Raw genomic sequence first — 56,749 nt, 5'->3', positions numbered from 1 at the left:
ATGAGACGCGCGTTTTTAGTTAATAGCGATAAGTGCATCGGCTGCCGTGGCTGTGCGATGGCGTGTAAAAGTTTTAACCAGCTGGAGCCAGAACGTTTCTGGCGCTATGTCTACCCGCTGGATAAAGAAATTTATCCGCATGAGGAGCGCGCGTTCTACTCGCTGGCCTGTAACCACTGCGAAAATCCGGCCTGCCTGGCAGCTTGTCCGGTAGAGGCGTACACCAAACGTGAGGATGGCGTTGTCGTGCATAACCCGGAACGTTGTATCGGATGCAAAAACTGTATCCGCAACTGTCCATACGGTGCGCCGCGCTTTAATGAAGAAACGAAAAAAGCGGAAAAATGCAGCATGTGCTACGAGCGTCTTGATGTTGGCATGCAGCCGGCGTGCGTGAATGCCTGTCCGGTAGGTGCGCTGACGCTAATTGACCTCGATGCCGATCCGATACCTGACAATGCGGTGCAGTATCCGCCGGGATTCCCGCGTATGCCGCAGCTTAATCCTGGCACGCGTTTTATCCTCGCGCGTCAACCGAAGCAACCGGAGGGCAAGTAATGGAAAAGTATGAACTTCCTCTGGTTATTTTTACCGTCTTGAGCCAGATGTCGGTCGGTATCACGCTCATTCTGACGCTGCGCGCGTTGCAAGGAAAACTGGAAAGCAAACGCCTGTACTGGTTGGTTAGCGGGCTGATTCTGGCGGCTGCTTCCGTGGCGGCGGTATTGCACCTTGCGCATCCGGATCGCGCTTACAACGCCCTGATCAACCTGCAGCACGCCTGGCTTAGCCGTGAAATTCTCGGCGCAACGTTATACGGCGCGGCGGTGGGCGTGACGTTTTTGGCAAAAGGGCATAAAGTGTCGGCGGTTCTGGCTTCTGTTCTCGGGATCGCACTGGTGGCGGTTCAGGGGATGACCTATGCCGCCCCGGCAATGGTGGCGATCGCCAACGGTCTGACAATGCTGCTGTTTTTCATTACGGTGTGGGTGATGGGCTGCGCGGCGATTCCGCTGCTTAACCTCGCGCCTGCCGTTGCCGCATTACGCCAGGGAATTATTGTTTGTATGGCGGTCATGATTGCCGCGCCTGTTATCTGGCTAAGCGGCGGCACTATCATGCAGATGACGGCGCATGCCTGGCTGACGTCGCCGCTTTATCTCGCAAGCCTGGTGTGTCTGGCGGTGGCCTTTGCGCTCAGCCGCCAGGGCGAGCGTCGTGCAAAAGCGCTCTTTGTCCTGCTGTTTGTTGGCGTATTCCTGAGTCGTCTGACGTTCTTTGGCGATACGGTCAGCACTATCGTCAATATCGGTCATTTGTACTGATCGTGAGGTAATAAAAACCCCTGTCAGGCGTTAACCTGGCAGGGGTTTTCTTTAGTAACGGTGAGGCTGTTAACGCACGACCAGCACCGGCAGCGTCGCGTGGCGAACTACGCTGGAAGCATTTGAGCCGAGCAGATGGGTGCTGATTGATGGGTTACGCGATCCAATGACGACCACATCCGCATTCAACTCTTCACCCAACTCGTTGACCACGTCACGGACGCTGCCAAAGCGGACGTGTTGTTTAATACGGGAAGGATCGATGCTGAAGTGACCAACCATCGTTTGCAGACGGGTTTCCGCTTCGTGTTGCAGATGCTCTTCAAAACGACGGACATCGGCCGCAAAGCGGTGCAGGCTTAAGCTCGCTGAGCCTGGCAGCACATGCAGCAGATGGATAACCCCTTTATCCTGGGCCAGAAATTCTGCATGGCGAATAGCCTTGTCGCTCAGTTCCATTTCGAATACATCAACAGGCATTATGATTGTGTTGTACATAAACATTCTCCTTGTCATTACATGAACACATAACAGCATAGTATTAAAAATGATTCTGTCAGTCACGACACAGATTTATGTTTTGCGAACAGGAAAGAAAGCGAGGAGCAGGGAAATCTAACCGGAAAGAGGATGCGGATGCATCCCCTGTAAGATAAAGCGCGTGGCTTTGATAAGACAGAGTTAGCGCAGGTAGTCGCCTGCAGCTTCAGGCTGGTACTCAAGCTCGATGACTTCGAGGTGCGTTGAGGTCCCGCCAGGCAGTTCCCAGTGAATAGTGTCGCCAACGTGCAGGCCCAGAAGTGCAGCGCCGACAGGTGCCATTACCGAAAGCTGTGTGCTGCTGTCAGTCATATTGGCCGGATACACCAGGGTACGCACACGGACTTCGCCATCACTCAGATTGCGGAATTTCACGCGGCTGTTCATGGTTACGACATCGTGCGGCATGGTTTCTGGAGAACACATTTGGGCACGATCCAGCTCGGCGTTCAGGGCGTCGGCAATCGGTAAACCAGCAAACGCAGGTTGCTCCAACAGGCGGTCAATGCGTTCCGCATCGAGGTCGTTAATGATGATAGTTGGTCTGGACATTTATTACTCCATGTCGTCGAAACTGCGGGTGCGCAGGTAAATAATCCCAAAAGAAAACCCTCACCGTCAGGCGGCAAGGGTTTAGCTTTTATGATGATACTGAGACTTACCCCATGTTTGAAGTGATTTAGTTCACATTCAGGTAAATCATCAATTTTGTCGCATATAGTGTGATTTTAGCCGAAAAACGTGATCGTTCTCCAATTTGCATTATGCTTTTTAAGCGCTCGCTACGGGCGCGTCAAACAACTCAGTGTTCCGCGACAGGAGATCTCATGAGCGAGTACGACAAACTTACCTTGAAAGACGGCAGCTATTTGCATTTTAAAGACTGGGGAAGTGGACAGCCTATCGTCTTCAGCCATGGTTGGCCGTTGACGGCAGATGCGTTTGAAGATCAGATGCTGTTCCTCGGGTCGAAAGGATTTCGTGTAATCGCCCATGACAGGCGCGGCCATGGGCGTTCGGCTCAACCCTGGGATGGCCACAATATGGATCAGTATGCTGACGATCTGGCTGAACTGACCGCGCATCTCAATCTTAAAGATGCTGTTCATGTCGGACACTCTACCGGCGGTGGGGAAGTGGCGCGCTACATAGGTCGCCATGGAACGCAGCGGGTGGCAAAAGCGGTGTTAATCGGCGCGGTGACGCCCATTATGATCAAGACCGACTTTAATCCAAATGGCGTGCCGAAAGAGGTGTTTGATGGCATCCGTGAAGGGGTGATAAACGATCGCGCTGCCTTTTTCTATGAACTGACCGCAGCATTCTATGGCTACAACCGCCCGGGTGCGAACGAGTCAAAAGCCGTTCGCGAAAGCTTTGTTGAACAGGGCTTACAAGGTTCCATCAAAGCGTTGTACGACTGTATTCACGCGTTTTCAGAAACCGACCTGCGTGAGGACCTCAAAAAAATGACCATTCCGACGCTGGTTATCCACGGTGATGACGATCAGATTGTCCCGTTTGAAACCTGCGGAAAGGTCGCGGCGGAAATACTGCCGGACTCGCAGCTGAAGGTGTATGTCGGCGGCTCGCATGGTATTTGCACCACCCATAAACAACAGATCAACGGCGATCTGCTCAACTTTATTCAATCGTAATCTTTTGAGAACGTATAACGCTGATCCGCCCGATGGGGGTCAGCGTTATGCCCGGTAGCGAGTTTCAGTATCCCACTTTATCGATAATAAACTGTTTACCGCAGTTACCCGGATGCGGCTGCGGTAAGAATGACTGTGGGGATAACGTCTGGTTGATGGTGTCTGCCTTCAGGGACAACTGGATCTCGGTGAGATACGCCGGATTGCCGTGGCAGCTTAGCTTCACGGCTTTGATGCTCTCTTGGCCCCAGCTTTTGGCAATGGCGGCGTCAAATGCGCTACGGCTGACGGTTTTGCCGTAGTTTTCCGCCAGGAATTTGCCCGCGTGACTGTTCTTAACCTCGTTATTTAGCCGTACCATCGTGCCGAAATACTCGTCGGGATCAAAGCCGAAACAGGCGCCATGTTTGGCATACTCGTAACGTTCCAGACAAGTTCTCCCGCCTGCGCCGGGCATTACGGCGCTGAGTTTTGCCGCGCTTTCCAGCGACAGCCCGGTTTCGGGGGCCGCGCATTTACGGCTGGCGCGTGCTTCAGGCAGGTTGGGAATAGGGCGAGTCGCGCAGCCAAAGCGCATCCAGCGGCGGTTGTCTACTCCACGGGCGGCGATGGATTTTGGCAGGCTGGGCCATAAACCGTGAACGGTCAGGAAATCCGCTTTGTTCGCGCTCTCTTTTTGCAAACGACATTCGTCAGGCTCCTGACGATTACGCTCGTGTTGACTCTGACAAAATCCGGTTTGCCAGGAGAGGGCCAGCACGTAGCTGTCAAAATCAGCGTACTGTTTTGCCAGAAGTTCATCGGCCTGAGCCGCAGAAACGGGCAGCAGGAGTGCTGCCAGCAACGAAGAATAACGCCATGTTGATGTCATGATGATTTCGGATACTTATATAAATTCTGAATATCATCTATTTAATCATAAAAAATGCCAGTCAGGTTTAGCTGACTGGCATCATTTTCATCAGGCGTGAACCAGGATGATTAGCTCCACATTGCCAGAATCGGCCAGCCGACCAGCAGAAGCATAGAGATGTAGATAACGCCGAAGATAGCACCCAGACGCCAGTAGTCTTTGGACTTCACATAACCACAGCCGTAGATGATAACGCCAGGGCCCGTTGCATACGGAGTCAGACAGCCCATGATACCGATAGACAGTACCAGCAGGATACACAGGTGTTCCATTGGAACGCCCGGGATGCCTTTACCGACGGCCAGAATAACCGGCAGCATGGTGGCAGTGTGTGCGGAAAGGCTGGCAAACAGGTAGTGAGCAAAATAGAACACCAGCACCAGAACGATCACGGTCGCGTTAGGCGAGAAGCCTTCCAGGTGCGTGCTCATGGTGTTGGCGAACCAGTCGATGAAGCCTGAACGGGTTAAACCATTCGCCATAACGACCAGCGTGGCGAGGTTGACCAGGGTGTTCCATGCGCTGTTATAGCGGGTAATGTCTTTCCACGGTACCACGTGCAGCGCCAGCATCAGGGAAACGGCGAGCAGGCCTACTGCGGTTGCATCAATCAGTTTACCGCCGAAGACCCACAGACCCAGGCTGAGCAGAACCAGACCGATCAGGGTCAGCTCTTTGCGCGTCAGTTTACCCATGGTTTTCAGTTCATCACCGGCCCATGCGGCAACTTCAGCACTGTGAGTGACTTCTGGCTTGTACAGAACATAGGACAGCCACGGAGCAACGATCAGCAAAATAATACCCACCGGCAGGAAGCTGAGGAACCATTGCAGCCAGCTGATTTGAATACCGGCAATTTTGTTGACGAATTCCAGACCCAGCACGTTAGGCGCAGCGCCGGTAACGAACATAGAGGAGCTCAGGCTGGTACTGATGACCATCATCCACATCAAATATCCACCGATACGGCGTGCGGAAGGATCGTTCGGGAATGACTTAAACAGCGGCGGCAGGTTTTTAATTACCGGGAAAACGGTGCCACCGGTACGCGCGGTGTTGGACGGTGTAAACGGCGCCAGCAGAATGTCGATGATAACAATCGCATAGCCCAGCGTCAGGGTACGTTTACCCATGAATTTCACCAGGAACAGTGCGATACGACGACCCAGACCGGTGACTTCATAACCCAGTGCGAAGATAAACGCACCGAACACCAACCACACGGTGGTGCTGGAGAAGCCTGCCAGACCCCATTTCAGCGCTTGCTTACCCGCTTTAAACGCCGGGTCGGCCAGTTCGGAAGCATCAAACAGCAGATAGTTGCTGCCGATAACGCAGATCGTGACGGCGATAAAGCTGATCGCTGTTGCCGGAATTGGCTCAAGGATCATACCGACGATCATCGCCACAAATACAGCAAAGTAGTGCCAGGCCTGTGGGGGCATTCCATCGGGTACAGGGATAAGAAACATGACGCCCATTACAACCAGCGGGGCCAATAACTTCCATATTTTATCTTTTGCTAAAGACATGTGTGTGATTCTCCGGAAAGGATCTTTAATTGTGATAATGATGAACTTGTGAAATCTGAGCTAAGAACCAGGTGACGATCAGCAGATCGGCGCAGCCTCCAGGACTGAGGTTGCGTTCAATGCACTGTTGGTCGAACTGGCGCAGGTATTCGAGATCGGCAGGGGTGCGAACTCCCCCTTGCTGCAACAGGGAGGTGGCCTGCTGCTGTAGCCAACGCAGACCTTCTGCGCCGCCACGTGAAGCCACGTTGGTGTCGCCGTTGATAGACATCAGCAGCAATAATGTGTCGAGTAACGCCAGTTCAGGGTCGCGGCCCTGAGTCAGCAGTGCGCGGTAGTGCGGCAGGGCATGCTGGATGACTAGCGGGTACCCCGCTTCGGCTTCGCCCCGTGCGCCGGTTAATCCCAATTGCTGATAAAGACGTTGGCCAGCCGTGAGTTGTTGATTGTTCTGGCGCAGTTCGCGCTCGGTCAGGCCACGGCAAAATGTTGCTGCCGTAGAGCAAATGGTTTCAGCGGTGACAGTCAGTTGGAGCTGGTGTAGGCGGCCAATGGCGGCGCACAGCAGCCCCAGTGAAAAGATGCTCCCTTTATGGGTGTTTACCCCGGCGGTGGCGCGAAACATATCGGCTTCGCAGGCCATGCCCAGCGGACGCAGTCCTTTCAGCACATCTTCAGGTGACAGCTGCGCGCTAAACGCCCCATATTCAATAAAACGTGGCAGCCACGCCTGAATCGCTTCAGCGCTGCGATGAAAATCTTCCAGCGCCATATCTTTATGCGCGCCGTTGTTAATACGATCCACCAGACCGGGTTTGGGCGACAGGTTGACTTCAGTCAACATAGCCCGCCACGCAAGCGTTGCGTAAGCATCAGGCAGATCCAGAGGAAGGACTGCGTTATTGGTTGATGTTGCGGGAATCGGCATCATGCAGCAGTGCCTCCATCTGAGAAAGTAAGTCGGAAAGCGCGTGGGTTTTACCCCGCGCACAGTCGGCAGCACTTTGCTCGCACAACAGACAGCGGCGGGCAGGGAGTGCGAAATGACGCCGGGACAGAATTTCCCCCTCAGGGGTCAGGACATCGATGTCCCATAACCGTCCCAGCGGGTGTGAATGCTCAAGTTCAATCGTGGCGAGCTTGAGGTCGTGGGCCGGAGCCTCAACAGACAAAAGACCTTCCGGACCGCTGGCAGAAACCAGCGCCGTTTGCTCCCTGACAATCCAGGCGGATTTTTCCGCCAGCGCGAGCAGGGCGGTGACGCCGTGATTAAAGATGCGACGAGTTAATTCGCTGTCTTTAATCGGACCCGGTGCGACCACGGTAAACGAGACCAGCGCCGCGTGGTGGCGGGTCAGCCAGGCATGTTGCCTTGCTTGCCTCTCATCACGGCTGGCGAGCAGCTCGGGAATAGAAACCGCGTGTTGGGTGGCGTGTTCAGGGAGCAGGTGCATGGCTTATTCCTTCACCTGATGCACAACGTCAATCACCGAGCCATCGCGGTAACGCACAACGGCAATCACGCGGTCGGTAAAGTCGATAGCGCGTGGCTGACCGGTGAGCTGCTGTGCGCGTTCGCGCAGCCATTCAATGGACACCACTTTCATACCGGCTTCTTTCAGACGTTCTGCCAGTTCTGGACGCGCAGGGTTAACGGCGATACCGTGGTCAGTGACCAGAATGTCAACACTGGAGCCTGGCGTTACGCAGGTCAGCACGTTATCAACCAGCGTCGGGATGCGCCCACGAACCAGCGGAGCGACGATGATGGAAAGCGCAGCCGCAACCGCGGTATCGCAGTGACCACCGGATGCGCCGCGCAGTACGCCGTCAGAACCGGTCAGTACGTTCACGTTGAAGCTGGTATCAACTTCCAGCGCGCTCAGCACCACGACGTCCAGACGATCGACAGATGCGCCTTTCGAGCCCCAGTTGGCATACTGGTTAGCGCTGATCTCAATGTGGTTTGGGTTGCGGGCCAGAGACTCCGCCGCGTTACGGTCAAAGCTCTGTACGTCCAGCAGTTTGCGGATCAGGCCTTTTTCGTGCAGATCAACGATGGTCGCGGTGATGCCGCCCAGCGCAAAGTCAGCGCGGATATCGCGGCTGCGCATTTTGTCTTCCAGGAAACGTGTAACGGCCAGAGAAGCGCCGCCGGTTCCTGTCTGCAGTGAAAAGCCTTCATTGAAGTAACCGGAGTTAGCAATGACGTCTGCCGCACTTCGGGCGATTAACAGTTCACGCGGGTTGGTGGTCATGCGGGTCGCATCGGCACCGATTTTGTCCGCATCGCCGACCTGGTCGATCTGCACGATCAGATCCACCTGATCTTGTGTAATGCTGGCCGGGTTATGCGGATAGGTCAGCAGCTGTTCAGTCAGCAGGACAACCTGTTTCGCGTTTTCGGCATCGACGCGGGCATAGCCCAGTGAGCCGCAGCACGCTTTACCGGTATAACCGTTGGCGTTGCCAAACGGGTCGCAGGACGGTACGCCGAGGAACGCCACATCAATGCTGAGTTCGCCGCTTTGTACCAGGTGTACACGGCCGCCGTGGGAGTGAATCTGTACCGGCTCGGCCAGCAGGCCACGTGAGATCTCTTCCGCCAGCGGACCACGCAGGCCGGAGGTATAAATACGGCTAACCACGCCCTGGCGGATGTGCTCAACCAGCGGAGCATGGCAGTCGCTCAGGGAGCTGGAGGCCAGCGTCAGATTTTTAAAGCCCATACTGGCGATGGCGTCCATCACCAGGTTAATCGTCAGATCGCCGCCGCGGAAAGCGTGGTGAAAAGAGATGGTCATGCCGTCCTGTAAACCGGAACGGCGAATGGCGTCTTCCAGGTTAGCGCACAGCTTTTTGTCGCGCGGTTTTTGCGCCTGCAGTTCTACTTTTGCGGTGCTCTGATAAGCGGAAAGCTCACTTTCTGCATGACGGCTCCAGGTCGCCACGCGATCCTGGCGTTGAGACTGTTCGATTTTCTGCGTCATTTTTTTGCCTTATTCTTCGCGAATGCCGGAAAGTTCTGCACGGGAGATAACCAGAAGGGCGCGCTCGATAACCGGGCTGTCGACCATTTTGCCGTTCAGGGAAACTACGCCACGGCCTTCGCGAGCGGCGGCTTCAGCGGCTTCTACCACCAGGCGCGCGTGAGCCAGCTCTTTACGCGTCGGGGCGTACAGGTTGTGCAGGAGTTCGATCTGGCGCGGGTTGATGAGCGACTTGCCGTCAAAACCCAACTGCTTGATGTGTGAGGCTTCGTGCAGGAAACCTGCTTCGTTGTTGGCATCGGAATATACGGTGTCGAACGCCTGAATGCCGGCAGAGCGTGCCGCCTGCAAAATAGAGCAGCGGGCAAACAGCAGTTCAGTCCCTTCCGGGGAGCGTTCAGTGCGCAAGTTACGCACATAATCTTCCGCGCCCAGGGCAATACCGATCAGGCGCTCGGAAGCGTGGGCAATTTCTACCGCACGGGTAATGCCTAACGGCGATTCAATAGCGGCTAACAGACCAGTGCTGCCGGGTTCACGGCCACAGGCTTTCTCGATACGCAGGATTTCGCTTTCGATGTCGATAACATCCTGCGCGGTATCGGTCTTCGGTAAACGCACGATGTCTGCGCCGCCACGTACCACGGCTTCGAGATCGTTAATGCCCCATTCGGAGTCGAGGGCGTTTACGCGCACGATAGTTTCAACGTCGTGATACAGCGGATGCTGCAGCGCGTGGTACACCATACGACGAGCAGTATCTTTCTCGCGCAACGCGACGGAGTCTTCGAGGTCGAACATCAGCGCATCTGCCGGGTAGATGAACGAGTTGCTGACCATGGCGGCATTGGCACCCGGTACGAACAGCATGCTGCGGCGGGTACGGGTTTTACGTTGCTGCAAAGATTCGCTAATCACTGGCAATCCTCCCATGGCAGTGCCGGAATACCGCCAGCGCGGGCCAGTAGTGCTTCCAGTCGCGCACGTAAAATGCAGTCCAGTGCGCCTTTATCATCAACATTTAATTGCACGCCGCGTACGTTGTAGCGGGACAGAACGTCCAGGATGGTGGCCCGAATGGCATCACCGAACTGCTTTTCGACGCTACTGTTAACCTGCAGGTCAATATCCTGCGAATCGAGCGGGGCGATGCGAATCATCACATCACCGGACTCGAGTGTGCCTGCTACGGCTGCCTGGTTTATTTTCATTTTTCACCTGTTGCTAATGCGGGGGTATTTTGGCGGACTGCCGCACCCGATGAGGCTCGCTCAACCATGCTTTGCAGATAATGCAGCGTGGCGTCAGGGACCAGGGATGCGATAGCCGTGAGATCTTTTTTAACCAGCAGCTTGCGCACCCAGGAGGCGGAAATCGGCATCTCCTGGAAGCACAGCCGCTCAATTTCCACCAGTTCAATCGGTGGGGCGGGAAGCGTTGGGGTCTCCAGCCAGTAGCGCATATCATTGTTGTACTGGGAGGTGACGGTGCAATACGGCTCCGTACCGACGAAGCGGTGCGTAACGCCGAGAGCCGGGGCCAGATACTGGCGGAAGATTTTCAGGTCTATTTCGGTGTAGCAGTGGTTAATAACGCTCTGCTCTTTGATGAAGTAGCACGGGAACGTGGCGCGGGAAATGATGTATTCCGAACCGCGATGTACGGTTAAACGTGGAATGTCTTTGGTCCCTTTAAGCACCAGATCCAGTCGGTCTTCATACGGAAAACGCGAGGTATCTTCTTTCACCAAAAACAGATGCAGCCAGTCGCATTGCGCGGCCGCCTGTTGGATCAGAAAACGGTGTCCGTTGGTGAAGGGGTTGGCGTTCATGACGATACAACCAATTTTTTTCCCTTCACGACGCTGTTTCGCCAGTGATTCTGCATAGCGTTTCAGACGTGTGGTGCTGTTTTCCATGAGCACCATAATGCCGGGGACGCTGGTCAGAGTAGAAAAACCACACTGCTTAAACAGCGACTCGTACTCGGTTTTTGTATAGATGAAGAGGTGCGTGCAGTGGCGCTCATAGGCGAGGTTGATTAACTCGGTCGCCAGCGTCAGCGCTAAGCCTTCACCCCTTACGGATTCGCAGATGGCGACGCATTTTATGATATTGCCGGCAATGCCGCCGCAGGCGATCAGGCGGTCATCACGGGTAACGGTGATAAATACTTCGACGGTGGTATCAACGCTCAAATCATTCTCTTTCAGAAATTGCGCGATAGCCGCCATCTTTTTATTTTCTGAGCGTTTAACTTGCGTGAATATATTATTACCGAACATAGTAAATAGAGCCCCGATGCTATATTTGTTACTGGGTTTCTGTTTTTGTTGCCCTGTTTAGCAACCTGATAACGTTTTGTTTGCAATTGAAGGGGGTGTTTTTTTATTACGACGTATTTCTTTTTTCCCCTGCTGCATACATCGTAAGGAGTATTTTGGAGGTAATTTTTGATTTATTTCACAATAAGTTAGAAGGTTTTAATGTGTTTTATGGTTTTAAGTTTTTTAATTAATTTAACTCCGAAATAGCGTGTGGTTTTAATTTGTTTAATTGATTTAAGGTGGGGAATCTGCAACGATCCTGTTTTATACCGTGACTTGTAAATAAAACATTTTCATTACAACTACAATAAAAAATAAGTTTCGGATAACGTCGCTGAGGAAGAAATATGGCAAAGCAGAAAAATAAAACACGGTTTCCTTTTTTTCGCAGTCTGGCGTTTCCACTGCGTATCTTTCTGCTTATTTTGGTCGTTTCTGTTTTTATTATCGCCGCGTTAGCACAATACTTCACCGCCAGCTTTGAAGATTATCTGGCAACGCATGTCCGCGATATGGCGATGAATCAGGCCAAAATCATCGCCTCTAACGACAGTATCATCACGGCGGTGAAGCATCGTGATTACAAGCGTCTGGCGACCATTGCCGATAAACTGCAGAGCGGGACAGACTTCGACTATGTGGTTATCGGAGATACCCACTCTATCCGTCTTTATCATCCGAATCCGGAAAAAATTGGCTACCCGATGCAGTTCACGAAACCCGGCGCGCTGGAAAAAGGGGAGAGTTACTTTATTACCGGCAAAGGGTCAATCGGGATGGCGATGCGTGCCAAAACGCCCATCTTTGATGACGATGGCAAAATCATTGGCGTGGTCTCAATTGGCTATCTGATCAGTAAAATTGATAGCTGGCGCTCTGACTTCTTACTCCCAATGGCAGGCGTGTTTATCCTGCTGTTGCTGGTACTTATGCTGCTCTCCTGGTTTTTTGCCGCCCATATTCGACGGCAGATGCTGGGGATGGAGCCCAAACAAATCGCGCGGGTGGTGCGTCAGCAGGAAGCGCTATTTAGCTCGGTGTATGAAGGATTGATCGCCGTGGATCCTGATGGGTATATCACCGCCATAAACCGCAGCGCGAGGAAAATGCTGGGGCTGTCTTCGCCTGGGCGAAAGTGGCTGGGAAAACCGGTGAGTGAGGTGGTTCAGCCGGCTGACTTTTTCATCCAGCAGATTGCGGAACAACGACAGGACGCGATGGTGAACTTTAATGGCCTGAGCGTTATCGCTAACCGTGAGGCGATTCGCTCCGGCGATGAACTGCTTGGGGCAATCATCAGTTTTCGTAGTAAAGATGAAATTGCTACCCTTAATGCGCAATTAACGCAGATCAAACAGTATGTAGAGAGCCTGAGAACGCTGCGTCATGAGCACCTGAACTGGATGTCGACCATTAACGGCCTGCTGCAAATGAAAGAGTATGACCGGGTGCTGGCTATGGTTCAGGGAGAGTCACAGGCACAGCAGCAACTGATTGACAGCCTGCGCGGTGCCTTTGCCGATCGTCAGGTGGCGGGTCTGTTATTTGGCAAGGTGCAGCGCGCGCGGGAGTTGGGCCTTACCATGACCATCGTTCCAGGCAGCCAACTGCATCAACTTCCCGAGGGGCTGGACAGCACAGAGTTTGCAGCAATTGTTGGCAATCTGCTTGATAATGCATTTGAAGCGAGCTTGCGCACCCAGCAAGGCAACAAGGTCGTCGAGCTCTATTTAAGCGATGAAGGAGATGACGTGATCATCGAAGTTGCCGATCAGGGATGCGGTGTACCGGAAGCATTGCGTGAAAAAATATTTGAGCAGGGTGTGAGCACCCGTACCGATGAACCCGGTGAACATGGCATCGGTTTGTATCTGATTGCAAGTTATGTGAGGCGCTGTAACGGGGTGATTACGCTCGAAGATAACTCCCCTTGCGGCACCTTATTTTCTTTATTTCTTCCGAAAGTGAAAAAAAATAATGACGGAACCATTAACGCTGTTGATCGTTGAGGATGAAACGCTACTGGCGGAAATGCATGCTGAATATATCCGCCATATACCGGGCTTTAGCCAGATATGGCTGGCGGGTAATCTTGCGCAGGCGAGGATGATGATTGAGCGTTTTAAGCCCGGTCTGATACTGCTCGACAACTACTTGCCGGACGGCAAGGGAATTACGTTGTTGCATGAGCTAACCCAGGCGCGATATCCGGGTGGCGTGGTGTTTACCACGGCGGCCAGCGACATGGAAACGGTCTCCGAGGCCGTGCGCAGCGGCGCGTTTGATTATCTGGTCAAACCTATCGCTTACGAGCGGTTGGGGCAGACGCTTACGCGGTATCAACAGCGCAGACGCATGCTGGCAGGCAATGACAGCGCCAGTCAAAAGCAGATTGATGAAATGTTCAATGCCTACGCGCGCGGCGAGCCGAAGGGCGATTTGCCGACCGGGATTGACGCCTTAACGCTGAATGCGGTATTGAAATTATTTGCCGATCCGACGGTACATCATACTGCGGAAACGATCGCTCAGGCGCTTACTATCAGCCGTACCACCTCCAGACGCTATCTGGAGTATTGTGCCAGCCGCCATTTGATTATTGCGGAGATTATTCACGGGAAGGTAGGCAGGCCGCAGCGTATTTATCACGGCGGCTAAATGCTGATTTCTGACGTAGGCCGGATAAGATGCTTTAGCATCGCCATCCGGCAACGGGTTGAAATGCCGGATGCGGCGTAAACGCCTTATCCGGCCTACATTTAGCTGAGTGTCAGCCGCCAACGACGGACGAAGAAGAGCCAGGTACCATCACTTCAGTGGCGATAATCACCACCAGCAGTCCAACCAGGACCGGAACCGAGGTACGTTTCACCACTTCGAACGGAGAAATCTTTGCCATCCCTGCGACAGCCACAACCACGCCGGAGACCGGGGAAATTGTGCGCCCAAGGTTTGATGCCTGCAGCATCGGGATAACAAGATAAGCCGGGTTAATGCCGGAAGAATGTGCCAGCTTAGGGATCATCTCAACGAAGGCATAGAACGGGGCGTTACCGGAGCCTGTAGTCATTGCTGCCAGCATCGTCAGGATCACCAGCACCATCATCAGAATAATGCTTGCTGAGCCAAACGAGGTAGCGATAGAGATCAGACTCTGGATAAAGCCGATTGTGCTCAGACCCTGGGCAAAAACCCCCGCCGCGACTAACAGCATTACCACGTTAGCAAAGGCATCCGCCATGCCACGGTAGGCGACTTCCAGGCCAGAGAAAACCTTCTGGGTGTTGAATCCGCGAACGAACTCCAGGACCGCAGCGATGAGCATGCACAGCACCAGAATTGTAATAATATGCAGCTGTGGACCCCATTTACCATCGAAAATCAGGACGCCAACGATCGGGGTAAACGGCAGGATTGCGTAAAACGAAGGGGCGGTAGTGGTGATTTCAGCCACATCTAACATTTCATGAGAAATGTTCTCTTTTTTATCCAGATAACGCTGCCAGAAAAAGTGGGCAATCGCCATAGCAATGATGGCGGCAATGGAAATGGGCAGCGTGGTTTTAAACGCGAAATCGATCAGCGGCATTTCCGCAGCTTTGGCAGCCAGCACCACATCACCGGATGTAGGAGAAAGGATGATTGCAGCGGGGGAGGCACAAATGGCCGCTGCGGCGCCACGGCTGATCCCAACGTTAACCATCACCGGGAACAATGTTGCCATCAGCAATACGCCCAGACCGGTTGCTGAAGAAACCGCCAGGGACATCAGGCAGGCGACAAAATAGGCGGCAATCATGAGCAGATAAGGTGAATTGATGTACTGCAGCGGCTTAGAGGCCAGCTTAACCACCATATCGTTCGCGCCAATATGCGTCATATAGGCGGCAAAACCACACAGCATCATAATCATCATGCCGAGATCGCCACCGCGGCTCATCAGCAAAATTTTAATATATTCAACAATGTCTGTTGCTGTATAGCCCGTCGTTGCTGCGCTGGAAGGCAGAACTTTATGACCCATCAGCGCACTGATAATCAGTAAAACCAGACCGCCAACAAACAGTACGCCTGTCGCGGAATAACCTTTAATGATGTAGCGCGCTACACCCACAATAACCACAACTCCAATAAGGAGTTCAATAAATGTCAACATTGTTTCCCCTGTCGCATTGCTGCCCAGAAAGTAAAAAAACTAAAAAAAGTAAAAAGTGGTGACAGAATGTGCCTAATAAACCGATAACTCTTGCTGATTGAAATCAATAAAAATACGGATTCAAGCGATGGCTAAGCCATTTTTTCAGCATCGTGGTTAAAAAAGAATCTCACAATAAAAAACTGTGAAGCGCGGCGTTGGTGTGTCTGTTTTGTGGTGATGTTGATAATTAATTGTTATTTTGTTGTTGTCTTATTTGACGTTTTCTGGAGGGAAGAGCTATTTATTGGCAATAAAGAGAAAATTGTTCCTATGAAATGACTCAATAAATAAAGGGATAATTATCTTAAAATTTATAAGCTGAGGAATATTCTGATTTTTTATCTGCGTTTTTTTGTTAAGCTAACATTAAGGTTGGGTTTGCTATAATTAATAATAAATCCCAGGATGGTAATTAAGTTGTGATTGTCGCTAAACGATATTTTCTCATTTTTTCATTTCTTTTTATTCAGTTAGCTTTCATTCCCCAGGGTGCTGCTGAAGACAAAGGCTGGTTCGCTACTTTTAAAGATAATGTTAGTGAGACCTGGCAGCAGCCGGAACATTATGATCTGTATGTACCTGCTATTACGTGGCATGCACGTTTTGCCTACGATAAAGACAAAACGGATCGCTACAATGAACGCCCATGGGGGGCTGGATTTGGCCAATCCCGTTGGGATGATAAAGGTAACTGGCACGGGCTCTATATAATGGCCTTTAAGGATTCCTACAATAAATGGGAACCGATCGGCGGCTATGGCTGGGAAAAAACCTGGCGGCCGCTGGCCGATGAAAACTTCCATACAGGTCTCGGTTTTACCGCCGGTTTTACCGCGCGTGATAACTGGAACTACATTCCTGTACCCGTGCTGTTACCGCTGGCATCAATTGGCTATGGTCCGGCAACGTTTCAGATGACCTACATTCCAGGAACGTATAACAACGGCAACGTCTACTTTGCCTGGATGCGTTTCCAGTTTTGATAGACTACCTGTATTGTCAGGTGGTTTATTAAAAATCCTTTTAAAAACATATTGTTATGAAGTTTAACTGAAAAATAACGCGACATTTATCACTTTTTGATAAAGTTCGACTGGACAAAGTGCACCACAATTGTTGTACTGATACCCGACACAGCATTTGTGTCTATTTTTCATGTAAAGGTAATTTTGATGTCTAAGATTAAAGGTAACGTTAAGTGGTTTAATGAGTCCAAAGGATTCGGTTTCATTACTCCGGAAGATGGCAGCAAAGACGTGTTCGTACACTTCTCTGCAATCCAGACCAATGGTTTTAAAACTCTGGCTGAAGGTCAGCGTGTAGAGTTCGAAATCACTAACGGTGCCAAAGGCCCTTCTGCTGCAAACGTAATCGCTCTGTAAGCATACGACAGCAAGCATTCAAAACCCGCTTAATTGCGGGTTTTTTTCGCTCTAATGTGCGGGCGAGGCAGAAACCAGCCAGAATGCGAGGGCGGTCATCGCGAATGACCCCAATAGATTCACCAGCACATTCACCATAGCCCAACCAAAGCGTCCTTCCTGTAGCAAAAACACCACTTCTGCAGAGAAAGTGGAAAATGTTGTTAGTCCTCCGCAAAAGCCAGTAGTAATCAGTACCTTCCACATTGGGTCAATGTTTGTCATGCGATTAAACCATGCCAGGCCCATACCAATGATAAATGCCCCAATTAAGTTTGCAGCCAGCGTACCGAATGGAATGGCCTGATGCAGCGGGTTAAACCGCATGCTCAGCATCCATCTTGCTACGCTACCTGTACCACCACCAATAAAAACCGCTAAAAGGAGTTGTAACACTGCGTAATCCTGCTATTTGATTGTATAGAGAGTGAGTGTAACGCTGAATAATCGTTGTTGGCGAGCTTAACAAAGTTTTCTGGAGGGAATATGTTCGTTGCTGCAGGGCAATTTGCCGTGGGTCCTTCATGGGAGAAAAATGCAGAAACCTGTGCCTTACTGATGTCTCAGGCAGCAGGCGAGGGAGCATCGCTACTGGTATTACCGGAGGCATTGCTGGCGCGTGACGATTTTGACCCTGACATGTCAGTGAAATCAGCCCAACTGTTAGAAGGTGGGTTTCTGACGCGTTTGTTGCGAGAAAGTGCGCAAAATGAGATGACAACAATCCTGACCATTCATGTTCCCTCTGTGCCTGGTCGTGCCTATAACATGCTGGTGGCGTTACGGGCAGGGCAGGTTGTGGCCCATTACGCGAAATTACATCTCTATGACGCTTTTTCCATTCAAGAATCACGTAATGTGGATGCAGGGGACGCCATAGCGCCGCTGCTGGACGTAGACGGATTAAAAGTAGGGCTAATGACCTGCTATGACCTGCGCTTCCCCGAGCTGGCGCTGGCGCACGCGCTGCAGGGGGCTGAAATCCTCGTTTTACCCGCGGCCTGGGTGCGGGGATCGTTAAAAGAGCATCACTGGGCTACACTTTTGGCAGCAAGAGCGCTGGATGCCACGTGTTATCTGGTAGCGGCTGGAGAGTGCGGTAACAAGAATATTGGCCAAAGTCGGATTATCGATCCTTTAGGCGTGACCATTGCAGCAGCGGCAGAAACGCCCGCGCTAATCATAGCCGAGGTTTCCGGCGAGCGGGTGAGGCAGGTCAGGGCGCAACTTCCGGTATTAAGTAACCGACGCTTTGCGCCACCGCAATTATTATGACGTTTTTTTAAACAAGGCTTGATTCACCTTGTTACAGATTGCTATTGTGTGCGCGCGTCGAAAGGCCGTTAATATTCTCAGGTTAATATGGCGCTTTATGCAGCCTGGTTTAAGTCAAGAAGGTATCTATGGGTGAGATTAGTATTACCAAACTGCTGGTGGTTGCCGCACTGGTTGTTCTGCTGTTTGGTACCAAGAAGTTACGTACACTGGGTGGAGACCTGGGGACGGCAATCAAGGGCTTCAAGAAAGCGATGAACGACGATAATGCCGATGCCAAGAAAGAGGCTGATGGTAGCGTTCAGGCTGAGAAGCTTTCTCATAAAGAGTAATGTCAGGAGCATGAAGCTCATACTGCAAACTCTGAATGAAAAAAAACCGGCGATTTGCCGGTTTTTTTATTGCTGATATGTAAGTGATTATTACACGGTTACTTCACTTCCAGCCCTTTGGCCTGCATGTCAGCATGGTATGAAGAGCGAACGAATGGACCACACGCAGCATGGGTAAAGCCCATAGCCATAGCTTCTGCTTTCATCTCATCGAACTCATCCGGGCTTACATAGCGTTGCACCGGCAGGTGATGGCGGCTTGGCTGTAAATACTGCCCCAGCGTCAGCATGGTCACGCCATGGCTGCGCAGGTCGCGCATGACCTCAATGATTTCAGCATTGGTTTCGCCCAGACCCACCATCAGACCCGACTTGGTCGGAATCTCCGGGTGTGCTTCCTTGAAACGTTCCAGAAGCTTCAGCGACCAGTTATAGTCAGCCCCAGGGCGTACATTGCGATAAATACGCGGTACGTTTTCGAGGTTGTGGTTAAACACGTCCGGCGGTGTGGCGGTGAGGATATCCAGCGCGCGATCCATACGACCACGGAAGTCAGGCACCAGCGTTTCGATTTTAATCGACGGGCTTTTCTCACGAATAGCGGTGATGCAGTCAGCAAAGTGCTGGGCGCCGCCGTCACGCAGATCGTCGCGGTCAACGGAGGTAATGACCACATAGCGCAGCGCCATGTCCGCAATTGTCTGAGCCAGTTTTAACGGCTCGTTAGCATCAGGAGCAACCGGACGGCCATGGGCAACGTCGCAGAATGGGCAACGGCGGGTACAGATTGCGCCGAGGATCATAAAGGTTGCAGTGCCGTGATTGAAACATTCAGCCAGGTTAGGGCAGGAAGCTTCTTCGCAGACAGAGTGCAGGCCATTTTTGCGCATTGCCGCTTTGATGCCCTGGATGCGAGTGGAGTCCGCTGGCAGTTTTATTTTCATCCATTCCGGTTTACGCAGCAGGGCTTCACGCTCTGTTGCCACATTTTTTACCGGGATAAGAGCCATCTTATCGGCATCGCGGTATTTAACACCGCGTTCCATCACAATGGGTTTACTCATAGCTTGCGTGTTCCAGTTGCGAATTACGAAGGAAAGCGTTTCAATTCAAGGGAATGTTGCATTTATCAACTATTTTTGAATTAGTGATACGCAGTATATCATTGAAACGGGCCAGAAAGCAGCCTGACAGGCTGGCAAAATGTAAAATAGTTGTTGTTTTGTGCCATTTGCCACAACATATGCCGTGGCAAAGTATGAGCGTATTTTCAGTCCACGATGTACTCGTGCGGTGGGTTACCTAACAGCGTCAGAATGTTGGCCAGCAGGCGTGGGCGAATGCTCTCAGTCGTGGCGGCGCTATCCCACTGCGATACCTTCGCCATCTCCATTCCGGCATAGCCACAAGGATTGATACGCAGGAAAGGCGACAAGTCCATATCCACGTTAAGCGCTAAGCCGTGAAATGAACATCCTTTACGAATACGTAACCCCAAAGAGCAGATTTTCTTCTCACCAACGTAAACGCCAGGCGCATCGGCTCGCGGGTGAGCGTCAATGCCGATTTCCGCCAGGGTATTGACGACGGTTTGCTCTAACAGCGTAACCAGTTCGCGAACGCCAAGTTTACGACGCTTCAGGTTTAACAGCACATACATGACCTGCTGGCCCGGCCCGTGGTAGGTCACCTGGCCGCCACGATCGCTCTGGATCACCGGAATATCTCCGGGCATCAGTACGTGTTCTGCTTTACCTGCCTGACCCTGGGTAAAGACAGGATAATGCTCTACCAGCCAGATTTCATCATGGCTGTTTTCATCGCGGGTATCGGTAAATTCGTGCATGGCCAGAGAGACTGGCTCGTAAGGTTGAAGACCGAGCTGGCGGACCAGAATTTTATCCTGATACAAAACGGCATCTCCGTAAATACTCACACAGAGTAGGGAATGTTAAAGAGGGGAAAAGTATATCACAGGAGGGAGGGGTTACCCGAGCGGGGATGCAGCGGGTAACCGACAGGTTTTTACAGCACCATGCGTACGATATCGATGTTACCTAATTCTTCGTACAGCGTTTCAACCTGCTCAATGTGTGTAGCAGTGATGGTGATAGAGACCGAGTGGTAGTTGCCTTTGCTGCTCGGTTTTACCGTCGGAGAGTAATCACCTGGCGCATGGCGCTGTACCACTTCAACCACCTGATCAACCAGCTCAGGCAACGCCTGCCCCATTACTTTGTAAGTAAATGGAGTAGGGAATTCAAGCAGTTCGTTAAGTTTGGTTTTCATGTCAGCTCCGGCGTTACATCAAAAAATAATAACTCCCACAGTGCGTGGGAGTTATCAGGATACCTAGTATATGGGGACGTAAATCACACTTTCAAGTGTTCGATTTTTAGCCAAACCAGTGATGGAACATTAATTTAATGTAATCAATGATTTTCCCAAAGAAGTTACCTTCAGGGATTTCCTGCAGGACCACCAGCGGGCGCTGCTCAATGGTTTTGCCATCCAACTGGAAGTTGATAGTACCGACAACCTGATTTTTCTGCAGCGGTGCGTGCAGTTCAGTGGTGTTCAGCACATAGCTTGCTTTCAGATCTTTCATGCGACCGCGTGGAATGGTCAGATAGACGTCTTTATCAACACCTAACGACGCACGATCGGTGTTACCAAACCAGGCAGGTTCTGAGGCAAATTCTTTACCTACTTTCAGCGGGTTGACGGTTTCGAAGAAACGGAAGCCCCAGGTCAGCAGTTTTTTACTTTCGGTTTCGCGGCCTTTATAGGTGCGACCACCCATGACGGCGGAGATCAGACGCATCTGGCCTTCAGTTGCTGATGCAACGAGGTTATAGCCAGCCTTATCGGTGTGACCGGTTTTGATACCGTCGACATTCAGGCTGTTATCCCACAGCAGGCCGTTGCGGTTTAGCTGACGAATGCCGTTAAAGGTGAACTCTTTTTCTTTATAGATAGAGTATTCATTAGGCACGTCACGAATTAGCGCCTGACCAATCATCGCCATGTCGCGAGCCGAGCTGTACTGGCCGTCAGCATCAAGACCATGAACGGTCTGGAAGTGGGTGTTTTTCAGGCCCAGCGCATTCACATAGCTATTCATCAGTCCGACGAAAGCATCCTGGCTACCGGCGGCGAAGTCCGCCATCGCCACGCACGCGTCGTTTCCGGATTGCAGGTTAATGCCACGGATCAGCTGAGAAACAGGAACCTGCATGCCTGGCTTAAGGAACATCAGCGATGAACCTTTGAAGACCGGGTTGCCCGTAGCCCATGCGTCATTACCGACGGTAACCAGATCGGTTTCTTTGAATTTCCCGGCTTTCATCGCCTGGCCGATGACGTAGCTGGTCATCATTTTGGTCAGGCTGGCGGGATCGCGGCGAGTATCGGCGTTCTGTTCTGCGAGAACCTTACCTGAATTGTAATCAATCAGGATATACGACTCCGCATCGATCTGCGGAACGCCCGGGATCATGGTTTTAATATTCAGGTCATCGGCATGGGCAGCAGAGAGAGAGGCTGCGCAGAGAGCCGCGGTGAGCGCCATACGCTGCACGAAACGAGCGGAAAAAGTGGTCTTCATGGTCTGAACTACGACGTCCGTGATGAAATTAAAAAAAGTGCCCTACTATAGCAAATGCATAACTGGCAGGCATCTGACTTTCCGCGTGACTTTGTTAATGTCATTTACAGAAACTGACAGTTCAGATACCTGATTTACGTTATTACACGCCGGTGATGAAGGACTGTAATTGCGCCTCGGATTGAAGACGCTGCTGCAATGCGGAAGCTTCAGTTTTGCTGGCGAACGGCCCCATCTGGATACGCCAGACTGCGCCGTTTTGTACTACCCGGCCAGGGACGCCAAACTGCTGGCTTAAACGCTTTTGATACTGCTGTGCGCGCGACTGCTCGCTGACAGCGCCAACCTGCACCACGTAGCGTCCGTTAGCGGTTGCCGCTGGAGCAGGTGCTGCGACGGCTGCTGGTGTCGCTGCCGGCGCGGTTGACGATACCGGTGCGGTGGTAGTCGGTTGTGGCGCCGGGGTCGGCTCGCTGCCTTCCAGCACACCTGCTGCGAGCGTGGTCGGCGCACCGAGGAATCCACCGCTGTTGACTGGCGCGCCGGTTGGATCATCGCTTTTCAGCGTGGAATTGCTGATTGGACGAATATCACCTTGCGGCTGACCTGCATCCGATGGCGAAGGCATGCTTCCCATATTGCCGCCACCGCTTAAATCTGGACGTGCCGGCAGGGCATAAGTTTGTTTCGCGACCGTAGTACAAGCCATTCCCGGCCCCGACAAGGAACCATCCTGGGCGACGATGATCGGGTCGATACGTACTTTGGTGTTGTTGGAGGTGTTCAGACGATCGGCAGCGGCACGCGAAAGTGAAATCACGCGATCGTTGCCATAAGGGCCGCGATCGTTAATGCGTACGACGATCATCCTGCCGTTTGCCAGGTTGGTAATTCTGGCATAGCTTGGGACTGGCAACGTCGGATGCGCAGCGGTCAGTTGCATCGGGTCGAACGCTTCGCCAGACGCGGTTAAGTTGCTTCCGGGTTCCGCATCATAAATAGCGGCGAGCCCGGCCTGACTAAAGCGGGAGGGATCCTGGACGATTTTGTAGCTTTTACCATCACGCTGGTAGTCCTGATTCGCCGTTGGGTTCAGGGGTTCAAAGCGCGGATCGGCCCCGCTGATTTCAACAATCGGACCATTACACACCGCAGGCTGCGGCGCGACAGCAACCTGTTGCTGACCATCATCACTCGAACACGCCGCGAGCATTCCTGCTGCGATGCAGATACCAAGCCACTGCTTACGCATTGCGTACCCCTTACACGCTTTTCGACAACATTTTTCTATGGGTGTGGATCGACATAACAATCCCGAACCCGGCCATCAGCACGATAAGTGCCGAGCCTCCGTAACTGACCAGTGGGAGTGGAACCCCAACCACGGGCAGAATACCGCTCACCATACCAATATTTACGAAGACATAAACGAATAATATCAACATTAAGCCACCCGCCATGACGCGACCAAAGGTGGTTTGCGCGCGAGCAGCGATCCATAATCCGCGCATAATCAGCAAAATGTACAGCGTCAGTAGTATCAATATCCCCACCAGACCCAGTTCTTCCGCCAGGACTGCGAAGATAAAGTCCGTGTGGCGCTCCGGTAAAAACTCAAGCTGCGACTGCGTACCATGCAGCCAGCCCTTGCCGCGTAGCCCGCCAGAGCCAATAGCAATTTTAGACTGAATGATGTGATAGCCCGCGCCCAGCGGGTCGGTTTCCGGGTCGAGCAGCATCATGACGCGTTGACGCTGATAATCATGCATCAGGAAGAACCACAGTATCGGAATAAACGCTGCGACCAGAACCACCGCAACGCCGATTAAGCGCCAGCTCAAACCAGAAAGGAACAGGACAAACAGACCTGAAAGGGCAACCAGAATTGAGGTGCCGAGGTCAGGCTGGGCTGCGACCAGCAGCGTGGGCATAAAAATCAGCACCAGCGCAATGGCGGTATTTTTTAGCGATGGCGGGCAAACGTCTCGGTTAATAAAACGCGCGACCATCAGTGGCACGGCGATTTTGGCGATTTCTGAGGGCTGAAAACGCACAATACCTAAATCCAGCCAGCGCTGCGCGCCTTTGGAAATGGCGCCGAAGGCGTCTACCGCCACCAACAGAATAATGCAGAATATATAGAGATAGGGTGCCCACCCCTCATAAACCCGGGGCGGAATTTGCGCCATCACGACCATGATGACCAGACCCATTGCGATTTGGCCGACCTTGCGCTCCATCATGCCAATATCCTGGCCGCTGGCACTCCAGATGACCAGTGAGCTGTAGACCAGCAGAGCCAGCAAAATCAGTAACATGGTGGGATCGATGTGGATTTTGTCCCAGAATGTTTTTTTGTTCGGATTATCCGTCACGATTATTGGTCCTCCGCTGCTGCAACCGCGGGGTTTTCTGCAGGCAGATTGGTGTTGTTGTCGCCCAACATAATGTGGTCAAGGATCTGGCGCATAATAGTGCCCACCGCCGGACCCGCACCGCCGTTTTCAAGGATCATGGCGACAGCGACCTGGGGTTTATCATAAGGGGCGAAGGCCGTCATCAGCTTGTGGTCACGTAAACGCTCGGCGATCTTATGTGCGTTATAGGTTTCATTGGCTTTCAGGCCAAAGACCTGTGCGGTACCGGATTTCGCCGCAATTTTGTAAGGCGCGCCAGCAAAATACTTGTGCGCAGTCCCGTTAGGGCGGTTCGCGACACCATACATACCGTCTTTCGCGATTTCCCAATAACCGGAATGAATATCGCCAACGGGTGGTTCGTGCGGCTGTACCCACGGCACCTGCTTGCCGTCTTCTGCCGTACTCATCAGCAGATGCGGGACTTTTACCAAACCGTCGTTGATAAGGATCATCAGCGCTTTACTCATCTGGATAGGGGTTGCAGTCCAGTAACCCTGACCGATGCCGACCGGAATGGTATCACCCTGGTACCATGGTTTTTTAAACCGTTTTTGCTTCCACTCGCGGGTTGGCATATTGCCGGAACGTTCTTCGGCAAGATCGATACCCGTGTATTGGCCGTAGCCAAACTTGCTCATCCACTCTGAAAGCCGGTCTATCCCCATATCATAGGCGATTTGATAGAAAAACGTATCTGCGGACTCTTCCAGAGAACGGGTGATGTTCAGATGACCGTGCCCCCACTTTTTCCAGTCGCGGTAACGTTTCTCTGAGCCCGGTAGCTGCCACCAGCCCGGATCGAACAGGCCGGTGTTGCGGGTAATGACGCCTGCGCTTAACGCAGAAACAGCGACGTAAGGTTTTACCGTCGAAGCAGGGGGGTAAACGCCCTGCGTGGCGCGGTTAACTAATGGGGTATTCGGGTCATTGAGCAACCCGGAGTAATCTTTGCTGGAGATGCCATCCACAAACAGGTTCGGGTCGTAGCTCGGCATGGATACCAGCGCCAGAACGCCACCGGTACGCGGATCGGTAACCACCACGGCGGCACGACTGCCCGCCAGCAGCGTTTCAATGTACTGCTGGAGTTTCAAATCCAGAGTGAGATAGATATCGTGCCCGGCCTGCGGGGCCACTTCTTTCAGCTGGCGAATGACGCGGCCGCGGTTGTTCACTTCAACTTCTTCATAACCGGTCTGGCCGTGAAGGACGTCTTCGTAATAACGTTCAATACCCAGCTTGCCGATGTCGTGCGTCGCCGCGTAGTTAGCCAGCTTGCCGTCTTTGTCCAGGCGGTCCACGTCTTTATCGTTGATCTTCGATACGTAGCCAATCACGTGGGTTAGCGCAGAGCCGTAGGGGTAATAGCGACGTTTATAGCCTTTAACTTCGACGCCCGGAAAGCGATATTGATTAACGGCAAACCGTGCGACCTGAACTTCAGTCAGGTTGGTTTTTACCGGAATAGAGGTAAAACGGTGTGAACGGGCGCGCTCTTTTTTAAAGGCGGCAATATCATCGTCCGTCAGGTCTACGACGTTACGCAGCGCGTCGAGCGTATCCTGAATGTTGTCGACCTTTTCCGGCATCATTTCTATCTGGTAAATGGTGCGGTTAAGGGCGAGCGGAATGCCGTTGCGGTCATAAATGATGCCGCGACTTGGCGCGATAGGGACCAGTTTGATACGGTTTTCGTTCGAGCGAGTCTGATAATCAGTAAAGCGAACGATTTGCAGATTATAAAGGTTGGCGATCAGCACGCCGGTGAGCAGCAAAATCCCCAAAAAAGCGACCAGCGCCCGGCGCACAAACAGCGCGGACTCAGCCGAATAGTCGCGAAAAGAATTCTGTAGTTTCATCCGCTGCTTAATCTACTCAAGAATCAATGATCACTCACGGTGATAAGGATGGTTGGTGGTAATGCTCCACGCCCTGTACAGACTCTCCGCTACCAGAACCCGAACAAGAGGGTGAGGGAGGGTTAATGCAGAGAGTGACCAGCTTTGTTCCGCTGCCGCTTTACAGGCGGGAGAGAGCCCTTCTGGCCCGCCAATCAACAGGCTGACGTCGCGGCCGTCCAGTTTCCAGCGCTCCAGTTCGGTCGCCAGCTGCGGCGTATCCCAGGGTTTCCCGGGGATATCAAGGGTGACGATGCGGTTTTTGCCGGCTGCGGCCAGCATCTGCTCACCCTCTTTGTCGAGAATGCGTTTAATGTCCGCGTTCTTGCCGCGTTTTCCTGCCGGGATTTCGATCAGCTCAAAGGGCATATCTTTCGGAAACCGACGCAGATACTCGGTAAATCCGGTTTGCACCCAGTCAGGCATTTTCGTTCCCACAGCGACAAGTTGCAGCTTCACGCATTAACTCCAGAGTTTTTCCAGTTCATACAGGCGGCGACTCTCTTCCTGCATCACGTGGACAATCACATCGCCGAGGTCAACGACGATCCAGTCAGCGACATTCTCGCCTTCCACGCCGAGCGGCAGCAGGCCAGCAGTGCGGGACTCCTGAACAACGTGATCTGCGATAGACATAACGTGACGGCTGGATGTGCCGGTGCAGATAATCATGCAATCAGTGATGCTGGACTTGCCCTGAACGTCTAAGGCGATGATGTCTTGACCTTTCAGGTCATCAATTTTGTCGATTACAAAATCCTGGAGTGCTTTACCCTGCAAGTGTTCCCCCTGGGTGAAAAGAGTTAAAAACGTCTGTTAGTATACCTGAACCAGAGGCGATATCGGGACAAATGTCTCCGAAAGCGCTTGTGAAGTGCGCTATCATCCCATCCCACGCTACAGAATGCATCGCCATTTTTGTAAAACAATTTCTGCAAAGCTCTGAAGGGCGGGAAAAGTCAGGTTGCGGAGAATAACAGCCTGTCATGGGGTGTCAATGGGAGAGAGCCCCTTCGAGATAAAAAACAGCGCTTTCACTCCCCGTCGTGCCATACGGCACGGCTGTTGAGCACTTTCAGAACCGCAAAATCGTCACAAAAATCAATTGCGCTCCAGCAGCCTTGTTCGACGCGGAAATGCCACATTGCCGCTGCTGGCATGGATAGCAGACGGGCGATCAATACGCTCAGTACGCCCTGATGACTCACCACCAGCAGATTCTGGCAGGCTTTGTAATCAGCGAGTTGCGCAATGAAGCGTTCCACACGCAGGGAAAATGCCTGAAAACCTTCGCCATTTGTGGGCGTCGCATTCTGCCAGTCGTTACACCACACGGCGTAGTTTTCGGCGTCTTCGCGCGCCAGATCGCGATGATGGCGCATTTCCCAGTCACCAAAAAACATTTCATTGAGTTCAGGCATATTGCGCACCGCAACCTCGCGATCCCCTAAGACCAACTGTGTTGTATGGCGGGCGCGTTCCAGCTCGCTGCACAAAACGTTGTCGACAGGCACATTGCGTAACAGCCTACCCAGCGTTTGCGCCTGAGCGATCCCCCGTTCCGTTAGCGGTGTGGGGGCGTGGCCGCTGTATAAACCAGCGACATTGGCTTCGGTTTCTCCATGACGTACTAACCAGAGTCTCATGTCTTCCTCATCAGGCTATTCGCACAAAATATGATGTTTGCCCTGATTGCGCAGAGATTTTTCACTAAAATACCCTCTTTTACGTGGAGCGGCACGATGTCTTTATTTAAGAGCGCGCATGGTGGTAATACCCGAGAAGCCGCCGAATTGTTGGGCATCTCGCCTGAGCATTTGCTGGATTTTAGCGCGAATATTAACCCGTTGGGTATGCCGGCAAGTTTAAAACGCGCGATCATCGACAACCTGGACTGCGCGGAGCGTTACCCGGATGTCGATTACGCTAAACTGCATGCGGCGCTGGCGGAGCATCATCAGATTCCGGCCTCGTGGATCCTGGCTGGAAACGGCGAGACCGAGTCTATTTTTACCCTGGTGCATGGCCTGAAGCCACGCCACGCGATGATCGTGACGCCCGGGTTTGCGGAATATCGTCGGGCGCTGCAATGGGGAGACTGTACGATCCATGAGTTTGCGCTGCGCGAAGACGACGGCTGGCAGCTTACCGATGCGATCCTCGATGCGTTAACCTCAGAGCTGGACTGCCTGTTTCTCTGTACGCCCAACAATCCCACCGGGTTACTACCGGATAACCGCCTGCTACGTGAGATTGCCGCACGTTGTGAGCGGCTTGGGATCGCTCTGATCCTCGATGAAGCCTTTATCGATTTTATTGCCGGGGAGCCGGGGTTTATTCCGCTGCTGCGGGATAACCCACATATTTGGGTGCTGCGCTCTCTCACCAAGTTCTATGCGATACCGGGGCTGCGTCTGGGGTATCTGGTCAACAGTCACGAGCAGGCCGTTGCACAAATGCGCAGCCGACAAATGCCGTGGTCAATTAATGCGTTTGCTGCCCTGGCAGGCGAGATTATCTTACGCGATAGCGCATATCAGCAGGCAACGTGGAAGTGGCTGGAACAAGAGGGGGCGCGGTTTGATCAACAGTTGCAAGAATTGCCCGGCCTGACGACGTATCCCGGCCGGGCAAATTATCGTTTATTACGCTGCGATTGCGCGGATATTGATTTGCAACGCGCGTTGCTGGAACAACACGTCCTGATTCGCAGTTGTGCTAATTATCCGGGGCTGGATGCGCGCTATTATCGGGTAGCCGTTCGCAGCCTGGAAGAGAATAACCGCCTGTTGACGGCCTTACGCAAGGTGCTTAGCGGTACAATCCCTGCTGATTGATATAGTCAAGCACTGCGCCTGGCATCAGGTCGTCGCACGGCTCGCCTTTTTCCAGACGCTCACGGATGAGCGTGGCGGAGATGTTAAACCACGGCGTTTCGGCCAGGTAAATTTTTCCGCAAGGCAGGTTGTGCAGGTCATCTGCTGAATGGGTCAGATGATCCTCCAGCCATTGCTGGTGTTTTTCCTGCGCCATTTCGAGCGGATAGCCCGGACGTCGGCACACGATAAGATGGGTATTCCCCAGAATGGTGTGGTAGTCATGCCAGGAAGGGAAGGTAAGCAGTGAATCCTGACCAATGATAAACGCTAATGGCACGTTTGGGCCTTGCTCCTCGCGCCACTCTTTTAGCGTTTGTGCGGTGTAGGAAGCGGTATCGCGTTTCAGTTCGCGTTCATCCAGGGAAAATAGCGGCTTGTCAGCAATGGCCAGTTCAACCATACGCTTACGTTGCTCACCGGACGCTTCAGGTTGCGCACGATGCGGCGGGACGTTATTGGGCATGATGATGACCCGGGAAAGCCCAATCAGATTCGCCAGAATTTCAACCGGTTTAAGATGACCATAATGCACCGGATCAAAGGTGCCACCGAACAGAGCCTGCAATGATTTCATATCAACCATCAATAAAAACATCGGCCAGCGATTTATGACAGAGCAAAAGGGAAAGTCCCTCAAGTTCTGCCCACACTGACTGACCATAGTCTTGTTTAAGCGTAATTTCCGTACGCGTTAACAGCGTTACCGCCTGACGCAGTTGCGCCGGGTTCAGCCGGTTTAGCGCATCGCCCATCATACCCCGGCGATTCTGCCACACCCGGTGTTTATCAAACAACGAGCGCAAGGGCGTATGGGCCGACTGCCGTTTTAAGTTAACCAGCAACAACAACTCTCGCTGTATCGTACGCAACAAAATAACCGGCTCACTGCCTTCCAGGCGTAGCTGCTGCAGAATGTGCAGCGCGCGTTTGCTTTTGCCCATCAGCAGCGCGTCCACCCAGTGGAACGGGGTAAAGTGCGCGGCATCATTAACGGCTTTCTCCACGCGAGGCAGCGTTAGCTTGCCATCTGGCCAAAGCAGCGCTAGCCGTTCCAGCGCTTGCGCCAGTGCTAGCAGATTACCTTCATAGCAATAGCACAACAGCTGATTGGCTGCGTCATCCAGTTGCAGATTGTTAAGCTTTGCTCTGGCGGCGACCCAGCGGGGGAGCTGTGCTTGCTCCGGCGTCTGGCAGCTAACCTGAACCGCGTTTTTCGCCAGCCCGGTATACCATGCGCCGTTTTCCTGCGCCCTGGTGAGTTTGTTGCCGCGAACAATCAACAGCAGATCGTCATGTAGCAAAGTGACGAGTGAAGCGAGCTGTTCGTTAATGGCGGCATTCGGGCCATTTTCTGGCAATTGCAAAAGCAGGGTTTGACGACTGGCAAACAGGCTCATCGCCTGGCAGAGTGAAAAAATCTCTCCCCAGTCGGTGCTGTTGTCCAGAGTGAAGGCATGGTGTTCTTCGAATCCTTGCGTTGCTGCAGCCTGACGGATGGCGTCCTGGCTTTCCTGCAATAAGAGAGGATCGTTACCTAAGAGTAAATACGCCGCGCGCAGCCCTTCATCGAGCTGTGCGCGGAGTTGTTCAGGGTACAACTTGAGCATCAGTTACCCAGCGTGGTGGAAACACGCGCCGGAGATGACGCAGGCGTCGCGGCTTTATTCACCGCAGGCTCAGCATCAGCATTGGATGACTGAGTATCGGCCAGATGTACGCTCGGCAGCTTACGAATCAACTGCTCAGCCGCTTTGTCATACATCTCTTTGATAATCATGTCCTGCTCGTTATCCTTCGCCAGTGCAGCCTGTGGGTTGTCAAAGAACGAACGATAAACTTTGGCGCTGATTGGATAAATATCATGACCTGGGATCAGCACGGTTGCGCTTACGGACATCACCATCTGGTATTCAGCCGTTTGACCGTTCTGGAATACCGATGCCGTATCCTGCGAAATGCTGACCGCGCCAAGGCGTAAGGACGTCACATCTTTACGCATTGTACCGTCTTCAAGCAGCGTAACGCCGTTCAGACGTAGCTGATTACGAACCGCGCGGCTTAACGGGCCGTTCGGATCGCCAGTGTTCAGGATCATGGTTTTCATTGAGGGTGGAACCTGCGTAGTACTACGCAGATGCCAGCCGCACCCGGCGGTGACAAGCACCGCCAGAGATAACAACAATGTTGTCAGAAGTCGCACGCTTCCTCCCGCGCTTAGCCAACGACCAGATTGAGGAGTTTACCCGGTACATAAATCACTTTACGTACGGTAACACCATCAAGATATTTTGCTACCAGATGCTCCTGGCCAGCACGCTCACGAACCTGCTCTTCAGTGGCGTTTACCGGAACGGTGATTTTTCCACGTACTTTACCGTTTACCTGGACCACAACCAGCGTTGAGTCTTCAACCATTGCCGCTTCGTCCGCCACCGGCCACGGCGCGTTGTCGATATCGCCTTCGCCTTTCAGCGCCTGCCACAGGGTGAAGCAAACGTGCGGGGTGAACGGGTTGAGCATGCGTACAACAGCCAGCAAGGCTTCCTGCATCAGGGCTCTGTCTTGTTCGTCTTCCTGCGGTGCTTTCGCCAGCTTGTTCATCAGCTCCATAATCGCCGCAATCGCGGTGTTAAAGGTCTGACGACGACCGATATCATCGGTGACTTTAGCAATAGTTTTGTGCACGTCGCGACGCAGCGCTTTTTGATCTTCGCTCAGCGCATCGGCGTTCAGGGCTGCAACATCCCCCTGAGAAGTATGTTCGTAAACCAGTTTCCAGACACGTTTCAGGAAGCGGTTTGCCCCTTCAACGCCGGATTCCTGCCATTCGAGCGTCATATCAGCCGGAGAAGCGAACATCATGAACAGACGAACGGTGTCAGCACCGTAGCGTTCAACCATAACCTGCGGGTCGATACCGTTATTTTTCGACTTGGACATTTTGCTCATGCCGGTATACACCAGCTCATGGCCTTCTGCGTCCTTCGCCTTAACGATACGACCTTTTTCGTCACGCTCAACGATGGCATCAACCGGAGAAACCCAGTTACGTTCACCGTTTGCGCCAACGTAGTAGAACGCGTCAGCCAGCACCATCCCCTGACACAGCAGCTGTTTAGCTGGTTCATCAGAGTTGACCATGCCTGCATCGCGCATCAGTTTGTGGAAGAAGCGGAAGTAGAGCAGGTGCATGATGGCGTGTTCAATACCGCCAATGTAGATATCAACCGGCAGCCAGTAGTTAGCGGCGTCGGAATCCAGCATGCCTTCCTGATACTGCGGGCAGGTGTAGCGCGCGTAGTACCAGGACGACTCCATAAAGGTATCGAAGGTATCGGTTTCACGCAGGGCAGGCATACCGTTAACGGTGGTTTTCGCCCACTCCGGATCGGCTTTGATTGGGCTGGTAATGCCGTCCATAACCACGTCTTCCGGCAGAATAACCGGCAACTGGTCTTCTGGCGTAGGCAGTACGGTACCGTCTTCCAGCGTCACCATCGGAATCGGCGCACCCCAGTAACGTTGACGGGAAACACCCCAGTCACGCAGACGGTAGTTAACTTTACGCTCACCCACGCCTTTGGCTACCAGCTTGTCAGCAATGGCGTTGAAGGCCGCTTCGAAGTCGAGGCCGTCAAACTCACCGGAGTTAAACAGCACGCCTTTTTCGGTCAGCGCCTGTTCTGACAGGTCCGGCTCTGCGCCTTCAGCGGTCAGAATTACCGGCTTGATGGTCAGGCCATATTTGGTGGCAAATTCGTAATCGCGCTGATCGTGGCCCGGAACGGCCATGACTGCGCCCGTACCGTATTCCATCAGGACGAAGTTTGCTGCCCAAACGGGGATCTCTTCGCCAGTCAGCGGGTGAACGGCTTTAAAGCCAGTATCGACGCCTTTTTTCTCCATGGTCGCCATTTCAGCTTCTGCAACCTTGGTGTTGCGGCATTCGTCAATGAAGGCGGCCAGTTCAGGATTATTTGCAGCGGCTTTCTGCGCCAGCGGATGACCTGCGGCAACGGCCAGGTAGGTCGCACCCATAAAGGTGTCCGGGCGGGTGGTGTAAACGGTCAGCGTATTCTCATAACCATTCACATCAAAGGTGATTTCCACGCCTTCAGAACGGCCAATCCAGTTGCGCTGCATGGTCTTAACGGTGTCAGGCCAGTGGTCCAGGTTATCCAGATCGCGCAGCAGTTCGTCAGCGTAGGCGGTGATTTTAATGAACCACTGTGGGATCTCTTTACGCTCAACTTTGGTATCGCAACGCCAGCAGCAGCCGTCGATAACCTGTTCGTTCGCCAGAACGGTCTGGTCGTTCGGGCACCAGTTGACCGCAGAGGTTTTCTTGTACACCAGGCCTTTTTTGTACAGCTCGGTGAAGAACTTCTGTTCCCAGCGGTAGTATTCCGGGGTGCAGGTCGCCAGCTCACGGCTCCAGTCATAACCGAAACCCAGCATTTTGAGCTGGTTTTTCATGTAAGCGATGTTGTCGTACGTCCACGGTGCCGGCGCGGTGTTATTTTTAACCGCAGCGCCTTCCGCAGGCAGGCCGAACGCATCCCAGCCAATTGGCTGCAGTACGTTTTTGCCCAGCATACGCTGGTAGCGGGCGATCACGTCACCGATGGTGTAGTTACGTACGTGGCCCATGTGTAGTCGACCAGAAGGATAGGGAAGCATAGACAGGCAGTAATACTTCTCTTTGCTCTCGTCTTCGGTAACTTCAAATGTGCGCTTCTCATCCCAGTGAAGCTGTACTTTGGATTCTATCTCTTCCGGGCGGTATTGCTCTTGCATGGCAGCCAGTGGTCCTGTTTTCAATACAGCTACAAACGTAGCTCTAGATGTGGTGTTTCAGATCCGCATAGCATAGCCCAAACGCCCGCGCCAAAACAGCCTTTCGCGCATTCAGCGTTGAATTCCCGCAAGGATAATTCTTGCACGAATTTACACACTCTGTGGACAGTCTTGCAAAGCGTAGCGTAAATAACGTCTATTATTATAGACAGTTAACGACCCAGGAGGCGAAGCGATGAACAAGGTTGCTCAATATTACCGTGAACTGGTGGCTTCACTGAGCGAACGTCTGCGTAATGGCGAACGCGATATCGATGCGTTGGTGGAGCAGGCGCGTCAACGAGTTATGCAGACCGGGGAGTTAACGCGAACCGAGGTGGAGGAGGTCACCCGGGCCGTCAGACGTGACCTGGAAGAGTTTGCTCTGAGCTATGAAGAAAGCCTCGATGAGGAGACAGACAGCGTCTTTATGCGGGTTATCAAAGAGAGTATCTGGCAGGAACTGGCCGATATTACCGATAAAACGCAGCTCGAATGGCGCGAAGTGTTCCAGGATCTCAGTCATCACGGGGTTTATCACAGCGGCGAGGTGGTCGGATTAGGTAATCTGGTCTGCGAGAAATGCCACTTCCATTTGGCGGTTTACACCCCGGATGTGCTGCCGTTATGTCCGAAATGCGGACACGATCAGTTCCAGCGCCGACCGTTTGAGCCGTAATCGCTTATTGCCGGATGGCGACGCAAAGCGTCTTATCCGGCCTACAAATTGCACGATTTTGTAGGCTGGATCAGCGTTAGCGCCATCCGGCGTGTATTAGGCGTAAAACTTCAACCGTTCTGCCAGCAAATCGACAAACCCCTGGCGATCAACATCCACCATCACGGTGGCGTTTGGCTTATTGCCGCTCAGGAAGTAGTAGTCCACCACGGTCATTCCCTGGGTATATTTACCCTGAGTCTCCACGCCAACCCAACGATCAACGGTGGTAAACAGTTCTGGTTTCAGCAGCCAGGCAATGGTGCATGGGTCATGCAGCGGTGCGCCGATGAATCCCCACTTTTCATCTTTGTGATATTCAAAGAAGAAGTCGAGTAGTTCTGCAACAATCGTCGAAATGGGATTGCCGATCGCGCGGAATCGTTCGGTATCTTCGCGATGTATTTGCGCTTTATGCGTGACGTCCAGACCAGCCATCACCACTGGAATGCCAGATTGGAATACGATTTCAGCGGCTTCAGGATCCACGAAAATATTGAACTCGGCGGCAGGGGTCCAGTTTCCGAGGCCCATTGCACCGCCCATAATCACGATACGGGCGATTTTGGCGTGCAGCTCAGGATGGCTATTCAGAAGCAATGCTACGTTAGTTTGCGGCCCGGTGGAGACAATGGTCACCGGTTCCGGGCTGTCCCGCAGGGTTTTTGCCATCAGTTCCACGGCGGTACAGTCAAGTGGCGCAAAAGCGGGTTCCGGCAGCGCGGGGCCATCCAGCCCACTCTCACCGTGGACGTTATCGGCAATAATCAGATCGCGCATCAGTGGTTTCACTGCGCCACCGGCCACTGGGATATCCGTACGGTTGAGTAATGTTAACATGCGTAATACGTTACGCAGCGTTTTGTCGGGCGTCTGGTTACCGGCAGATGAGGTTATCGCTTTCACATCCAGTTCAGGTGAGGCGAGGGCGAGAACAATTGCGATAGCGTCGTCATGACCTGGATCGCAATCAAACAGGATAGGAAGTGCCATTGTTGCTCCTTGTAAGTGGGACTTTGTGACAAGGTTAACGCTGGGCTGTACCTGTTTCGAGAAGTGAAGAGATAAATCGTGAGGTGGCGCGCACATGGAGGTGCGCGCCAGCAAGATTAATGCAGGATTTTCGCGAGGAAGTCTTTGGCGCGGTCTGATTTCGGATTAGCGAAGAACTCTTCTTTCGGCGAGTCTTCAACAATTTTCCCTTCATCCATGAAGATCACCCGGTTCGCCACTTTACGCGCAAAGCCCATTTCGTGGGTGACTACCATCATGGTCATCCCTTCATTGGCCAGTTCAACCATGACGTCCAGCACTTCGTTGATCATTTCAGGATCAAGCGCTGATGTCGGTTCGTCAAACAGCATGGCGATAGGATCCATACACAGCGCCCTGGCAATGGCGACACGCTGTTGTTGGCCTCCGGAGAGCTGAGCCGGAAACTTATCGGCGTGCGCTGACAGACCAACGCGTTCCAGTAACTTTTGCGCTTTGTCGCGGGCCGGCTTTTTATCGCGTTTAAGCACTTTTACCTGCGCCAGAGTCAGGTTCTCAATGATCGACAGGTGGGGGAACAGTTCAAAGTGCTGGAACACCATACCAACGCGTGAGCGCAGTTTAGCCAAATCGGTTTTTTTATCATTCACCACGGTGCCATCAACGGTGATAACGCCCTGTTGTACCGGCTCCAGCCCGTTCACCGTTTTGATAAGCGTTGATTTACCTGAGCCTGACGGGCCGCAGACCACCACCACTTCCCCTTTTTTCACTTCCGTGGAGCAGTCGGTCAGCACCTGAAAGTGACCATACCATTTAGAAACATTTTTCAGGGTAATCATTAAACTGTCCTTTTCTTCAAATAGCTGACCAACAACGATGCGCTCAGACTGAATACAAAATAAACGGCGCCAGCAAACAGGATCATTTCAACCTGCGTGCCGTCACGCTCGCCAATGGTGGAGGCGGTACGGAAGAAGTCTGCCAGACTTAATACATAAACCAGCGAGGTGTCCTGGAAGAGTACGATGCCCTGGGTAAGCAGCAGCGGCACCATTGCGCGGAATGCCTGCGGCAGAATGATGAGCTTCATCGACTGCCAGTGGGTCATCCCCAGCGCCAGCGCAGCGCTGGATTGCCCACGAGAAATACTCTGGATACCGGCACGGATAATCTCGGAATAGTATGCGGCTTCAAACATCGAAAACGCGACCATTGCTGAGATCAGGCGAATATCGGTTTTTGGCGACAGACCCAGTACGTTTTGCAGGAAGCCTGGCACAATCAGGTAGAACCACAGCAGCACCATTACCAGCGGAATGGAACGGAACACGTTGACGTAGCCTTTCGCAAACCAGGCAATTGGTGCGAAGCTGGACAAACGCATCACTGCAAGGATGGTTCCCCAGACAATACCAATGACCACTGCCGTAACGGTGATTTTCAGCGTGATGATCAGCCCATCCAGCAAATACGGCAGGGAAGGGACGATAGAACTCCAGTCAAATTCGTACATTATTTGCCTCCCAAATTGCCAGGCAGGCGGATTTTACGTTCAACGAGATTCATCACCAGCATGATGACGGCGTTAATCAGGACGTAGGCCAGAGTGATGGCGGTAAACGATTCCCATGCGTGGGCGGAGTAATCCAGCAGCTTACCCGCCTGCGCCGCCATATCGACCAGGCCGATAGTGGAGGCGATCGCGGAGTTCTTCACCAGGTTCATCATCTCTGAGGTCATTGGCGGAACAATCACGCGGTAAGCGTTTGGCAGCAGCACATAACGGTAGGCCTGCGGCAACGTTAGCCCCATCGCCAGCGCAGCGTTTTTCTGCCCACGAGGCAGAGACTGAATAGCGGCACGAACCTGTTCACAGACGCGCGCGGCGGTAAACAGCCCCAGACAGAGCATCGATGAGAGGAAGAACTGGATGTTGGGATCCAACTCAGCTTTGAACCACATCCCAATGTTTTCCGGCAGCAGTTCGGGAATGACCAGATACCAGGTAAAAAACTGGACGATGAGCGGAACGTTACGAAACAGCTCAACGTACAGCGTGCCGATCCCAGAAAGGAAACGATTTGGAACGGTACGTAAGATGCCGAATAAAGAGCCTATGAGGAAAGCGATAATCCAGGCGGTGATGGATAACGCGACCGTGACCTGGAAACCACTCCAGAGCCAGCCGAGATAGGTGGTGTTGCCGAACGGGGCTTGTTGTAAAAAAATACCCCAGTTCCAGTCTATAGACATAAATCTACTCCAGAAAAAAAAGGGTAGCAGCGCTACCCTCGAAGATTGTTATTCGGCGTTTTGCGGTTTTCAGGCCTGATGGGGAACGACCATCAGGCTTATAGTCTGTCCGTGCCGAGTAGCAATCGAGAGGGCAAGGTGAACTCGCCCCATTTATTTTAGTTAGTTAAGCGCTTTATCATTCGGTTCTTTGAACAGGGCTTTCATCTCGTCTGACAGTTCGAAATTCATGTTCAAGTTCTTCGGTGGAATTGGATTTTTAAACCACTTATCAAACCATTTCTCAGCATCGCCTGAGGTCTGCGCCTTGGCGATAGTGTCGTCCATCAGCTTTTTGAACTCAGGGTCATCTTTGCGCAGCATACAGCCGTAGGCTTCCTGAGACTGCGGTTTGCCGACGATCTCCCAGTTGTCTGGTTTCTTCGCCTTCGCGCGCTCGCCAGCCAGCAGGGCGTCATCCATCATAAAGGCAACGGCGCGGCCGCTTTCCAGAGTACGGAAAGAGTCACCGTGGTCTTTCGCGCTGATGATGCGCATATCCATTTTTTGTTCTTCGTTCAGCTTGTGCAGCAGCACTTCTGAGGTGGTACCCGAGGTCACGACTACGGCTTTACCTTTCAGATCGGCGAAATCTTTGACGTCGCCGCCTTTTTTCGCCAGCAGACGAGTGCCGACAACGAAAATGGTGTCAGAGAAAGCCGCTTGTTTTTGGCGCTCGACGTTGTTGGTGGTGGAGCCACATTCAAAGTCAAAGGTGCCGTTTTGCAACAGCGGGATGCGGTTTTGTGAAGTAATCGGGATCAGTTTCACCTGCAGGTCAGGCTTGTTCAGCTTTTTCTTCACGGCTTCAACGATTGCGTTGGAGTAATCCTGTGAATAACCGACCACTTTTTGCTGATTATCGTAGTAAGAGAACGGTACCGATGATTCACGGTGGCCGACCACAATCACGCCGTTTTTGGCGATCTTGTCCAGCGTGCTGCCTGCCGCTGGTGCTGCGTCTTCTGCGTGCGCCAGACCGGCGGACATTCCCATAACCAGCATGGCAGTGGCGAGCTTACGTAATTGCATATCCAACTCCTTTATCGTCTGCGCCAGTGACGCATTGATACCCATTGTGATGTTGTTATTGTTTGCTACTAAAACGTGCAGTCTTGTATGTGTTTGTTAACATTTAGTTTGGATGAATGTAAAGAATTTGCTGTGTTATTGTTTATTTTTGCGAGGTGCGCCGCACCATTTGGGGGCAAAAATATCTTGTTGCACTTTTCAGGTGCTACCGGCGCTCAACTTTGGTGCGACCAGGTTGCACATTCAGCCAAAACAGCGTTTGCCTTGTAGAACAAAGCAATAGACGTGCCAGAATGGGAAGAGTGATGTGTTTAGGGCCGGATAAACGAGACGTTATCCGGCCAGGGGAGGTGGATTACTTACGACGTTGGCGCAGGCTCATTACCACAGCACCAAAGCCAAACAGCGCGGTAAGCAGCCAGAGCGGCCAGTTACCGGTACGGGCATAAGGGGTTAAGCCCGTCGTTGGCGTCACGCTGGCGGTCAGAACCTGGCGGGTAAACTGCGGGATCATCGCCTGAATCTCACCCTGTGGACCAATCACCGCTGTAATACCGTTATTGGTGCTACGCAGCAGGGGACGCGCCAGCTCGAGGGAACGCATTCGTGCCATCTGGAAGTGCTGCCACGGGCCAATGGATTTACCAAACCAGGCATCGTTGGAGATAGTCAGCAGGTAGTCCGTATCCGGGCGGAAGTTATCACGTACCTGTTCGCCAAGAATGATTTCGTAGCAGATGGCTGCCGTCAGCTTAAAGCCGTGCGCATGCAGTTGTGGCTGCACATAAGGGCCACGGCTGAACGAAGACATTGGCAGGTCAAAGAACGGCGCTAACGGGCGCAGGATCGATTCCAGTGGAACAAACTCGCCAAATGGTACCAAATGGTTTTTGTTATAGCGGTTGCTGGAGTCGTAGCTGTACGGACTGTCTTTACCCAACGTGATGATGGTGTTGTAGGTGTCGTAACGATTCTGCTTGTTCAGCCGCGCGTCTACAATACCGGTAATCAGCGTGCTGTTTTTCGATTTCAGCAGGTCATCCATCATGCTCAGAAAACGCTGCTGATTAATTTCCAGGTCCGGAATAGCGGATTCTGGCCAGATGATTAGCTGTGATTTGCCCATTTCGGGCTGGGTGGCGTCGAGATAAATCTTCAGAGTGTTGAGTAACTGACCTTCATCCCATTTGAGCGACTGCGGAATGTCACCCTGCACCATCGAAACCTGAGTGGTTTTTTCCGGCTCAAGCGTGAACCACTGGATATAGCGCAGCGGAAAGGGCAGGGCGAATAGCACGACGCCGACGACCAGCGGACGCCAGTTACGCGTCACCAGCGCCAGCGCCAGCAGACCGCTAACCATCATCAGCAGGAAGTTAATCGCCTCAACACCCATTACCGGCGCCAGTCCTTTTAACGGACCGTCGATCTGGCTGTAGCCGAACTGCAGCCATGGGAAGCCGGTCAGTACCCAGCCGCGCAGGAATTCAGTGATTTGCCAGACTACCGGCGCGGCAATCGCCACGCGTAGCCAGGTGGTTTTCGGCCACAGACGCGCCAAAACGCCGGCAAACAGGCCGGTGTAGAGGGAAAGGTATGCGGCAAGCAGAACCACGAGGAAGACGTTAACCGGGCCCGGCATACCGCCAAACTGCGCGATGCTGACGTAAACCCAATTGATGCCGGAGCCAAACAGCCCCAGCCCCCAGAAGTAGCCGATAGCGGCAGACTGGAGCGGGCGGCGGTTGAAGGTGAGAGCCTGCAGGCCCATCAGCGAAACGATCGCGGCGGGCCAGATGTCATACGGAGAGAAAGCCAGCGTCCCGCAGGCACCGAATAATAACGCCAGCAGCAGGCGAATGCGCTGGCGTTCAATTAATGGGGCAAATGCCATGTAGTCTTAGATCCAGTTTCGGGTTTATTCGTCCAGTTTGGGCTGGGGTGAGTCGTCCGGAATTCTGACATGAACCTGAATAATACGACGGCTGTCGGCCATTGCCACTTTGAACTGGTAACCATCAATGTCGATAGTCTCCCCGCGCGCGGGAAGATGCCCAAAGGCCTGCATGACCAGCCCGCCGATGGTGTCGACTTCTTCATCGCTGAAATGCGTGCCGAAAGCTTCGTTGAAGTCTTCAATCGGCGCCAGTGCGCGAATAGTCCAGGTGTGGCGGCTGAGCTGACGGAAATCAATATCGTCTTCTTCGTCGTACTCATCTTCAATTTCACCCACGATCAGTTCAAGGATGTCCTCAATGGTCACCAGACCTGAGACACCACCGAATTCGTCGATGACGATAGCCATATGATAACGCTGGGAGCGGAACTCTTTCAGCATGCGGTCAACCCGCTTGCTTTCAGGGACGACAACCGCCTGGCGTAACACTTTCTCCATGCTGAAGGCTTCGGCATCGCTGCGCATAAACGGCAGCAGATCTTTGGCCATCAGAATCCCTTCGATGTGATCTTTGTCTTCGCTGATCACCGGGAAACGCGAGTGGGCAGACTCGATGATGACATCGAGACATTCGTCCAGGGTTTGGTTGCGTTTCAGGGTAATCATCTGAGAGCGAGGGATCATGATGTCGCGCACGCGTTGGTCCGCAATGTCCATCACCCCTTCGAGCATATCGCGCGTATCTTCATCGATAAGGTCGTTTTGCCCGGAATCACGGATCAGCTCCAACAGTTCGTCGCGGTTTTTCGGTTCACCGTGGAAAAGTTGGCTCAGTAACAGGGAAAAAAATCCCTTTTTGCTGGTTAAGGTGTCACTACTGTGTGAATTGTCGTCGCTCATGGCGTCGTATGGGTTCTCATGTTAGTTAATCCAAAGCGCGTCATGCGTGTACTCAGCTGTTGACGGCATGTTTCTTCAACGTACTTCGAGTCAGGTGGACAGTATAAGGCGCAATACCTGATGACGGCTGCGCCTTTTCAGGCCTACCAGACTTCGAAATACTTATTCTTTCTCGGCAATGTACGGATCCTCATAGCCCAGAGCAAGCATAATCTCTGTTTCTAAGGATTCCATCTCTTCCGCTTCATCGTCTTCGATATGGTCGTAGCCGAGTAAATGCAGGCTACCGTGCACCACCATGTGCGCCCAGTGGGCCTCAAGCGGTTTGCCTTGCTCCTGCGCTTCTTTCTCGACGACCTGACGGCAGATGATCAAATCGCCCAGCAAAGGCATCTCAATGCCCGGTGGTGCTTCAAATGGGAATGAGAGCACGTTGGTTGATTTATCTTTCCCGCGATAGGTCAGGTTCAGCTCGTGACTTTCCGCGTCATCGACCAGACGAATGGTCACCTCTGACTCTTCCTGAAACTGCGGGATCACCGCATCCAGCCAGCCCTGAAACTGACTTTCTGTTGGTAAACCGGATTCGTCTTCACATGCCAGCTGTAAATCAAGAATAACCTGACTCATTTTTGTTCCTGCTCCTGAGCTTCACGCTTGCGTTCTGCTGCCTGCTCGGCTTTGCGTTTCTGTTCAGCTTCTTCCCAGGCTTCATACGCCGTGACGATACGGGCAACCACCGGATGGCGAACCACGTCTTCGCTATGGAAGAAATTGAAACTAATTTCGTCGACTTCAGCCAGCACTTCAATGGCATGACGCAGACCGGATTTGGTGCTACGCGGCAGGTCAATCTGGGTGATATCGCCAGTGATGACCGCTTTGGAGTTAAAGCCGATACGGGTCAGGAACATTTTCATCTGTTCGATGGTGGTGTTCTGGCTTTCATCAAGAATGATGAACGCATCATTTAACGTACGACCGCGCATATAGGCCAGCGGCGCAACCTCAATGACGTTACGCTCAATCAGTTTTTCGACTTTCTCAAAACCGAGCATTTCGAACAGCGCGTCATACAGCGGTCGTAAATACGGATCGACTTTCTGGCTGAGATCTCCCGGCAGGAAACCGAGTTTTTCACCCGCTTCAACTGCCGGACGGGTCAGCAGAATTCGACGGATCTCCTGACGCTCAAGCGCATCGACCGCAGCGGCAACCGCGAGATACGTTTTACCCGTACCCGCAGGGCCAACGCCAAAGGTGATGTCGTGGTCGAGGATATTCGCAATGTACTGTGCCTGGTTTGGTGTACGCGGCTTGATTACCCCGCGCTTGGTTTTGATATTCACCGCTTTGCCAAATTCCGGCACGCTGTCAGCGCTTTGCTCAAGCACACGCGCTTCTTTAATTGCCAGATGAATTTGTTCAGGCTCAATGTCCTGCGTCTGACCGCGCATTGGGGCGGTATCGACATACAGGCTGCGTAAAATATCTGCCGCTGCGGTGACGCAAATTGGGCGACCGGTCAGCTTAAAGTGGTTATCACGACGGTTAATTTCGATGCCGAGACGACGTTCCAGCTGTTTGATGTTGTCATCAAAGGGGCCGCAAAGGCTCAACAGGCGGGCGTTGTCTGCGGGTTCAAGGGTGATTTCGCGAGTGTCTATGTTCAAACTGTTCCTCTTATGCATGTCTCGCCGGACGCTGAACATTTACCGGCATCTAAGGAAATTATTCACGCCATGGGGGAAAGGCGCAAGCATTGCAATAAATATGGGGATGACAGGGCTGATTACAAGGCCCGCTGGAGCAGCGAGCCTGGGAGTGTTGGCCCGATAAGCATAGCGCCATCGGGCCTTGTTTACGTTTTTCAGCAGGATTAAGGCTGATAAATACCGACGCCCAGATCGTTTTCTTTGCGGGTACGCGCAATAACCGACTCAGGGGATTCTGCGATGCGCAGGCCCATTTCGTCCTCGGTGCGCACCACTTTACCGCGCAGGGAGTTAGTCCAGACATCGGTAATTTCTACATCAACAAACTTACCGACCATCTCCGGAGTGCCTTCAAAGTTCACCACACGGTTATTTTCGGTACGGCCTGACAGTTCCATGATGCTCTTACGCGATGTGCCTTCAACCAGAATGCGCTGGGTCGTGCCGACCATACGACGGCTCCAGGCCATGGCTTGCTGGTTAATGCGCTCCTGCAGAATGTACAGACGCTGTTTTTTCTCTTCTTCCGGCACGTCGTCAACCATATCGGCAGCAGGGGTGCCAGGACGCGCAGAGAAGATAAAGCTGTAGCTCATGTCAAAGTTGACGTCAGCGATAAGCTTCATGGTCTGCTCGAAATCCTGCGTGGTTTCACCCGGGAAACCAACAATGAAGTCAGAGCTAATCTGGATATCCGGACGCGCTGCGCGCAGTTTGCGGATGATCGCTTTATATTCCAACGCGGTATGGGTGCGCCCCATCAGATTCAACACGCGATCTGAACCGCTCTGTACCGGCAGGTGCAGGAAGCTCACCAGTTCCGGCGTATCACGATAAACTTCAACGATATCATCGGTGAATTCGATCGGATGGCTGGTGGTGAAGCGGATACGGTCAATGCCGTCGATCGCCGCGACCAGACGCAGCAGATCGGCAAACGATCCTGTCGTGCCGTCGTAGTTCTCACCACGCCAGGCGTTCACGTTTTGCCCCAGCAGGTTCACTTCACGCACGCCTTGCGCCGCAAGCTGGGCGATTTCAAACAGAATATCATCCGCCGGACGGCTGACTTCCTCACCGCGGGTGTATGGCACCACGCAGTAAGTACAATATTTATTACAACCTTCCATGATGGACACAAACGCGCTTGGGCCTTCAGCACGCGGCTCCGGCAGACGGTCGAACTTTTCGATCTCCGGGAAACTGATATCAACCACCGGGCTACGGGTGGTGCTTCCACGCACTTTGTTGATCATTTCCGGTAGACGGTGCAGGGTTTGCGGGCCAAAAATAATATCGACATAGTGGGCGCGCTGGCGAATGTGGTCGCCTTCCTGAGACGCAACACAACCACCGACACCGATGATGAGCTTGGGATTCTTCTCTTTTAACAGCTTCCAGCGACCCAACTGATGGAAGACTTTTTCCTGAGCCTTCTCACGGATAGAGCAGGTATTCAGCAGCAGCACATCCGCTTCTTCGGCCACGTCGGTCAGTTGATACCCATGAGTGGCATCCAGCAGATCGGCCATCTTCGATGAATCGTATTCGTTCATCTGACAGCCCCAGGTTTTAATATGGAGTTTTTTGGTCATCGACTTGCTCTTGCGAAATTGTGGCTGAAATGCAGGGCGCATAGTGTACTGCTTTGGCGCGGTTGTGACCAGTATGACGGATGTCAGCCTCAAGGGGTAAAAAATCCTGTAAACTTACGCAATACATGTAACAGGATAATTGACCATGACAAATCAACCAACGGAAATTGCCATTGTCGGCGGGGGGATGGTCGGCGGCGCGCTGGCGCTGGGACTGGCGCAGCATGGATTTGCGGTAACGGTCATTGAACATGTCGTTCCTGCGCCGTTTGTGGCAGACGAACAGCCTGATGTCAGAATTTCGGCCATTAGTTCCGCCTCCGTGTCGCTGCTGAAGGGGCTGGGCGTCTGGGATACGGTTCAAGGGATGCGCAGCCATCCTTATCGTCGTCTGGAAACGTGGGAATGGGAAAATGCCCATGTGATGTTTGATGCCGCCGAGCTTAAGCTACCCTTGCTGGGTTATATGGTGGAAAACACGGTTCTGCAACAGGCACTCTGGCAGGCGCTGGAAGCTCACCCTAAAGTCACGTTGCGCGTGCCTGCGTCGCTTCTCTCTTTGCATCAACATAACGATCGACATGAGCTTGAACTGGCAGGCGGTGAAAAGATCAGCGCCAGGCTGGTCATCGGTGCGGATGGCGCAAATTCTCAGGTGCGGAAAATGGCAGGGATTGGTATCCATGCCTGGCAATACGCGCAGTCCTGTATGTTGATTACCGTGCAATGCGAGAATTCACCGGGAGACAGCACCTGGCAGCAATTTACCCCAGACGGTCCGCGCGCGTTTTTACCGCTGTTCGATAACTGGGCCTCGCTGGTGTGGTATGACTCACCGGCGCGAATCCGCCAGTTGCAGGGGTTGAGCATGTCGCAACTGCAGGCGGAGATCGCCAAACATTTCCCTACACGACTCGGTAACGTTACGCCTGTGGCGGCGGGGGCATTCCCGCTTACGCGCCGTCACGCGCTGCAATATGTGCAGCCAGGCCTTGCGCTGGTAGGTGATGCCGCGCATACCATTCACCCGCTGGCGGGGCAGGGCGTTAATCTGGGGTTCCGTGATGTGGATGCGCTGATTGATGTGCTGGTGAATGCGCGCAGCTATGGCGAGTCCTGGGCTAGTCAGCCGGTGCTGAAGCGTTATCAGAACCGTCGTATGACTGACAATTTCATCATGCAAAGCGGCATGGATCTGTTTTACGCCGGATTTAGCAACAACCTGCAGCCGCTGCGTATCATGCGTAATCTCGGGTTAATGGCCGCAGAGCGCGCAGGTGTGCTGAAGCGTCAGGCGCTGAAGTATGCGTTAGGATTGTAGCTCGAGTGGTGCCTGATGGCGCTACGCTTATCAGGCCTACGAGTCATGTAGGTCGGGTAAGGCTTGCCGTCACCCGGTGTTAGAAAAGCAAAAAGCTCGCCGAAGCGAGCTTTTTTAATATGGCTGGGGTACGAGGATTCGAACCTCGGAATGCTGGTATCAGAAACCAGAGCCTTACCGCTTGGCGATACCCCAACGGGCGCACCCACTGAGTGGATGACTTTTTGAAATTGGCTGGGGTACGAGGATTCGAACCTCGGAATGCTGGTATCAGAAACCAGAGCCTTACCGCTTGGCGATACCCCAACAATTTTTTGGATTTACCGAACGAGTCGATACGTCCTTAATATGGTGGCTACGACGGGATTCGAACCTGTGACCCCATCATTATGAGTGATGTGCTCTAACCAGCTGAGCTACGTAGCCAAATACTAACATATTCTTCGATGGCTGGGGTACCTGGATTCGAACCAGGGAATGCCGGTATCAAAAACCGGTGCCTTACCGCTTGGCGATACCCCAATGACCGTTGCGGTGAACCGCTATATCGAAGAAAAAGTGGCTGGGGTACCTGGATTCGAACCAGGGAATGCCGGTATCAAAAACCGGTGCCTTACCGCTTGGCGATACCCCATCCGTGCAACGCTTACGGGTGAATGGTGCGGGAGGCGAGACTTGAACTCGCACACCTTGCGGCGCCAGAACCTAAATCTGGTGCGTCTACCAATTTCGCCACTCCCGCAAAAAAGATGGTGGCTACGACGGGATTCGAACCTGTGACCCCATCATTATGAGTGATGTGCTCTAACCAGCTGAGCTACGTAGCCATCTTTTTTTCGCGTAACCTTATCGGCGTTGCGGGGCGCATTATGCGTATTGAGCCTTGAAGCGTCAACCCCTTTTTCATTGAAAATAGCTGGAATGTGACTGTTTGGTTAGGTTGCGAACAGCATGGCGCAATATTCGGCAATTATTAGTTATTAATTGTTTTTTTGCACAGAAAACAGACATAAAAAAAGAGCCCTGCAGGGCTCTTTTCTAAGGATTGACTTATTTATACGCGGACTGATGCACGCCAACCGCACGACCAGATGGATCGTTCATGGTTTTAAACGCCTCATCCCATTCGATCGCTTTGGCAGAAGAACAGGCAACCGACGGCCCGCCCGGTACGCATTCCGCAGCGCTCGCAACCGGGAACAGCTCTTCGAAAATCTCACGGTACAAGTACGCTTCTTTCGACGATGGTGTGTTGTAAGGGAAGCGGAAGCTGGCGGTTTCCAGTTGTTGGTCAGAAACTTGCTCAGCAGCCACCTCTTTCAAGGTATCAATCCAGCTGTAACCGACACCATCAGAGAACTGCTCTTTCTGACGCCATGCGACGCTAGCCGGCAGGTAGGACTCAAAACATTCGCGCAGAACGTGTTTTTCCATTTTGCCGTTGCCGCACATTTTATCCTGTGGGTTGATGCGCATCGCCACATCAAGGAATTTCTTATCCAGGAAAGGCACGCGAGCTTCAACCCCCCAGGCCGACATCGCTTTGTTGGCACGGGCGCAGTCGAACATATGCAGCGCCTGCAGCTTGCGCACGGTTTCTTCGTGCAGTTCTTTTGCATCTGGCGCTTTGTGGAAATAGAGATAGCCGCCAAATACTTCGTCAGAGCCTTCACCAGACAGCACCATTTTAATGCCCATCGCTTTAATTTTACGCGACATTAAGTACATTGGCGTCGAGGCGCGAATCGTCGTGACATCGTAAGTTTCGATGTGATAAATCACGTCGCGGATAGCATCCAGGCCTTCCTGCACGGTGAAGTGGATCTCATGGTGCACGGTACCCAGATGGTTCGCTACTTCCTGTGCGGCTTTCAGATCCGGTGCGCCTTCCAGGCCGACTGCGAAGGAGTGCAACTGCGGCCACCAGGCTTCGCTACGTTCCTGATCTTCAACACGGCGCGCCGCGTATTTTTTAGTGATCGCGGAAATGACGGAGGAATCCAGACCGCCGGACAGCAGTACTCCATAAGGAACATCTGACATCAGGTGGCTTTTCACCGCATCTTCCAGCGCCTGACGCAGCTCGTTTTTATCGGTAACGTTATCTTTTACCGCATCATATTCAAACCAGTCGCGCTGGTAATACTGACGAATTTCGCCGTCTTTACTCCATAAATAGCTACCGGCCGGGAATTCTTTGATTGTGCGGCACACGGGAACCAGGGCTTTCATTTCAGACGCGACGTAGAAGTTACCGTGCTCGTCGTAACCCATATACAGTGGGATGATCCCGATATGATCGCGACCGATCAGATATGCGTCTTGCTCGCTGTCATACAGGGCAAAAGCAAACATGCCTTGCAGGTCATCCAGAAACTCTGGGCCTTTTTCCTGATACAGCGCGAGGATAACTTCGCAGTCGGAACCCGTCTGGAACTGATAGCGATCGCCGTACTCAGCGCGTAGCGCCTGGTGGTTATAAATTTCGCCGTTAACCGCCAGGATATGCGTTTTCTTCACGTTGTACAGCGGCTGAGCACCGGCGTTGACGTCGACGATGGACAGACGTTCGTGTGCCAGAATGGCGTTATCACTGGCGTAAATTCCCGACCAGTCCGGGCCGCGATGGCGCATCAGACGAGACAATTCCAGGGCTTTTTTACGCAGTTCAACTGCGTCAGTTTTAATATCGAATACGCCAAAAATAGAACACATAACCTTCTCCGTTAACCTGTTGCGTGATGCTTTTTATGTTTGCTTGATAAAGAAAATGCCGCAAAGCTGGAGAGGGCGCAAGCGAATTACGGGCCAGAAAATAAAAAACGCAATGGTCATTGTGGATTGGTGAAAAAAGATTACAAAATAGACGTGTTTATTGATGAATCGGTAATTTTATGGCGGTTTTGTTAAATGGAAGGGTTTCCGTATGCCGGATAAGGTGTTGATACCGCCAACCGACAATAACGCCGCAAATTTGCCGAACAAGACGAACTCATGTCTTATCCGGCCTGCGAATCAAATCACATCAATTTCAGCGACGGACGGGTAAATCCAGCTTGGTCTGAACGGCATGCTGTCAATGTCGTCGAGCGTCGAAACGCCAGACAATACCAGGATGGTTTCGAGACCGGCCTGGAAGCCCGCCAGAATGTCGGTACGCAGGTTGTCGCCAACGATAACGGTCTCTTCCGAGTGCGCCTGCATTTTATTGAGCGCCGCGCGAATAATCCACGGGCTGGGTTTGCCGACATAAAACGGCTTGCGGCCAGATATTTTTTCGATACCGGCGCACAGCGCACCGCAGGCGGGATAAAAGCCGCGACCGTGAGTATCCGGGTTTGTGGCAATGAAACGCGCGCCGTTGGCCACAAAATATGCCGCTTTATGCATCATGTCCCAGTTATAGGAACGCGTCTCGCCAACAATCACAAAATCGGGGTTCACGTCGGTAATGGTAAATCCGGCTTTATACAGTTCGTGAATTAACGCGCCTTCACCTACCACATAGGCTTTTTTCCCTTCCTGGCGGCGTAGAAAGTCAGCGGTAGCCATGGCGGAAGTATAAAAGACGCTATCAGGGACATTTACACCCGCGGTGGCGAAGCGGTTCGCCAGATCTTGCCCGGTCTGTGAAGGGTAATTGGTCAGCAGAACTAACGGCAGGCCTTTTTCCAGGATCCCAGTCAGAAATTCTGCCGCACCTGGTACGGCAACATTGTCGTGCATCAGCACGCCGTCGATATCACAAATTACATTCTTAATGGCCATGGACAATCCGACATTAAAAAAAGAAGGCATTACTATACACAAAATACACTACATCATTCGAGTTGCATCAAGGCGGCAAGTCTGCGAACCCCTGGAGCTTACTGAAGTAAGTGACCGGGGTGAGCAGATGTAGCTAACGCAGAGGCAGCTCGAAGGATGACGTGTATTAGTTTTCCAGCAAACGTTGCAGCAGTGTACCGTTGAGCATCGCACGCTTCACCAACGCAAAGGCGCCAATGGCAGAGCGGTGATCCAGCGTGGAACGAACCACCGGTAAATTGTGGCGAAACGCTTTCAACGCCTGCGTGTTGATACAGCTTTCTATTGCAGGCAGCAGCACTTTATCAGCCTCGGTAATTTCGCCCGCAATGACGATTTTTTGTGGGTTAAACAGGTTGATGGCGATGGCGATGGTTTTACCCAGGTGGCGACCAACGTGCTCAATGACTTCTGCTGCCAGATTATCGCCTTTATTTGCCGCCTTACAGATAGCTTTAATGCTGCAATCATCCAGCGTGAGCCGGCTTGGATAACCCTGTTTCAATAAGTTCTGCACGCGGTGTTCGATGGAGGCATTGGCGGCAATGGTTTCCAGACAGCCGAAGTTACCGCAGTGACAGCGCTCACCCAGCGGCTCTACCTGAATATGACCAATCTCACCCACGTTACCATTGCGACCGATAAAAATTCGGCCATTAGAAATAATTCCCGCCCCGGTTCCGCGGTGCACACGCACCAAAATGGAGTCTTCGCAATCCTGACTTGCCCCGAAATAGTGCTCAGCCAGCGCCAGACTGCGGATATCGTGACCGACAAAGCAGGTAACCTTGAAGCGTTTTTCGAGCGCTTCGACCAGCCCCCAGTTTTCGACCTGAATGTGCGGCATATAGCGGATGACGCCGCTTTCAGGATCAACCAGGCCAGGCAGAATGACGGAAATCGCAATCAGCTCACGGATTTTCCGCTGGCAGCTCTCAATAAACGTTGCAATGGTGTTGAGCAGGGCATGCTCCAGCGTTTCCTGGGTGCGCTCCGGGAGAGGGTAATGCTCTTCGGCGACCACTTTACTGCTCATATCATAGAGCGTGAGCGTCGTGTCGTGACGGCCCAGGCGTACGCCGATGGCGTGGAAGTTGCGGGTTTCGGTGACGATAGAGATAGCGCGGCGGCCTCCGGTGGAGGCCTGCTGATCGACTTCTTTGATCAGCCCGCGTTCGATCAACTGACGCGTAATTTTAGTTACGCTGGCGGGGGCAAGCTGGCTTTGCTCGGCAATTTGAATTCGCGAGATTGGCCCATGCTGGTCAATCAGGCGATAAACCGCCGCGCTGTTAAGCTGTTTTACGAGATCAACATTACCTATTTGAGCTTGTCCGCCTGGTGTCATTCTTTCTCTTACTCAGTAACGACCTCGTTGCCATTAACGATGGTCTTGATGATTTTAAAGTCGTGCGTGAACGCAGTCAGGTTGGCTACTTTGCCTGGCGCGATGCTGCCGAGTTGTTTGTCGACGCCAATGGCGCGAGCAGGGTAGAGCGTTGCCATGCGTAAGACTTCGTCGAGAGCGATATTCGCATGTTCGACCAGATTGCGTACGCCTTCAATCATGGTTAATGATGAACCGCTCAACGTACCGTTCTCATCAACGCACAATCCATTCCGGTAGTATATTGTTTTACCAGCGAAAATGAACTGTTCAATGTTTGCACCTGCCGGCGCGGTCGCATCGGTGACCAGGCACAGCTTGTCGCCTTTCAGGCGTTTGGCATTACGAATGTTAACGTAGTCAACGTGCAGGCCATCGGCGATGATACCGCAATAGATATCGGCTTCATCAAGAATCGCACCCGCCAGACCGGGCTCACGGCCGGTAATATACGGCATCGCGTTGAACAGATGTGTCGCAAAGGTGATGCCTGCGCGGAAGCCGATTTTTGCTTCTTTTACCGTCGCATTTGAGTGACCTGCAGAAACAACAATACCTGCATTTACCAGTTTGGTGATGACCTCGACCGGGACCATTTCTGGCGCCAGCGTCACTTTGGTGATCACATCGGCATTATCGCACAGGAAATCGACCAGCGCAGCGTCCGGCTGACGGACAAATCCCGGATTATGAGTACCTTTTTTCACCAGATTCAGCCACGGACCTTCAAGATGAAGCCCTAATGCCTGATTCGGGTGTTTCGCCAGGTATTCACGCATAACGCGAACGCCTTGTTTCATCAGGTCATCGCTGGTGGTAATAAGCGTTGGCAGGTAGCTGGTGCAGCCGGATTTTTCATTGGCTTTCTGCATGATTTCCAGCGTCTCAACGGTCACGGCTTCTGCCGTATCGTTAAACTGTACGCCGCCACAGCCGTTTAGCTGTACATCAATAAAACCGGGGGAAACAATGGCCCCATTCAGTGAGCGCTGTTCAATTCCTGACGGTAACTCAGCCAGTGGGCAAACGCTGTCAATCAGGCCATTGGCGACAACAATCGCATGGTCATCAAGAATTTCGTGACCGGTAAAGATCCGGCCCTGGGTTAAAGCATACATTCCGACCCCCGATTTCAAAAAATGCCGCCCTGCAACTTATCGACAGGGCGGAGACATCAATTACAGACCTTTAATATTTTCCGCTTCTAACTCGTTAAAGTATTTCAGCGTTTTCACTTTCAGTTCCATGGTGGAAGGCTCATCGCACACCACAACGGCTTTCGGATGCAGCTGCAGACAGCTGATGGTCCACATGTGGTTTACGTTGCCTTCAACGGCAGCTTGCAGCGCCTGCGCCTTCTGGTGACCCAGTACCAGGATCATCACTTCTTCGGCATCCAGCAGGGTGCCCACGCCAACGGTCAGGGCGTATTTAGGCACCTGGCTTACGTCGCCGTCAAAGAAGCGTGAGTTAGCAACACGCGTGTCGTGAGTCAGCGTTTTGATGCGGGTACGGGAAGCCAAAGAGGAGGCCGGTTCGTTGAACGCGATGTGACCATCGTTGCCTACACCGCCCATAAACAGGTGGATTTTACCGTAAGAACGGATTTTTTCTTCATACTGGCGGCATTCTGCATCAATATCGGGCGCGTTACCATTGAGGAGGTTGATGTTTTCTGCTGGAATATCAACGTGATCAAAGAAGTTGCGATGCATGAAGCTATGGTAGCTTTCCGGATGTTCTTTCGGCAGGCCAACATATTCATCCATATTGAAAGTTACAACATGTTTGAAGCTCACCTGGCCCGCTTTGTGCATTTCAACCAATGCTTTATAAGCTGTCAGCGGAGTACCGCCAGTCGGCAGGCCCAGAACGAACGGACGATCTGCCGTTGGTTTGAACGCGTTAATACGGTTAACGATATGGCGAGCAGCCCATTTGCCGACTTGTTCAGCGGTATTCAGGGGGATCAGTCTCATTCTTCACCTCAAAAGTAAATGTAAGCAGTTGGCGGATTGAGTCTCTGTGCAGTATTAAGCGTAACCTGGTTTTGCATCGGTAAGGATCAATCCGTTTCGATTTTTTGAATGATAAAATAAGTTTTCGTAGTTAGCCAGTGGAAGGGAGGCTTAATAACGATATTTGGTGACTGAAATCACAAAAAACACGCGTTTAATTTGCGATACGAATTAAATTTTCACACACTCTGAATGTAGATGAATGGTTAATATCGTTGCTCCAGAATCTTGCTGTCAGGAATGGTCGCACAATAAAAATATGGCTTCAAAGAAGCCTAATCGGGGTCTCGTAGGGGGAATAAAATGAATATTTTAGGTTTTTTCCAGCGGCTGGGTAGGGCGTTACAGCTCCCCATCGCTGTGCTGCCAGTCGCGGCACTGCTGCTGCGATTCGGCCAACCAGATTTACTTAACGTACCCTTCATCGCGCAAGCGGGTGGGGCTATCTTTGATAACCTCGCGTTAATTTTCGCTATCGGTGTGGCTTCCAGCTGGTCAAAAGACAGCGCGGGCGCGGCAGCGTTGGCGGGTGCAGTCGGTTATTTCATATTGACCAAAGCAATGGTTACCATTAACCCGGCCATCAATATGGGTGTGCTGGCGGGTATCATCACCGGTCTGGTCGGCGGTGCGGTGTATAACCGTTGGTCTGGTATCAAACTGCCTGACTTCCTGAGCTTCTTTGGCGGCAAACGCTTTGTGCCGATCGCCACTGGCTTCTTCTGTCTGGTGCTGGCTGCTATCTTCGGCTACGTGTGGCCACCGGTGCAGAACGCCATCCATGCGGGTGGTGAGTGGATCGTGGGCGCAGGCGCACTGGGTTCCGGTATCTTTGGTTTCATCAACCGTCTGTTGATCCCAACCGGTCTGCATCAGGTTCTGAATACCATCGCCTGGTTCCAGATTGGCGAATTTACTAACGCCGCTGGTACCGTATTCCACGGTGACATCAACCGCTTCTACGCGGGTGACGGCACTGCGGGTATGTTCATGTCTGGTTTCTTCCCGATCATGATGTTTGGTCTGCCGGGTGCGGCGCTGGCGATGTACTTCGCGGCTCCGAAAGCACGTCGTCCGATGGTTGGCGGTATGCTGCTGTCCGTTGCGATCACTGCATTCCTGACCGGTGTTACCGAGCCGCTGGAATTCCTGTTCATGTTCCTGGCTCCACTGCTGTACCTCCTGCACGCACTGTTAACAGGTATCAGCCTGTTCGTTGCAACACTGCTGGGTATCCACGCAGGCTTCTCCTTCTCCGCAGGTGCTATCGACTACGTGTTGATGTACAACCTGCCGGCAGCAAGCCAGAACGTCTGGATGCTGGTGGTGATGGGTCTGGTGTTCTTCGTTATCTACTTTGTGTTGTTCAGCGCGGTTATCCGTATGTTTAACCTGAAAACGCCGGGCCGCGAAGATAAAGAAGACGACATCGTTACTGAAGAAGCCAACAGCAACACTGAAGAAGGTTTGGCTCAACTGGCAACCAGCTACATTGCAGCGGTTGGCGGTACCGATAACCTGAAAGCGATTGATGCCTGTATCACTCGTCTGCGTCTGACCGTTGCCGACTCCGGTCGCGTAAACGATGCGATGTGTAAACGTTTAGGTGCTTCTGGAGTGGTTAAGCTGAACAAGCAAACTATCCAGGTCATTGTGGGTGCGAAAGCTGAATCCATCGGCGACGAAATGAAAAAAGTTGTCGCGCGTGGTCCGGTGGCGGCAGCGTCTGGCGAAACTGCGCCAGCAGCAGCGACTCCGGTTGCAAAACCGCAGGCTGTAGCAAACGCAGCAACCGTTGAAGCGCTGGTTTCTCCGATTACCGGTGACGTCGTTGCGCTGGAGCAGGTTCCTGATGAAGCCTTCGCCAGCAAAGCGGTAGGCGACGGCGTGGCGGTAAAACCAACGGATAAAATCGTGGTTGCTCCGGCTGCGGGCACCATCGTGAAAATCTTCAACACTAACCATGCGTTCTGTCTGGAAACCGTGAAAGGCGCGGAAATCGTGGTCCATATGGGTATCGATACCGTCGCGCTGGAAGGTAAAGGCTTTAAGCGTCTGGTTGAAGAAGGCGCGGAAGTGACTGCAGGCCAACCGATTCTGGAAATGGACCTGGAGTACCTGAACGCCAACGCACGTTCCATGATTAGCCCGGTTGTGTGCAGCAACAGCGATGATTTCGGCGCTCTGGTCATTAAAGCCGAAGGTCATGTGGTTGCTGGTCAAACACCACTGTATGAGATTAAAGGTAAATAACTGCTCCTGAGTAAAGTGAGTTAAGTGCCTTAAGCGGCGGGGGATCTTCCTCCGCCGCTTTTTTTTGCAGCAAATACCCTCATATATCCTGTTGAAACACCTTTTTTGTGCAACTAATAGTTGTCTCCTGACGTCGCTTATAAGATCATGTTCCGTTATACGTTGTTTACGCTTTGAGGAATCCACGATGAGTGAGGCTGAAGCCCGCCCGAGTAACTTTATTCGTCAGATCATCGATGAAGATCTGGCCAGTGGTAAGCACACCACTATCCATACACGTTTTCCGCCGGAGCCAAATGGCTATCTGCACATTGGCCACGCGAAATCCATTTGTCTGAACTTTGGCATTGCGCAAGATTACCAGGGCCAGTGCAACCTGCGTTTTGATGATACGAACCCGGTTAAAGAAGATATCGAGTACGTTGAGTCGATTAAAAACGACGTTGAATGGTTAGGTTTCCACTGGACTGGCGATATTCGCTACTCTTCGGATTACTTCGATCAGCTTCACGCCTATGCGGTAGAGCTTATTAATAAAGGTCTGGCGTACGTTGACGAACTGTCAGCGGACGAAATCCGCGAATACCGTGGCACGCTGACTCAGCCTGGCAAAAACAGCCCGTACCGCGATCGTAGCGTCGAAGAGAACCTGGCGCTGTTCGAAAAAA

Annotated in this window: 56 protein-coding genes and 7 tRNA genes (2 of these 63 only partly in view); 15 read left to right on the top strand and 48 right to left on the bottom strand. The window is 52.5% G+C overall.

Annotated elements, in window-relative coordinates; all coding sequences use genetic code 11:
- A protein-coding gene (locus tag OGW16_RS12890) for a molybdopterin-dependent oxidoreductase (RefSeq protein WP_213732092.1) crosses the window boundary here: on the top strand, positions 1–4 show its end. The gene continues 2,273 nt to the left of window position 1, outside the view; only the last 4 of its 2,277 coding nucleotides appear in the window; its start codon lies beyond the left edge, outside the window; its stop codon occupies positions 2–4.
- A complete protein-coding gene (locus tag OGW16_RS12885; protein WP_003022094.1) occupies positions 1–558 on the top strand; it encodes a 4Fe-4S dicluster domain-containing protein in 558 nt (185 codons plus the stop codon). Before OGW16_RS12890 ends, OGW16_RS12885 begins: the two co-directional genes overlap by 4 nt.
- Positions 558–1,325, top strand: a complete 768-nt coding sequence (locus OGW16_RS12880; protein ID WP_286518497.1) for a dimethyl sulfoxide reductase anchor subunit family protein — start codon at positions 558–560, stop codon at positions 1,323–1,325. The genes OGW16_RS12885 and OGW16_RS12880 overlap by 1 nt, the downstream gene beginning before the upstream one ends.
- Before the next feature lie 69 nt (positions 1,326–1,394).
- On the opposite strand, the gene uspG is transcribed toward OGW16_RS12880, so the two are convergent.
- Together uspG and rnk are read right to left on the bottom strand one after the other, a co-directional pair.
- Positions 1,395–1,823, bottom strand: coding sequence for a universal stress protein UspG (uspG, locus tag OGW16_RS12875; RefSeq protein ID WP_003022101.1), 429 nt, complete (start codon positions 1,821–1,823; stop codon positions 1,395–1,397).
- Positions 1,824–2,006: 183 nt separating this feature from the next.
- Positions 2,007–2,417 (bottom strand): nucleoside diphosphate kinase regulator, encoded by a 411-nt coding sequence (gene rnk, locus OGW16_RS12870; protein ID WP_286518496.1) that lies wholly within the window; start codon positions 2,415–2,417, stop codon positions 2,007–2,009.
- Positions 2,418–2,692: 275 nt separating this feature from the next.
- On the opposite strand from rnk, the gene OGW16_RS12865 reads away from it, so the two are divergent.
- Positions 2,693–3,523, top strand: coding sequence for an alpha/beta fold hydrolase (locus OGW16_RS12865; protein WP_043015554.1), 831 nt, complete (start codon positions 2,693–2,695; stop codon positions 3,521–3,523).
- A 64-nt stretch (positions 3,524–3,587) separates the two neighbouring features.
- Here OGW16_RS12865 and rna read toward each other — a convergent pair whose 3' ends face one another.
- The 8 genes from rna to citC all read right to left on the bottom strand — a co-directional run bounded on the left by rna (position 3,588) and on the right by citC (position 11,242).
- The gene (rna, locus tag OGW16_RS12860) at positions 3,588–4,394 is read right to left on the bottom strand and encodes a ribonuclease I (protein ID WP_286518495.1); all 807 of its coding nucleotides are present in this window, start codon (positions 4,392–4,394) and stop codon (positions 3,588–3,590) included.
- A gap of 110 nt (positions 4,395–4,504) precedes the next feature.
- Entirely contained in the window at positions 4,505–5,968 is a 1,464-nt protein-coding gene (gene citT / locus OGW16_RS12855) for a citrate/succinate antiporter CitT (RefSeq protein WP_043015556.1), read from the bottom strand.
- A gap of 25 nt (positions 5,969–5,993) precedes the next feature.
- Complete coding sequence (gene citG, locus OGW16_RS12850) at positions 5,994–6,899, bottom strand: triphosphoribosyl-dephospho-CoA synthase CitG (protein WP_043015557.1); 906 nt, start codon at positions 6,897–6,899, stop codon at positions 5,994–5,996.
- Complete coding sequence (citX, locus tag OGW16_RS12845) at positions 6,868–7,422, bottom strand: citrate lyase holo-[acyl-carrier protein] synthase (RefSeq protein WP_043015558.1); 555 nt, start codon at positions 7,420–7,422, stop codon at positions 6,868–6,870. The genes citG and citX overlap by 32 nt, the downstream gene beginning before the upstream one ends.
- 3 nt (positions 7,423–7,425) lie before the next feature.
- Complete coding sequence (gene citF / locus OGW16_RS12840; RefSeq protein WP_043015559.1) at positions 7,426–8,958, bottom strand: citrate lyase subunit alpha; 1,533 nt, start codon at positions 8,956–8,958, stop codon at positions 7,426–7,428.
- A gap of 9 nt (positions 8,959–8,967) precedes the next feature.
- A complete protein-coding gene (locus OGW16_RS12835) occupies positions 8,968–9,876 on the bottom strand; it encodes an aldolase/citrate lyase family protein (protein WP_043015560.1) in 909 nt (302 codons plus the stop codon).
- Positions 9,873–10,169: a citrate lyase acyl carrier protein gene (citD, locus tag OGW16_RS12830; RefSeq protein WP_003831276.1), complete on the bottom strand. Its 297-nt coding sequence runs from the start codon at positions 10,167–10,169 to the stop codon at positions 9,873–9,875. Before citD ends, OGW16_RS12835 begins: the two co-directional genes overlap by 4 nt.
- Positions 10,166–11,242: a [citrate (pro-3S)-lyase] ligase gene (gene citC, locus OGW16_RS12825; RefSeq protein WP_047412710.1), complete on the bottom strand. Its 1,077-nt coding sequence runs from the start codon at positions 11,240–11,242 to the stop codon at positions 10,166–10,168. The genes citD and citC overlap by 4 nt, the downstream gene beginning before the upstream one ends.
- Positions 11,243–11,631: 389 nt before the next feature.
- Between citC and dpiB the strand changes: the two genes are divergently transcribed.
- Positions 11,632–13,293 (top strand): sensor histidine kinase DpiB, encoded by a 1,662-nt coding sequence (dpiB, locus tag OGW16_RS12820; RefSeq protein ID WP_080625563.1) that lies wholly within the window; start codon positions 11,632–11,634, stop codon positions 13,291–13,293.
- Positions 13,262–13,942: a two-component response regulator DpiA gene (dpiA, locus tag OGW16_RS12815; RefSeq protein ID WP_003831279.1), complete on the top strand. Its 681-nt coding sequence runs from the start codon at positions 13,262–13,264 to the stop codon at positions 13,940–13,942. The genes dpiB and dpiA overlap by 32 nt, the downstream gene beginning before the upstream one ends.
- Before the next feature lie 112 nt (positions 13,943–14,054).
- Here the strand turns inward: dpiA and dcuC are convergent, their stop codons facing one another.
- Positions 14,055–15,440, bottom strand: a complete 1,386-nt coding sequence (gene dcuC, locus OGW16_RS12810) for an anaerobic C4-dicarboxylate transporter DcuC (RefSeq protein ID WP_087053032.1) — start codon at positions 15,438–15,440, stop codon at positions 14,055–14,057.
- Positions 15,441–15,901: 461 nt separating this feature from the next.
- Here dcuC and pagP point away from each other — a divergent pair, with 461 nt between their 5' ends.
- Positions 15,902–16,465, top strand: a complete 564-nt coding sequence (pagP, locus tag OGW16_RS12805; RefSeq protein WP_043015565.1) for a lipid IV(A) palmitoyltransferase PagP — start codon at positions 15,902–15,904, stop codon at positions 16,463–16,465.
- A 189-nt stretch (positions 16,466–16,654) separates the two neighbouring features.
- Positions 16,655–16,864 carry a transcription antiterminator/RNA stability regulator CspE gene (cspE, locus tag OGW16_RS12800; protein WP_000034825.1) on the top strand — a complete coding sequence of 70 codons (210 nt, stop codon included), beginning with the start codon at positions 16,655–16,657 and terminating at the stop codon, positions 16,862–16,864.
- Between the two features lie 51 nt (positions 16,865–16,915).
- On the opposite strand, the gene crcB is transcribed toward cspE, so the two are convergent.
- Entirely contained in the window at positions 16,916–17,299 is a 384-nt protein-coding gene (gene crcB, locus OGW16_RS12795) for a fluoride efflux transporter CrcB (protein ID WP_043015566.1), read from the bottom strand.
- Positions 17,300–17,389: 90 nt separating this feature from the next.
- Here crcB and OGW16_RS12790 point away from each other — a divergent pair, with 90 nt between their 5' ends.
- Complete coding sequence (locus tag OGW16_RS12790) at positions 17,390–18,178, top strand: deaminated glutathione amidase (protein WP_043015567.1); 789 nt, start codon at positions 17,390–17,392, stop codon at positions 18,176–18,178.
- Between the two features lie 128 nt (positions 18,179–18,306).
- Entirely contained in the window at positions 18,307–18,510 is a 204-nt protein-coding gene (gene tatE, locus OGW16_RS12785) for a twin-arginine translocase subunit TatE (protein ID WP_016152230.1), read from the top strand.
- A gap of 98 nt (positions 18,511–18,608) precedes the next feature.
- On the opposite strand, the gene lipA is transcribed toward tatE, so the two are convergent.
- From lipA to OGW16_RS12735, 10 genes are all read right to left on the bottom strand, one after another.
- Entirely contained in the window at positions 18,609–19,574 is a 966-nt protein-coding gene (gene lipA / locus OGW16_RS12780; protein WP_003022702.1) for a lipoyl synthase, read from the bottom strand.
- Positions 19,575–19,780: 206 nt separating this feature from the next.
- Complete coding sequence (lipB, locus tag OGW16_RS12775) at positions 19,781–20,422, bottom strand: lipoyl(octanoyl) transferase LipB (RefSeq protein ID WP_080625562.1); 642 nt, start codon at positions 20,420–20,422, stop codon at positions 19,781–19,783.
- Between the two features lie 113 nt (positions 20,423–20,535).
- Positions 20,536–20,799 carry a DUF493 family protein YbeD gene (gene ybeD, locus OGW16_RS12770; protein ID WP_003022706.1) on the bottom strand — a complete coding sequence of 88 codons (264 nt, stop codon included), beginning with the start codon at positions 20,797–20,799 and terminating at the stop codon, positions 20,536–20,538.
- Between the two features lie 106 nt (positions 20,800–20,905).
- Positions 20,906–22,117 (bottom strand): D-alanyl-D-alanine carboxypeptidase DacA, encoded by a 1,212-nt coding sequence (gene dacA, locus OGW16_RS12765; protein WP_003022711.1) that lies wholly within the window; start codon positions 22,115–22,117, stop codon positions 20,906–20,908.
- 142 nt (positions 22,118–22,259) lie between these two features.
- Positions 22,260–23,369 carry an endolytic peptidoglycan transglycosylase RlpA gene (gene rlpA, locus OGW16_RS12760; RefSeq protein ID WP_043015569.1) on the bottom strand — a complete coding sequence of 370 codons (1,110 nt, stop codon included), beginning with the start codon at positions 23,367–23,369 and terminating at the stop codon, positions 22,260–22,262.
- A 10-nt stretch (positions 23,370–23,379) separates the two neighbouring features.
- Positions 23,380–24,492 carry a peptidoglycan glycosyltransferase MrdB gene (mrdB, locus tag OGW16_RS12755; protein ID WP_006685529.1) on the bottom strand — a complete coding sequence of 371 codons (1,113 nt, stop codon included), beginning with the start codon at positions 24,490–24,492 and terminating at the stop codon, positions 23,380–23,382.
- Between the two features lie 2 nt (positions 24,493–24,494).
- Complete coding sequence (gene mrdA / locus OGW16_RS12750; RefSeq protein WP_043015570.1) at positions 24,495–26,396, bottom strand: peptidoglycan DD-transpeptidase MrdA; 1,902 nt, start codon at positions 26,394–26,396, stop codon at positions 24,495–24,497.
- A 30-nt stretch (positions 26,397–26,426) separates the two neighbouring features.
- Complete coding sequence (gene rlmH, locus OGW16_RS12745; protein ID WP_003022725.1) at positions 26,427–26,894, bottom strand: 23S rRNA (pseudouridine(1915)-N(3))-methyltransferase RlmH; 468 nt, start codon at positions 26,892–26,894, stop codon at positions 26,427–26,429.
- Between the two features lie 3 nt (positions 26,895–26,897).
- The gene (rsfS, locus tag OGW16_RS12740; protein WP_003022728.1) at positions 26,898–27,215 is read right to left on the bottom strand and encodes a ribosome silencing factor; all 318 of its coding nucleotides are present in this window, start codon (positions 27,213–27,215) and stop codon (positions 26,898–26,900) included.
- A gap of 254 nt (positions 27,216–27,469) precedes the next feature.
- A complete protein-coding gene (locus OGW16_RS12735) occupies positions 27,470–28,081 on the bottom strand; it encodes an adenosylcobalamin/alpha-ribazole phosphatase (RefSeq protein WP_047412698.1) in 612 nt (203 codons plus the stop codon).
- Between the two features lie 96 nt (positions 28,082–28,177).
- On the opposite strand from OGW16_RS12735, the gene cobD reads away from it, so the two are divergent.
- Positions 28,178–29,272 carry a threonine-phosphate decarboxylase CobD gene (gene cobD / locus OGW16_RS12730; protein ID WP_047412695.1) on the top strand — a complete coding sequence of 365 codons (1,095 nt, stop codon included), beginning with the start codon at positions 28,178–28,180 and terminating at the stop codon, positions 29,270–29,272.
- On the opposite strand, the gene nadD is transcribed toward cobD, so the two are convergent.
- Genes nadD through leuS form a run of 4 tightly spaced genes read right to left on the bottom strand, consistent with a single transcriptional unit; the run spans position 29,247 to position 34,111 of the window.
- Positions 29,247–29,888: a nicotinate-nucleotide adenylyltransferase gene (nadD, locus tag OGW16_RS12725; RefSeq protein ID WP_087051702.1), complete on the bottom strand. Its 642-nt coding sequence runs from the start codon at positions 29,886–29,888 to the stop codon at positions 29,247–29,249. The two genes, cobD and nadD, sit on opposite strands and share 26 nt — an antisense overlap.
- Position 29,889: 1 nt before the next feature.
- Entirely contained in the window at positions 29,890–30,921 is a 1,032-nt protein-coding gene (gene holA / locus OGW16_RS12720) for a DNA polymerase III subunit delta (RefSeq protein ID WP_043015573.1), read from the bottom strand.
- Positions 30,921–31,514 carry an LPS assembly lipoprotein LptE gene (gene lptE / locus OGW16_RS12715; RefSeq protein WP_047412692.1) on the bottom strand — a complete coding sequence of 198 codons (594 nt, stop codon included), beginning with the start codon at positions 31,512–31,514 and terminating at the stop codon, positions 30,921–30,923. Before lptE ends, holA begins: the two co-directional genes overlap by 1 nt.
- 14 nt (positions 31,515–31,528) lie before the next feature.
- Complete coding sequence (leuS, locus tag OGW16_RS12710; protein WP_087051570.1) at positions 31,529–34,111, bottom strand: leucine--tRNA ligase; 2,583 nt, start codon at positions 34,109–34,111, stop codon at positions 31,529–31,531.
- 235 nt (positions 34,112–34,346) lie between these two features.
- Here leuS and OGW16_RS12705 point away from each other — a divergent pair, with 235 nt between their 5' ends.
- The gene (locus tag OGW16_RS12705; protein ID WP_006685521.1) at positions 34,347–34,829 is read left to right on the top strand and encodes a zinc ribbon-containing protein; all 483 of its coding nucleotides are present in this window, start codon (positions 34,347–34,349) and stop codon (positions 34,827–34,829) included.
- 96 nt (positions 34,830–34,925) lie between these two features.
- Here OGW16_RS12705 and rihA read toward each other — a convergent pair whose 3' ends face one another.
- The 10 genes from rihA to miaB all read right to left on the bottom strand — a co-directional run bounded on the left by rihA (position 34,926) and on the right by miaB (position 45,295).
- A complete protein-coding gene (rihA, locus tag OGW16_RS12700; RefSeq protein ID WP_075144998.1) occupies positions 34,926–35,861 on the bottom strand; it encodes a pyrimidine-specific ribonucleoside hydrolase RihA in 936 nt (311 codons plus the stop codon).
- Positions 35,862–35,977: 116 nt separating this feature from the next.
- On the bottom strand, positions 35,978–36,703 hold the full coding sequence (gltL, locus tag OGW16_RS12695; RefSeq protein WP_043015577.1) for a glutamate/aspartate ABC transporter ATP-binding protein GltL: 726 nt from the start codon (positions 36,701–36,703) through the stop codon (positions 35,978–35,980).
- Positions 36,703–37,377 carry a glutamate/aspartate ABC transporter permease GltK gene (gene gltK, locus OGW16_RS12690; protein WP_003022757.1) on the bottom strand — a complete coding sequence of 225 codons (675 nt, stop codon included), beginning with the start codon at positions 37,375–37,377 and terminating at the stop codon, positions 36,703–36,705. The genes gltL and gltK overlap by 1 nt, the downstream gene beginning before the upstream one ends.
- Positions 37,377–38,117, bottom strand: a complete 741-nt coding sequence (gltJ, locus tag OGW16_RS12685; protein ID WP_003831316.1) for a glutamate/aspartate ABC transporter permease GltJ — start codon at positions 38,115–38,117, stop codon at positions 37,377–37,379. Before gltJ ends, gltK begins: the two co-directional genes overlap by 1 nt.
- Before the next feature lie 162 nt (positions 38,118–38,279).
- The gene (gene gltI / locus OGW16_RS12680; protein WP_043015578.1) at positions 38,280–39,188 is read right to left on the bottom strand and encodes a glutamate/aspartate ABC transporter substrate-binding protein GltI; all 909 of its coding nucleotides are present in this window, start codon (positions 39,186–39,188) and stop codon (positions 38,280–38,282) included.
- Positions 39,189–39,543: 355 nt separating this feature from the next.
- Positions 39,544–41,082, bottom strand: coding sequence for an apolipoprotein N-acyltransferase (gene lnt / locus OGW16_RS12675; protein ID WP_181230641.1), 1,539 nt, complete (start codon positions 41,080–41,082; stop codon positions 39,544–39,546).
- A gap of 24 nt (positions 41,083–41,106) precedes the next feature.
- Positions 41,107–41,985 carry a CNNM family magnesium/cobalt transport protein CorC gene (gene corC, locus OGW16_RS12670; protein WP_038638785.1) on the bottom strand — a complete coding sequence of 293 codons (879 nt, stop codon included), beginning with the start codon at positions 41,983–41,985 and terminating at the stop codon, positions 41,107–41,109.
- 162 nt (positions 41,986–42,147) lie between these two features.
- Entirely contained in the window at positions 42,148–42,615 is a 468-nt protein-coding gene (gene ybeY / locus OGW16_RS12665; RefSeq protein ID WP_003835559.1) for an rRNA maturation RNase YbeY, read from the bottom strand.
- Complete coding sequence (locus OGW16_RS12660; RefSeq protein WP_003022776.1) at positions 42,612–43,658, bottom strand: PhoH family protein; 1,047 nt, start codon at positions 43,656–43,658, stop codon at positions 42,612–42,614. The genes ybeY and OGW16_RS12660 overlap by 4 nt, the downstream gene beginning before the upstream one ends.
- A gap of 206 nt (positions 43,659–43,864) precedes the next feature.
- Positions 43,865–45,295 (bottom strand): tRNA (N6-isopentenyl adenosine(37)-C2)-methylthiotransferase MiaB, encoded by a 1,431-nt coding sequence (gene miaB, locus OGW16_RS12655; RefSeq protein ID WP_043017864.1) that lies wholly within the window; start codon positions 45,293–45,295, stop codon positions 43,865–43,867.
- A gap of 145 nt (positions 45,296–45,440) precedes the next feature.
- Between miaB and ubiF the strand changes: the two genes are divergently transcribed.
- The gene (gene ubiF / locus OGW16_RS12650) at positions 45,441–46,616 is read left to right on the top strand and encodes a 3-demethoxyubiquinol 3-hydroxylase (protein ID WP_043015580.1); all 1,176 of its coding nucleotides are present in this window, start codon (positions 45,441–45,443) and stop codon (positions 46,614–46,616) included.
- A gap of 120 nt (positions 46,617–46,736) precedes the next feature.
- On the opposite strand, the gene OGW16_RS12645 is transcribed toward ubiF, so the two are convergent.
- The 12 genes from OGW16_RS12645 to nagB form a co-directional block, all read right to left on the bottom strand.
- Positions 46,737–46,811, bottom strand: a tRNA-Gln gene (locus OGW16_RS12645).
- 36 nt (positions 46,812–46,847) lie between these two features.
- Positions 46,848–46,922: transfer RNA gene (locus OGW16_RS12640), tRNA-Gln, on the bottom strand.
- Between the two features lie 43 nt (positions 46,923–46,965).
- Positions 46,966–47,042 (bottom strand) — tRNA-Met (locus OGW16_RS12635).
- A 21-nt stretch (positions 47,043–47,063) separates the two neighbouring features.
- Positions 47,064–47,138 (bottom strand) — tRNA-Gln (locus tag OGW16_RS12630).
- A gap of 37 nt (positions 47,139–47,175) precedes the next feature.
- A tRNA-Gln gene (locus OGW16_RS12625) sits at positions 47,176–47,250 on the bottom strand.
- 23 nt (positions 47,251–47,273) lie between these two features.
- Positions 47,274–47,358: transfer RNA gene (locus OGW16_RS12620), tRNA-Leu, on the bottom strand.
- 8 nt (positions 47,359–47,366) lie between these two features.
- Positions 47,367–47,443: transfer RNA gene (locus OGW16_RS12615), tRNA-Met, on the bottom strand.
- Between the two features lie 223 nt (positions 47,444–47,666).
- Positions 47,667–49,331 carry an asparagine synthase B gene (asnB, locus tag OGW16_RS12610; RefSeq protein WP_003835552.1) on the bottom strand — a complete coding sequence of 555 codons (1,665 nt, stop codon included), beginning with the start codon at positions 49,329–49,331 and terminating at the stop codon, positions 47,667–47,669.
- 300 nt (positions 49,332–49,631) lie between these two features.
- Complete coding sequence (gene nagD / locus OGW16_RS12605) at positions 49,632–50,384, bottom strand: ribonucleotide monophosphatase NagD (RefSeq protein ID WP_005121413.1); 753 nt, start codon at positions 50,382–50,384, stop codon at positions 49,632–49,634.
- 166 nt (positions 50,385–50,550) lie between these two features.
- Positions 50,551–51,771 (bottom strand): DNA-binding transcriptional regulator NagC, encoded by a 1,221-nt coding sequence (gene nagC, locus OGW16_RS12600; protein WP_075144993.1) that lies wholly within the window; start codon positions 51,769–51,771, stop codon positions 50,551–50,553.
- A gap of 8 nt (positions 51,772–51,779) precedes the next feature.
- Positions 51,780–52,928 (bottom strand): N-acetylglucosamine-6-phosphate deacetylase, encoded by a 1,149-nt coding sequence (gene nagA, locus OGW16_RS12595; RefSeq protein ID WP_043015582.1) that lies wholly within the window; start codon positions 52,926–52,928, stop codon positions 51,780–51,782.
- A 60-nt stretch (positions 52,929–52,988) separates the two neighbouring features.
- Positions 52,989–53,789, bottom strand: coding sequence for a glucosamine-6-phosphate deaminase (nagB, locus tag OGW16_RS12590; protein WP_003022803.1), 801 nt, complete (start codon positions 53,787–53,789; stop codon positions 52,989–52,991).
- Between the two features lie 342 nt (positions 53,790–54,131).
- On the opposite strand from nagB, the gene nagE reads away from it, so the two are divergent.
- Both nagE and glnS read left to right on the top strand, forming a co-directional pair.
- On the top strand, positions 54,132–56,081 hold the full coding sequence (nagE, locus tag OGW16_RS12585) for a PTS N-acetyl glucosamine transporter subunit IIABC (protein ID WP_047412672.1): 1,950 nt from the start codon (positions 54,132–54,134) through the stop codon (positions 56,079–56,081).
- Positions 56,082–56,268: 187 nt separating this feature from the next.
- Positions 56,269–56,749, top strand: the 5' end (the start) of a protein-coding gene (glnS, locus tag OGW16_RS12580) for a glutamine--tRNA ligase (protein ID WP_043015584.1). It continues 1,187 nt past the right edge of the window; the window shows 481 of its 1,668 coding nt (coding positions 1–481); it begins with the start codon at positions 56,269–56,271; the stop codon falls past the right edge of the window.

Origin of the sequence: Citrobacter sp. Ce104, from assembly GCF_030334595.1 — a bacterium.
Taxonomy (GTDB): domain Bacteria; phylum Pseudomonadota; class Gammaproteobacteria; order Enterobacterales; family Enterobacteriaceae; genus Citrobacter; species Citrobacter europaeus.
The sequence above is the reverse complement of the archived record's forward strand: the minus strand, read 5'-3'. Positions and strand labels throughout refer to the sequence as shown.

What these genes read in the sequence shown, in the direction of transcription:
- OGW16_RS12885 (WP_003022094.1), top strand. Translation starts at nt 1, where the DNA reads ATGAGACGCGCGTTTTTAGTTAATAGCGATAAGTGCATCGGCTGCCGT.
- OGW16_RS12880 (WP_286518497.1), top strand. Translation starts at nt 558, where the DNA reads ATGGAAAAGTATGAACTTCCTCTGGTTATTTTTACCGTCTTGAGCCAG.
- uspG (WP_003022101.1), bottom strand. Translation starts at nt 1,823, where the DNA reads ATGTACAACACAATCATAATGCCTGTTGATGTATTCGAAATGGAACTG.
- rnk (WP_286518496.1), bottom strand. Translation starts at nt 2,417, where the DNA reads ATGTCCAGACCAACTATCATCATTAACGACCTCGATGCGGAACGCATT.
- OGW16_RS12865 (WP_043015554.1), top strand. Translation starts at nt 2,693, where the DNA reads ATGAGCGAGTACGACAAACTTACCTTGAAAGACGGCAGCTATTTGCAT.
- rna (WP_286518495.1), bottom strand. Translation starts at nt 4,394, where the DNA reads ATGACATCAACATGGCGTTATTCTTCGTTGCTGGCAGCACTCCTGCTG.
- citT (WP_043015556.1), bottom strand. Translation starts at nt 5,968, where the DNA reads ATGTCTTTAGCAAAAGATAAAATATGGAAGTTATTGGCCCCGCTGGTT.
- citG (WP_043015557.1), bottom strand. Translation starts at nt 6,899, where the DNA reads ATGATGCCGATTCCCGCAACATCAACCAATAACGCAGTCCTTCCTCTG.
- citX (WP_043015558.1), bottom strand. Translation starts at nt 7,422, where the DNA reads ATGCACCTGCTCCCTGAACACGCCACCCAACACGCGGTTTCTATTCCC.
- citF (WP_043015559.1), bottom strand. Translation starts at nt 8,958, where the DNA reads ATGACGCAGAAAATCGAACAGTCTCAACGCCAGGATCGCGTGGCGACC.
- citD (WP_003831276.1), bottom strand. Translation starts at nt 10,169, where the DNA reads ATGAAAATAAACCAGGCAGCCGTAGCAGGCACACTCGAGTCCGGTGAT.
- citC (WP_047412710.1), bottom strand. Translation starts at nt 11,242, where the DNA reads ATGTTCGGTAATAATATATTCACGCAAGTTAAACGCTCAGAAAATAAA.
- dpiB (WP_080625563.1), top strand. Translation starts at nt 11,632, where the DNA reads ATGGCAAAGCAGAAAAATAAAACACGGTTTCCTTTTTTTCGCAGTCTG.
- dpiA (WP_003831279.1), top strand. Translation starts at nt 13,262, where the DNA reads ATGACGGAACCATTAACGCTGTTGATCGTTGAGGATGAAACGCTACTG.
- dcuC (WP_087053032.1), bottom strand. Translation starts at nt 15,440, where the DNA reads ATGTTGACATTTATTGAACTCCTTATTGGAGTTGTGGTTATTGTGGGT.
- cspE (WP_000034825.1), top strand. Translation starts at nt 16,655, where the DNA reads ATGTCTAAGATTAAAGGTAACGTTAAGTGGTTTAATGAGTCCAAAGGA.
- OGW16_RS12790 (WP_043015567.1), top strand. Translation starts at nt 17,390, where the DNA reads ATGTTCGTTGCTGCAGGGCAATTTGCCGTGGGTCCTTCATGGGAGAAA.
- tatE (WP_016152230.1), top strand. Translation starts at nt 18,307, where the DNA reads ATGGGTGAGATTAGTATTACCAAACTGCTGGTGGTTGCCGCACTGGTT.
- lipA (WP_003022702.1), bottom strand. Translation starts at nt 19,574, where the DNA reads ATGAGTAAACCCATTGTGATGGAACGCGGTGTTAAATACCGCGATGCC.
- ybeD (WP_003022706.1), bottom strand. Translation starts at nt 20,799, where the DNA reads ATGAAAACCAAACTTAACGAACTGCTTGAATTCCCTACTCCATTTACT.
- dacA (WP_003022711.1), bottom strand. Translation starts at nt 22,117, where the DNA reads ATGAAGACCACTTTTTCCGCTCGTTTCGTGCAGCGTATGGCGCTCACC.
- rlpA (WP_043015569.1), bottom strand. Translation starts at nt 23,369, where the DNA reads ATGCGTAAGCAGTGGCTTGGTATCTGCATCGCAGCAGGAATGCTCGCG.
- mrdA (WP_043015570.1), bottom strand. Translation starts at nt 26,396, where the DNA reads ATGAAACTACAGAATTCTTTTCGCGACTATTCGGCTGAGTCCGCGCTG.
- OGW16_RS12735 (WP_047412698.1), bottom strand. Translation starts at nt 28,081, where the DNA reads ATGAGACTCTGGTTAGTACGTCATGGAGAAACCGAAGCCAATGTCGCT.
- cobD (WP_047412695.1), top strand. Translation starts at nt 28,178, where the DNA reads ATGTCTTTATTTAAGAGCGCGCATGGTGGTAATACCCGAGAAGCCGCC.
- nadD (WP_087051702.1), bottom strand. Translation starts at nt 29,888, where the DNA reads ATGAAATCATTGCAGGCTCTGTTCGGTGGCACCTTTGATCCGGTGCAT.
- holA (WP_043015573.1), bottom strand. Translation starts at nt 30,921, where the DNA reads ATGCTCAAGTTGTACCCTGAACAACTCCGCGCACAGCTCGATGAAGGG.
- leuS (WP_087051570.1), bottom strand. Translation starts at nt 34,111, where the DNA reads ATGCAAGAGCAATACCGCCCGGAAGAGATAGAATCCAAAGTACAGCTT.
- OGW16_RS12705 (WP_006685521.1), top strand. Translation starts at nt 34,347, where the DNA reads ATGAACAAGGTTGCTCAATATTACCGTGAACTGGTGGCTTCACTGAGC.
- rihA (WP_075144998.1), bottom strand. Translation starts at nt 35,861, where the DNA reads ATGGCACTTCCTATCCTGTTTGATTGCGATCCAGGTCATGACGACGCT.
- gltL (WP_043015577.1), bottom strand. Translation starts at nt 36,703, where the DNA reads ATGATTACCCTGAAAAATGTTTCTAAATGGTATGGTCACTTTCAGGTG.
- gltK (WP_003022757.1), bottom strand. Translation starts at nt 37,377, where the DNA reads ATGTACGAATTTGACTGGAGTTCTATCGTCCCTTCCCTGCCGTATTTG.
- gltJ (WP_003831316.1), bottom strand. Translation starts at nt 38,117, where the DNA reads ATGTCTATAGACTGGAACTGGGGTATTTTTTTACAACAAGCCCCGTTC.
- gltI (WP_043015578.1), bottom strand. Translation starts at nt 39,188, where the DNA reads ATGCAATTACGTAAGCTCGCCACTGCCATGCTGGTTATGGGAATGTCC.
- lnt (WP_181230641.1), bottom strand. Translation starts at nt 41,082, where the DNA reads ATGGCATTTGCCCCATTAATTGAACGCCAGCGCATTCGCCTGCTGCTG.
- corC (WP_038638785.1), bottom strand. Translation starts at nt 41,985, where the DNA reads ATGAGCGACGACAATTCACACAGTAGTGACACCTTAACCAGCAAAAAG.
- ybeY (WP_003835559.1), bottom strand. Translation starts at nt 42,615, where the DNA reads ATGAGTCAGGTTATTCTTGATTTACAGCTGGCATGTGAAGACGAATCC.
- miaB (WP_043017864.1), bottom strand. Translation starts at nt 45,295, where the DNA reads ATGACCAAAAAACTCCATATTAAAACCTGGGGCTGTCAGATGAACGAA.
- ubiF (WP_043015580.1), top strand. Translation starts at nt 45,441, where the DNA reads ATGACAAATCAACCAACGGAAATTGCCATTGTCGGCGGGGGGATGGTC.
- asnB (WP_003835552.1), bottom strand. Translation starts at nt 49,331, where the DNA reads ATGTGTTCTATTTTTGGCGTATTCGATATTAAAACTGACGCAGTTGAA.
- nagD (WP_005121413.1), bottom strand. Translation starts at nt 50,384, where the DNA reads ATGGCCATTAAGAATGTAATTTGTGATATCGACGGCGTGCTGATGCAC.
- nagC (WP_075144993.1), bottom strand. Translation starts at nt 51,771, where the DNA reads ATGACACCAGGCGGACAAGCTCAAATAGGTAATGTTGATCTCGTAAAA.
- nagA (WP_043015582.1), bottom strand. Translation starts at nt 52,928, where the DNA reads ATGTATGCTTTAACCCAGGGCCGGATCTTTACCGGTCACGAAATTCTT.
- nagB (WP_003022803.1), bottom strand. Translation starts at nt 53,789, where the DNA reads ATGAGACTGATCCCCCTGAATACCGCTGAACAAGTCGGCAAATGGGCT.
- nagE (WP_047412672.1), top strand. Translation starts at nt 54,132, where the DNA reads ATGAATATTTTAGGTTTTTTCCAGCGGCTGGGTAGGGCGTTACAGCTC.